This window comes from Acinetobacter sp. neg1, assembly GCF_000788125.1.
Taxonomy (GTDB): domain Bacteria; phylum Pseudomonadota; class Gammaproteobacteria; order Pseudomonadales; family Moraxellaceae; genus Acinetobacter; species Acinetobacter vivianii.
Genome location: NZ_JSZD01000014.1, coordinates 115,394 through 173,064, shown reverse-complemented (window position 1 = coordinate 173,064; position 57,671 = coordinate 115,394). Strand labels below are relative to the sequence as shown.

Here is a 57,671-nt window from a genome sequence, read left to right as displayed (position 1 = left end):
ATATCAATCTTTTTACGTTTAAATGAATCAACCGCATTAGAGAAATCGACATAAATCGGCTTCGAACCCACACTTTGCACCAAAGCCAACTGTGGGGGATTATCGGCCAGAATCCCAATGGTTTTATTTCTTAGCTGCGACACTTTATTGATCTGCTGGGTATTCATGATCATATAAGCCGTTCCAATCGGAATCATCCCCAGCATTTCATAATCCGAACCAACCATCCGCTTTTCAACATTAGGATGATTTAACAATTGTAGAAAGGCGCGCACCACACGATTATTCGGGATGAGTCCAATTCCTCCCGTTGTCGCCATAAAATTGTTATAGCGATGCGTATTAAAATTTGAAGCCACCAAACCAGAACATTGTTTTTGCTCAAAGGACTGTATCGCATCTTTTTCATTTTTAAAGACTTTAAACTTGAGCTGCACCTGATTTTGCAATGCGTATGTACGAACATCCTGTAAACGGCGGCTAATATCCCCTTGTATACCCAATGGATCAAATACACACCAGCTTTGTTCAGTCGCCCAACTCGCTGTTGTTATTAATCCAAGCAGGCCCATGCACATTATTTTTCTCATTGATCACCCTTTTACACCCTACAGCAAACCTCGTGCTCAACTCAGGCAGTTCCTTTCCGGAATCTGTTGATAGTTATGATTCAAAATCCATACCAACTCTTTAAGCTTTCTTTACAGTGTAGTCGAATTATTTTTCATTACTATGGACAGATAAAGCCGCAGCGTAGTCATTAAAGCAAATCAAATGGTCAAATTTAAATCCATTTTTTGGCAATCGTGTGGCATAAATTTGCTTGCCAGTCTGTTGTTCTGAAAGTAATTTTAAAGGGGCTAAATTTAATTGCTGTTGAAACCACAACAGAATTTCGTGCATCGGAATAGGTAAATTATTGGTGACAATATAACTTGCTTCGACTTGAGCCAAGTTAACCAATAACGCTAAAAATTTCGCCAAGTCATCAATATGAATACGATTACTGAAATGAACCGTAGGATAAGTCGAGCTTTGCTCAGCCAGTTTTTTGAGTCGGGCAATGGAAGTGCCGTATATTCCTGTAGGACGAACAATAATGCTATGTTGCGGATAATGCTGCTGCCACATCAGCTCCATACGCCGAAGCAAATGTCCTTGCGGATCAGCAGGTTGAATCTCGCTCTCATCATCAATGCGCTCCCCTGCATTTTCACCATAGACGCGGGTTGAAGATACAATCACGATGCGCTGTACAGGGTGCGCTTTTAAGGCTTTAGCAATAGGTTCCACACTGTCGACATAGGTCTGCTGATAAGCTTCAATACCGCTTTGGGCAGGTGCAAGCAGCATGTACACCATCTGTATCGGAGGAAACCCCGTCAAATCAAGTTGCTGGATATCCTGAATATAATGGGTCGCGTAACAATCTGTTTTTGCACTGCGACTTATTGTGCTAATGTGGTGACCTTGCTCAAATAAGTGTTTAGCGACACGCTGAGATGTTTTACCATAACCAATAAATAAAATATGCATACACACCTTTGACCAGAGATGACATCAGTTCAGCAATTACAAGGCGTTGGTGCTGCCGCAGCGACCCTCTTAGAAAAGCTTCATATTTTTAGCACGGATGATTTGTTATTCCATCTTCCCCGTGACTATGAAGATCGTAGCACTATTATTCCAATGAATCAGCTGGTCGTTGGACGAAGTTATTTGCTTGAAGGTGAGGTTCGCTCTGTGGACTTCCCACCTGGAAAAAAGAAATCCCTTGCTGCACTGGTCCAAGATGATTTCGGAAAGGTCACCTTACGCTTCTATCATATCTATAAAGGCTTAACGGATCGTATCAAAATGGGGCAACGCCTGCGCATTTTTGGTGAGGTCCGCGTTGGTGCACGCGGTCTAGAAATGTATCATCCTGAAATTCAAGTGATCCAGCAACATACTGCCCTGCCTAAAACCCAGCTTACTGCGATTTATCCAAGTACCGAAGGCCTGACCCAACCCAAATTACGTGAGTACGTGCGTCAGGCACTCACTCATCACAGTGATGACCTGCCCGAATTATTGCCGAGCAAATATAGCAATGGCTATGAACTGAAAGAGGCGTTGCATTACATCCATGAGCCGCCAACCGATGCCAACATGTTACAGCTCAATCAAGGTTCACATCCTGCACAACAGCGTCTGATTTTTGAAGAACTGGTGGCGCATCAAATCAGTCTACTCACACGTCGAGCTTATATCCGTCAGATTTCAGCCCCACGTTTTAGTAGCAGCAAAGTATTGGCCAAGAAATTATTAGAAGGCCTTCCTTTTCAGATGACCAATGCGCAAAAACGCGTTTCTAAGGAAATCTTGCAGGATCTTAAACAAGATCAACCGATGTTACGTCTGGTACAAGGTGATGTTGGCGCTGGCAAAACCTTAGTCGCCGCTGTCGCAGCCTGTCATGCGCTGGAAGCAGATTGGCAAGTGGCACTGATGGCACCGACCGAGATTTTGGCCGAACAACATTATTTAAACTTTAAACGCTGGTTTGAGCCTTTAGGCATTCAGGTGGCTTGGCTGTCAGGCAAACAAAAAGGCAAGGCCAGAACACAGGCAGAGCAACAAATTAAAGAAGGTCATGCCCAACTGATCGTAGGCACGCATGCCCTGTTTCAAGATACGGTTGGTTTCTCTAAATTAGGTTTGGTCATTATTGATGAGCAGCACCGTTTCGGGGTCGATCAACGTCTTGCCCTGCGCAATAAAGGTGCTGACCAGTTCACTCCCCATCAATTGGTGATGACAGCAACCCCAATTCCCCGCACCTTAGCCATGAGTGCCTATGGCGATTTAGACACCTCGATTATTGATGAGCTGCCGCCAGGTCGTACTCCGATTCAGACCGTCACCATTCCACTCGAACGTCGGGAACAGGTATTACAGCGCATAGCAACCAATTGTCGTGAAGGTAAACAGGCTTATTGGGTGTGTACTTTAGTCGAGCAATCTGAAACGCTGGATGCCCAAGCCGCGGAAGCAACCTACCAAGAGATTAAAGAACGCTTTCCAGACATCAATATTGGGCTGGTACATGGCAAGATGAAAGCCGATGAAAAGCAAGCGGTCATGCAAGCCTTTAAAGACAATCAATCACAACTGTTGATTGCCACCACGGTGATTGAAGTAGGTGTCGATGTGCCCAATGCTTCGATTATGGTGATTGAGAATGCAGAACGTTTAGGTTTATCTCAATTACATCAGCTACGAGGTCGTGTAGGTCGTGGTGCTACAGCCAGCTTCTGCGCCCTACTCTATAAAACGCCGCTATCACAAAATGGGCAAGAACGACTTTCGATTTTACGAGAAAGTAATGATGGCTTTGTGATTGCAGAAAAAGATCTAGAAATTCGCGGTCCCGGTGAATTGTTAGGGACCAAACAAACGGGCGATATGGGCTTTCGTGTAGCTCGCCTAGAACGAGATGACCATCTGCTCACCCAAGCGCATTATGTGGCAGAGCAAATCCTGAAAGACTATCCACAACATGCAGAAGGTCTGCTCAAACGCTGGTTACCTGAAGCCCCAAGATATGCCTATGTTTAAATTACTGGGGAAGTCCGCACAGCAGCTATTTGATTATTTTACCCCGTGTAGCCTGTGTGATATTGGTATGAAACGGCACTTTGGCGTTTGTCAGAGTTGCTGGCAACAACTACCTTGGTTCAAACAAAGCATTGAACGGAATCAACAGCAAATTCTGGTGGCCTGCCATTATCAGTATCCGATTGACCGAATCATTCAACAATTTAAATATGAACAGAAACTGCATCATCAACGTTTATTGAATGGCCTGTTATTACAAGTCAGACTTCCAAAAGTTCATGCGATTGTGCCTATGCCCATTTCAACAGATCGTCTGGTCGAGCGTGGTTTTAACCAGACACTTTTATTGGCACAATCTCTAAGTCAGCACTTAAATATCCCTGTCTGGCAGCCAGTACAACGTTTGGCCCAACATTCTCAAAAAGGCTTATCCCGTCTGGAACGGCTAGAAAATATTGAACAGCAATTTGTTGCTGTAGCACCAAACCAGATTCGTTATCGCAAAGTTCTGATTGTCGATGATGTGGTCACAACAGGCAGTTCAATTACAGCTTTATCACAAGTGCTTGAACAACTCGGCTGCCAACAGGTTTATAGTCTGTGTCTAGCAGCCGCACAAGATCAAGAGATTAATTCAAACCATGCTGCTGACACCACGGAATCACAACTTCTTTAGTTAAAGGCGCCAATATCGTCGCTTGGTCATCCAGATCAATCCACTTCATCTCAGCAATCTCGGCTGCAATTTGTGGTGCCTGCTTTAACTCAACCGCATATACATAACTAATCAAGGCATGATCAGGTTCATTGGCTGCCGCTGTTCTAAATTCACCAACAAATTCTTTTAACTCACATTCGCAGCCAATTTCTTCCAGAATTTCACGCTGAATCGTCACTTCAGGTGCCTCATCTAGCTCAAGCTTACCACCGACCTGCATAAAGGCATGCGTATTTTGCTTACGGACCAACAGTAATTGATTTTGCTCATTCAAGATAATGGCGGCAGCAACAGTAATGGTTTTCACAATTTTATCCTCAAGCCTGAATTTCAGTGGTGGATAGCCACTTTGGGGTTGCAGGTTGATAAGCAGCAAATGCAGCCAGAACCTCTTCAATCTGTTCTGCCACAATGAGCTTATCTACAAAACGTGCTTGGGTAAAACCACTGTCAACTGAGGCTTGAAGCATTTTCAGCAGATCGGTATAGAAACCATTTACATTTAAAAAAGAACAAGGCTTTTGATGGATTCCCAACTGACTCCAAGTCCATTGCTCAAAGATTTCTTCGAGTGTTCCCGCACCGCCTGGCAAAGCCACAAATGCATCAGATAGCTCAGCCATTTTGGTCTTGCGCTCATGCATATTATTAACCCGATACAATTCAGTTAAACCGGTATGAGCAAGCTCTCGATCCACCAAGGCATGGGGAATCACACCAATTACCCGACCGCCAGCCTGTAGCGCACTATCAGCCACCACACCCATCAAACCCGAACGTCCACCACCATAGACCAGCGTTTTGCCTTGCGCTGCAATCATCTGCCCTGTTAACTGAGCCATTTGCTTGAAAACAGGATCATTCCCTAGAGAGGAACCACAGAAAACACATATAGAATTCATACAATTAAAACCGTTTTATAGAACTGTCATGCTGATAAAGTAGGCTATGTAACAAGATTTTTGAAAAAATAACGTTTAGGCAAGTGTTTTTCGTTTCATCCTTGTCTAAAATACACGCTGCTTTTCGGTAAAAGACCGGAAACTTTACATCGACTGCGCAAGGAAAAAAGACATGCTTGAAGCCTTTTATGCCACTGAGCGCGGTAGTCTAGAAGATGCAACAATCAATGGCAGTTTCGACCTTCATCCTGATCTGGTCTGGATTGATCTCATCGCCCCATCCCAAGAAGAACAACAATGGATTCTGGATGCGTATGAGCGAAACCTACCTACCTTAAAGTCACTTGAAGATATTTCCTCATCGGCACGATTCTACCGTGATGATGACGGAATTTTGCATATCAGTACCTATTTTTTAACAAAGAATAAAAATTTTCAATCTGATCGTGAACAAGAAGACCTCGAGAATACACTCGCAGCTACCGTCCACACGGTTGCTTTTCTACTTGATAAAACGCAACTGATCACGCTACGTGGCGAGAAACTGGTTGCCTTTCGGGCCTTCCGCGCTCGGGCAAGACGCAATGATTACAGCATCGACTATAAAGATCCAGTATGGATTTTATTAGGTCTACTTGAATCTAAACTGGATGAACTTTCAGATATTCTGGAAGACACGCATAAGTATTTAGAAGAATATTCAGCCGAGGTTTTAAACGACCACCATCGTGAACAGATCCTTGATCTGGATGACATGATCACACGGCTCGCACATCAGGAAGATATGTTAGGAAAAGCTCAGCTTTGTTTGACCGACTTACGCCGAGTTCTGTCTTTCCTTTCCCGACCGCGTGCTCTAGGCAGTCATATTTATGATCCAGATATTCGAGAGATGAGTGAAGATGTACGCTCTCTACTTGAGCACAACACCTTCCTGTTTCAAAAACTAAAATTCTTACTGGATATTACCACTGGTTTTGCCAATACCGAGATGAATGAGACTTTCAAACGCTTCTCTATTCTTCCAAGTATGCTTGCTCCTCCAATGCTGGTTGCCAGTATTTATGGTATGAACACAGAGGTTTTACCTTTTTCTCATGGCACTACCAGTTTCTGGATCGTGATTACGCTGGTATTAACTTTCCTGATTGGCCCGACACTTTACTTCCGTTGGAAGAAATGGATTTAATAAAAAAAGCACCTTACGGTGCTTTTTTTATCTCTACAAGAATCATCAAATCAATTTCAGATCATCTTGTAAATGACAGGCTTGGATGATTTTCAGCATTTTTTCAGACACATTCTTAAAATGCAGACCTTTATTTTCTGGCGTTTGACGCAACCATTGCACCAGTACAGCCAAAGATAAAGTATTGCCCTGTTCAAGCTGGCCCAAATCAACAACTAAAGGAAAATTCTTATGCTGTTGAATATGCTTTAAGCCGGTTTGATAGATCTGCTCTGCATTTGCAAAATTAATCGTTTTTGAAACGACAAGTTGCTGATCAATATACTGAATCACCCGTCACCTACTTATTTTTTGCTAACTGCAGCATCTGCATCTGGTTTAAAGGTTGCAATCGCTTTATTAATATCGCCACCGTTACGTTGAACAGTTGCAGCGAACTGGTTACGGAACTGTAAGCCCAAGTCGATACCAGACACGTTAATGTTACGTACTTTCCACTGGTCACCCTTGTCCGTTAACTGGAACGACACAGGGATTTTCTCGCCATTGTGCAAGAAGTCCAAAGTCACAACAGGTGTTTTGCTGTTGGTCGATTTAAACGGGCGCATGGTATAGCTTTCATTGGTATATTTTGCGAAAGCACCGCCATAGTTCTCGATAATCACTTCACGGAAGTTCTTCTCGAACTGTGCACGTTGTGCAGCATTGGTATATTGGTTATTCGCATAAGTACCCAACACAATACGCGTAAACGCTTGAGAATCCACATACGGGTCAAGGTTTTGACGAATAATGCTTTTCACCAATGTAGGATTATTTTGCAACTTGGCATGATCCGCTTTTAGACGCGTAATTAAGCCATCAGCCACACGTTTAACAAAATCAGGTGGGGTTTCTGTTGGTGCTGCAAATGCCGCACTTGCAAGCATTGTCGATAATACGCTTGCGGTTAGCGTTTGTTTCAATAATGTATTCACTTCAATCTCCTAACCTGAATTACTCAACAAAAGAAGGTTCTGCTTCAGCAGCTGGCTGTGAAGCTTGGCTCTCTGTCGCTGTTGAGCTTGATGTGGCTTTACCAGCACCACCAGTAATAAACTTACTGATCAAATCTTCTAAATCCATTGTGCCTTGGGTATTTGAAACCACGTCACCACGTTTAAGGTAATTCACACCGCCACCTGGGACAACTTTCAAATATTTCTCACCCAATAGACCATTGGTTGCTACCATTATATAAGCATCTTCATCGAGTGTGGTGATGGAGGTCATGTTACTGGTAAGTTGCTGTTCCATTTCTTTTTGTTTCGCAGCATCAGCTTGCTCATAGTCAGAACTATAGTGCAACTCTTCTAGTGCATTCTTCTGCACCTCTTTAAGTTGTTCCGGGTTAAAGCTGGTGAGCTTACCATCCAGATCAAATTTGACTGTCGCCAGACGAGATACAGGATCAAGCGTAATCGATTCAACACGACCGATGGTCACACCACTCATGGTCACTTTGGCACGTGGCTTTAAACCATTTACGTTGTCAAACTGTGCTGTCATGCTGTAGCTATCACGTAGATTAGTACCTACCAACCCACTCACTTTCATCGCAAGAAAAAATAGAGCGACACCGAAGATAATGACAAAAATACCTACGGCCAGCTCACTAGTACGTGATTTCATTAAATCCCTCCGAACATGACCGCAGTCAACACGAAATCAAAACCTAATACACAAAGTGAAGAATATACGACCGTTCTGGTCATTGAAGTCGCGATACCTTCTGGGGTTGGTTCACAAGCATAACCCTGATACACCGCCACCCATGTACAAATCAAAGCAAAGACAATGCTTTTGATAATGGTGCCATTAAAAATGTCATGCCAGAACTGTACGCTACTTTGCATACCACTCCAGAATGAACCTTCATCAGCACCTAAAAAATCAACACCAACCAACTTGCCGCCAATAATACCAATCGTTGCAAAGATCACCGTAAGCATCGGTAAACTCACAATACCCGCCCATAGACGAGGAGCAACAATCTGACGCAGTGGATCAACACCAATCATTTCCATGCTGGCAAGTTGTTCACTTTGTTTCATGGAACCAATTTCAGCAGTCAAGGCTGAACCTGCACGTCCTGCAAATAATAATGCAGCGACAACAGAAGCAAGTTCGCGTAGCAACGTCAGTGAAATTGCAGTACCTAGCATTGCTTCACTGCCAAAAGTCACCAGAATGCTATACATCTGCAAACCCAGCACGGCACCAATGAATAAGCCTGAAACAGCAATAATCAGCAGGGACATCACCCCGACACGATACATCTGATAAACAAAGCGCTGAAAACCACCTTTTGATGGCATGGAAAATAAAACTTGCAGGAGCATCAGCGCGGCAGCACCGATTCCTTTTATTCGCTCAATAACGAGTCTACCTAGCCAGGCAATCGCATTCATGGACGAACCTCGTTATCTAAATATGCTTGATGAGTAAATTGATATTCCACAGGCCCCTCAGCTGAACCTGTTAAAAACTGACGGACAAAAGGTGAAGCATGATTTTTTAATTCTTCTGGAGAACCTTCACCCTGAATCTTACCTTCAGCGACCACATAAATATAATCAGCAATCGACAAGGTTTCAGCCACGTCATGCGACACAATAATAGTCGTTAGATCCAAAGCATCTCGTAGCGAACGGATGAGACGGGTTAATACACCCATCACAATCGGATCTTGTCCAGCAAATGGCTCATCATACATGATCAGCTCAGGATCCAACGCAATTGCACGCGCCAAAGCAACACGACGGTTCATACCGCCTGAAAGCTCAGTTGGCATTAACTGCTCAGCGCCACGTAATCCGACTGATTCCAGTTTTAAAGCCACCAGCTCTGCAATAATATGTTCTGGCAATTTGGTATGTGCGCGGATTGGGAATGCCACATTTTCATAAACCGACATGTCTGTGAATAATGCACCACTCTGGAATAACATTCCCATACGTGCACGTGCAGCGAATAATTCATGACGCGACATGGCAGCAATATTTTTCCCATCCAGCAACACCTCGCCATGATCTGGACTCAACTGCCCACCAATCAAACGCAACAAGGTGGTTTTACCTGTGCCAGATGGTCCCATAATTGCAGTAATTTGACCACGTCGAATTTTGAGACTGATATCGTCATAAATGACGCGTTCTCCTCGATTAAAGCTTAAGTTTTTAACTTCAATTAAGGCTTCTGCATCGAGAGGAGATTTGTTATTCATAATGGCATTCATTCCTGCACTTTTTATGCACGCATACTATACACTGAAACATTAAACGCTTGTTTCCATTTTGATAAGGGATGTATCAAGAGTATTTAATTTATGTAGTTATTCTTGGGAATAATCTGGCTGGTTGTATGATGAGAATTAACATTAAATGACTCAGCGTTAATCGTATCAAACAACGCATAAGCAAAAAATAAACCGTTACAGAGCATTAAAATGACGAATAGGCATGGCAGCCCTTCACTACACATGAAAGACCAAGCTTGACTCAAAAGGCTTTTATTTTGCTTAACCTTATTCATTTCTTATATAAAATTTGAATTAGTACACATTTTTATAATTTTACATGACTAAACCGAAATAAAAAAGCCAGTTTTTCAACTGGCTTCTTCATTCTATCGGTTTTTAACGATTAAAAATCGTTTTTGCGACGACGGTCGCCACCGAAAGTTTCTTCACGTGAACCGCGTACTGGACGCTCATCGTTACCAAACTTACGCTTTGGACGGTCATCACCACCGAAGCTGCGTTTTGGACGATCATCACCGAAGCTACGCTTTGGACGATCACCGAAACCGCCTTCACGTTGTGGACGATCACCGAAATCACGTTTTGGACGGTCACCGAAGCTACCTTCACGACGTGGTTTATAGTCTACACGGTTACCACGGTTGTCATCATTCGAGTCAAAGCGCGGTTTATCGTTGAAACCACCTTCACGACGTGGGCGATCAGAATTGAACTCGCGACGTGGACGGTCTTCACCACCAAAACTACGTTTTGGACGATCATCAAAACCGCCTTCACGACGTGGACGATCTGAATTAAATTCGCGACGTGGACGGTCTTCAAAACCACCTTCACGGCGTGGACGATCTGAATTGAACTCGCGACGTGGACGGTCAGAGTTGAATTCACGACGTGGACGATCTTCGCCACCAAAAGATGGACGCTCACCACGTGGCTTGTCATCAAAGCTACGACGTGGACGATCATCACCGCTTTCACGACGTTTGAAGTTACCTTCACCTTCAAAACGACGACCACCGCCAAAACCACCACGACCACGACCGCCGCCATCACGACCACCACGACCACGACCACCGCCATCACGACCTGAACGTGCAGGAGGTGGAGATGGCTCTAAACCTTCGATTTCAGATACATTTAAACGTGCATCTAAATAATCTTCTAAAGCACGGATTTTGCCACGCTCACGGTAAGTTGCCAAAGTCACAGCTTGACCTGTACGACCCGCACGACCTGTACGACCAATACGGTGTACATAGTCTTCATTTTTCATCGGTAAACCGAAGTTAATTACATGTGAAATCGTTGGTACGTCTAAACCACGCGCCGCAACATCAGTTGCAACCAAGATTTTTGCACGACCTTCACGAATGCTACGTAAACGACGGTTACGAACGGTTTGTGGCATCGCACCATGTAATGCAACAACAGAGTGACCCGCTTCAGCTAATTCTTCAGCAAGCATATCTGTATCTTCTTGCGTGCTTGCAAATACAACAGCTTGATCTACAGACTCATCAGATAACCAGTGAGTTAATAATTTTTTCTTGTGTTCAAAGCCATCAGTCCAATGTAATGTTTGAGTTACATCAGTGTTCGTGCTGTGACCAGTTTCAATTGCAATACGTTGCGGATCATTCATCATGCGTTCAGCAAGACGGATAATACGATCAGCAAAAGTTGCAGAGAACATTAATGTTTGATTACGGTTTGCAGCTAATTCACCAATTGCTTCCAAGTCTTCAGAGAAGCCAAGATCAAGCATACGGTCAGCTTCATCAACAATTAATGATTCAACTTTATCAAGTTTAATTTGACGACGGTTTACAAGGTCAAGTAAACGACCAGGAGTCGCAACGACAACTTGTGCACCTTTAAGCTGTTGAATTTGCTTACCGAAAGGCATACCACCCATAATTGCAGCAATACGAACACCTTTCATATGACGTACAAATGCAATCGCGTCTTGGCTGACCTGTTGAGCCAATTCACGCGTAGGAGAAATAACTAAAATCGTTGGCTGAGTAACTGCTTTCATGCGCTCTTTAAATGGCACAAAAGTATCTTCACCCGCTAAAGCGTTTAATGTAGGAAGTAAAAATGCTGCTGTTTTACCAGAACCAGTCTGGCTTGAAACTAATAAATCTTTACCTTCTAATGCAGCTGGAATCGCTTGTTCTTGCACAGGAGTTGGTGTCGTAAAACCTAAACCTTCTAGGGCTTGTTGTAAGGTTTCGTGCAAAGAAAATTCGGCAAAAGTTTTGCTCATAGAGAGTTTCACCCTTGTGGGTGCTCCATTTTAATAAATACAAAAAATAGACATCGGCAACAAGCGGCAAAGCGACTCAAGCTGAAAATATATGAAATTCAGCGGCGATCCGAATAACGACGATGTGGACTAAACGCACGCTTGATTACTGCCTCAACCTGAAGAATCGCTAAGCGATTTGGGCGCAAGATGTGGTCCTCTCTATGGACAGCGTGCGCTAATATGAATAGAACTGAATGTTCAGGTAATGAACTGGAATTTAAGTGCGTGGGCGGATTATAGCAGAATAATTTTAAAAGTCACCTTTTTTAATTGGTTTTTCTATTACATCACATTTATTATCAGGGCTTTCAGCTCCAAACCGCTTTAAAATTAGACAGCAGATTAAAAGATATACAGCGAAATATCAGCAAGTTAAAAATAATAAAAAGTTCTTTTTTTTATGAAGCTCGCGCAATTACAAACAGAAAAATAATATGTATTTTTACAAAAAATTGAGAGGGGCATGCCAATTTCAAGGAGCTTACATCCTAACCCTCCCCACATAAGACACTTGTGCTGTTCATTCAACATGACATTTTAAATCCACATAAAGATTAAAGCGTGAATAAGTTTTAAATTTCTCTTTTTCTATCTCATTATTTAAATAAATTATTATTTCCTCATCGACCTCAAAGCAATCAAATAGATCAGAATTTCGTTTCCCTATTTTCTAAACGCATAAAAAAACCCTCAAAGTATTGAGGGTTTTTTCTATATCTACAAATTATTTTGCAGCTTCGCCCCAAGCTGGAACAACGTTTTGCATCAATGGCTTTAACATCTTAAGTGAACATGCAAGCACCTGACCATTGTCAAATGATTCATTACCACCGCGTGCATCAACAACAACACCGCCCGCTTCTTTCACGATTAATTCGCCCGCAGCGATATCCCACGGTTTTAAACCAAGTTCAAAGAAACCATCAAAACGACCTGCAGCAACATAGGCCAAGTCTAAAGCAGCTGAGCCGCCACGACGGATTTGCGCGCCAGATTTAGTCACTGCCAATAATGATGCAAAATGTTGTTCTGCATAAGAAACAATTTCACCATTACGCTTTGCACGGTACGGATGGCCTACTGCAAGGAACGTATTTTCAAGGCTTTCTTTTACATTTACACGGATACGGCGTTGATTCATCACTGCACCACGACCGCGGCTTGCAGAGAACAGCTCATCACGTACTGGATCATAGATCACACCGTGTTGAGTCACACCTTTATGTTGAACTGCGATAGAAATACAGAAATGCGGGAAACCGTTGATAAAGTTTTGTGTACCGTCTAAAGGATCAATCACCCAGCACCAATCTGCATCGTGACCTTTACCTTCTTGCATACCAAACTCTTCACCAAGGAAGCTGTGGTTTTTATAGCTTTTGCGAAGTGTATCAATTGTAAGTTGTTCCAAGTAACGATCAACACGTGTTACTGGACCATCAATGCCTTTTTCTTCAACTTGTAAATCGAGTTTATGACGATTTTGATGTGCCTTTAAAAGCTCTTGACCAACTGTTTGAGCCGCACGCGCAGCCATAACCACCATAGGTTCCATTGAACACCCACTACAAATTTGAAGATTTTGACAAAGAATAATGCATAAAAGCGCGTATATTCTAGCAAATATAAGCGCTTTTAGGGGAAAAATGTTGCGAAAAATTATTTTCGCGTTTACATCAACTTATAAGTTAGAACCAAGCTTGCTCAATTGAAGCTAAAATTCCCTGAGCATCTAAACCACAATCTTGCAACATTTGCTGATGCGTGGCTTGATGCAAGAATGCATCTGGCAAACCAAGATTCAGGATTGGTTTTACAATTTTTGCTTGAGCCATGAATTCATTGACGGCACTGCCTGCTCCAGCCATTACGGCATGTTCTTCAACAGTGACAAACAGTTGTGTGCTTTCTGCCAAGTCACGAATCATTTGTTCGTCCAATGGCTTTACAAAACGCATATTCACAACACGCACGCCAATAGCATGCTGATGTGCAAACTGTTCTGCAGCTTCAACCGATGGCGCAACGCGGCTACCAAAAGCCAGAATGCTGATGTGCTGTTCAGCATCAACATTAAATTCAGCAACGATTTCAGACTTGCCAATTTCCAAAGCTGTCATTTGCTGTTGAATTTCAACACCCGTACCCGCGCCACGCGGATAACGTACCGCAGTTGGTCCTTCATAGAGGTAGGCGGTATGGAGCATCTGACGACATTCATTTTCGTCTTTCGGCGCCATAATAACCATGTTAGGCACAGTACGCATATAAGCGTAATCGTATGCACCTGCATGCGTTGGGCCATCTTCACCCACTAAACCTGCACGATCGATACCAAAAGTGACATCCAGATTCTGCAAGGCAACATCGTGAATCAACTGGTCGTAACCACGTTGTAGGAAAGTTGAATAAATCGCGACAACCGGTTTTAACCCTTCACACGCCATGCCAGCGGCTAAAGTCACCGCATGTTGTTCAGCAATTGCAACATCAAAGAAACGCTCAGGATATTGCTGTGCAAATTTCACCATGCCTGAGCCTTCACACATCGCAGGTGTAATGGCGAGCAGACGTTCATCTTGAGCAGCTTCATCACATAGCCATTGCCCAAATACATCTGAGTATTTAGGAGGTGATTTTTTTACGGGTGCTGCTGCGGTTGGCGCGATCTTAGTAATCGCATGATAGGTAATCGGATCTGCTTCCGCTGGTGCGAAACCTTTACCTTTTTTAGTATAAATATGAACTAGACGTGGACCTTTACGTTTTTTAAGTGCATGGAAAACCTGTGCCAGTTGTTCCACATCATGTCCGTCAAATGGCCCGAAATAATCAAAACCAATTGCTTTAAATAAATTATCAGCGGCATCTGTCGCAGATTGATGCAAACGTGAATTATAGGTCCACTTTGGATGAGGTTGAACATAGGCTTCACCCTGTTCATTCACATTGATCAATTGCCCCGTTTCCCAAATGGCAGCCAGATGTTTGGCAAAACCACCCGTACTACAAGAGATCGACATATCGTTATCATTTAAGACTACGATCAAGTCCGCATCATGTGCAACTGCATCATTCATGGCTTCAAATGCCATACCTGCCGTCATTGCACCATCACCCACGATTGCAACGACATCACATGGATCTTTTTGATAACGGCGAGCCAGTGCCATACCCAAACCTGCTGAAATAGCAGTTGAGGAATGGCCTACACCAAAGGTATCAAATTCAGATTCATCACGTGCAGGGAACGCAGCCAAACCATTTTTACTACGAATGGTAGCGATGCGATCACGACGACCTGTCAGCACTTTATGCGGATAAGCCTGATGGCCCACATCCCAAACCAAACGATCATCTGGCGTATTAAAGCTATAGTGCAAGGCCACAGTCAGTTCGACTACTCCTAAATTTGCACCAAAGTGTCCACCGCTCTGCCCAGCTGCATACAAAATATATTGACGTAACTCATCCGCCACTTGAACGAGTTGGCTTTGCTCGAGCTGACGTAATTGTTGTGGATGATCAATTCCATCTAACAATGGCGTAACAGGGCGTTGAGTTGGAATTTCGGTATACAACATAATGTGGCAAAGCCTTTTTAAGCCTGGCAAGTCCGAAGCTGGGTTAAATGGGGGCAATCATACAATTAAATATGATCTGCCTTCAATCAGCCACACGTGCGAATGATGTAGTGCTGAACATTCTTATGCAATTTTTAAAGAATGACCCGTAGATTATCCTGAATTATGTCACTGTTTATCAACCATTATTGTGTGCTTTGTATGAAAAAGAAAAACTTATATAAAAAATCAGAAATTCCAGTTCGCGCAATCTTCACACATTAAGCTATACTCAGACTGTTTTTATGATCATAGTGAGTTCTCTGTGCCGATTGAATTTATTGCAACATCAAAGCTGCCGACTGCCTTTGGTGACTTCAATATTTCCGTGTTTCAAGATCCAGAAACGGGTGAGGAACATGTGGCGCTTTCTAAAGGGTTAGAAACTGCTCCCAATAAGCCTGTACTTGTGCGTATCCATTCAGAATGCTTGACTGGTGATGCTTTCGCTTCACTTAAATGTGATTGCGGCCCACAGTTACAAGCCACTCAACGCCTGATTAATGATGCAGGCCAAGGCGTAATTTTATATTTGCGTCAAGAAGGGCGTGGTATTGGTTTAACCAATAAAATCCGTGCTTATGCCTTGCAAGATCAAGGTCATGATACCGTTGATGCGAACCTGTTATTGAACTTACCTGCTGATGCGCGTCGCTACGATATGTGCAGCATCATGCTCGATCATCTTCAAGTTAAAGAAGTGAAACTGGTCACAAATAATCCACTTAAATTAAAAGCATTGACTGATCTGGGTATTAATGTGGTGGAGCGTGTCCCACTGACTGTCGGTCGCAACCCATTCAATGAACAATATTTAAAGACCAAACGTGAACGTATGGATCATCTCTATAAAAAAGATGACTTCTAATTCATTTTTCAAAATGTTTAAAAATAAAGCAGTTAAGGGATTTTAGTTGTAAAAAACAAAAATCCCTTACTTTTTTTATGGATTTATGTTTTGATATCAGTAATTCCTAGATCTTATCAAGAGGATCATCATGCAGCATCCAACTTCAGCTGATATTCAACGTGTTCGCGAGTTTCTACTCGATCTACAGGCACGCATTTGTGCAGGACTAGAGCAACAGGAACGTGCAGGCGGTGGTACCGCTGAGTTTATCATTGATGATTGGCAACGAACCGAAGGCGGTGGTGGTCGCTCTCGTGTTTTGCAAAATGGTGAAGTGATTGAAAAAGGTGGGGTCATGTTCTCCCACATCAATATCAGTAAACTCCCCGCTTCAGCGACTGAACGTCATCCACAAATTGCGGGTGCAAAGGCACAAGCACTGGGCGTATCGTTGGTGATTCACCCGAAAAATCCGAATATCCCAACCTCTCATGCCAATGTCCGCCTATTTGTGGCTGAGCCTGAAGGCCAAGATCCAGTGTGGTGGTTTGGCGGTGGTTTTGACTTAACCCCATTCTATCCAGATGATGAGGATGTGCTGAATTGGCATCAAAAAGCCCATGACCTGTGCCTGCCTTTTGGTGAACATGTTTATGCCGAACATAAACAATGGTGTGATGATTATTTCTATTTAAAACATCGTGATGAACAGCGTGGTGTAGGCGGTTTATTCTTTGATGATTTAAACCAGTGGGATTTCGAAACCTGCTTTAAATATATGCAGGCGGTCGGAAATGGTTATTTAGAGGCAATTTTACCAATTTTTGAAAAGCATCGTGAGCAACCTTATACCGAAGCTCAACGTGAGTTCCAGTTATATCGTCGTGGCCGCTATGTTGAATATAACTTGGTATATGACCGTGGTACGTTGTTCGGCCTACAGACTGGCGGGCGTATTGAATCGATCTTGGTGAGCTTGCCGAATCTGGCAGGCTGGTCATATCGACCTGAATGGGATGCAGATTCGGCTGAGAAGCGTCTCACCGATTATTATCTAAAACCACGAGACTGGCTGGGTTTAAATAAATAAAAGAAATGATTCATCCCTGACCTATAGTTCAGGGATGAAATCTTTTAGGGAATCTTAAAATAAAAATATTGCGGTATTGGGGATGGGGCGCTGGATTAAGTCTGATCTAAAATTTTGCATCAGTTCCCGACTCAATGACTGCGGTGTATGTTTTAGCGTGAGCAATAATTGTAAGAACTGCCCATGCGTAAATATAGCTAAGTTTTGATGTACATATTCCTGTGCCAATTGTCTTAATTTTTCATGAACACACTGCACTCGCACATATAAGTCAGCAAAAGATTCCGCATCATCGGCATCCCGATAGTCATAATCCATTCGCTTCCAATACGCATTAACCCATTGCTTGCGATCATCCAGATTGGTGTTAGCGCATTTCCTTTCCGAGAGATAACTAAACTCATGCAAGTTGTGATCGACTTCTGCTGTGATCTGATATTTGTGTAAAATCGGTTGTGCGGTTTGATAGGTTCTTTGGTATTTAGAAATAATGACGTGATCAATAGTTGGCAATGCTTCACAAAGTTGTTCTGCCTGCTGCTTACCCTGCTCGCTCAATGCAATTGCAGCATGCGATCTAGTTCGCCCATTGATATTGGCTTCACTCTGCGCATGCCGAATTAAATAAATACTCATCTTTAAAACTAGACCCAACATTTGCAACTCTAAAAATATCAAAGCATGTTCTTGTCCTGAAATCATGCCCTCTTTGAATGTTCAGGTGTAAATCAATATTGCAGCATCCCCCTCAACTTTATAAACTTTAACGACCTCATAAGAATGATTCCCTCATGACCAAACAATTTGCTGTAATTGGAAATCCGATTGAACAATCACGCTCACCAGAGTTACACCATGCATTCGCAGCAAAAACTGGGGTCGACTTAAACTATAAAAAAATTCTTGCGCCATTGGATGGTTTTGAAAATACAGCCAAAGCATTTTTTGCCCAGAATGGTGTGGGGATGAATGTCACCGTACCCTTTAAAGAACAAGCCTTTGCGTTATGTGATCAACTAACTGAACGTGCCAAGATTGCCAAAGCTGTGAATACGCTGTGGATGGAAGATGGCAAGCTCTATGGCGACAATACTGATGGTCAGGGTCTGGTTGCAGCAATTCAAGCACTAGGCTGGGAACTTAAAGATAGCCGTATTTTGATTTTAGGGGCTGGTGGTGCAACGCGTGGCGTGATCTATCCATTAGTACAAGCAGGCGCGAAGCAGATTGTGATCGCGAATCGTACCCTCGCCCGCGCGGAACAACTGGTTGAAGATTTAAAAGATGCTGTGCCACAAACTGAGCTTAAAGCGATTCGCCTAGAACAGCTTTCAGGTGAGTTTGATTTTGTGATTAATGCAACTTCAGCAAGTTTAACGGGAGATGCTTTACAGTTGCCTGAAAGCTTAATTTTCCATCATGCTTATGAAATGGCCTATGGCAAACCTTCCAGCTTTCTGGATCAAGCCCAACAACGCCAAGTGCCTGCTACGGATGGTTTTGGCATGTTAGTGGGTCAAGCAATTGAAGCGTTCTCTATCTGGAATGGGGTTAAACCTGAACTGAAAGATTTTTTATAATCGATTAAACATTAGATAGAAAAAGAGCCTGTATATTACAGGCTCTTTTTTGTGGTGAATTACTTAAGATTTAACATCTTCTGATAGACCTCTTTAAAGATGCCATAATCAATAAATTCATTATGTTCAATCTTTAAGGCTTTGATCGATTGCTCAGACAGTTTGTTTTTACGTGCATCGACATATACCTGCCCCAAGATATTTGCCGTTTGTTCGAGCCAGCGTTTTTCTTCACCTGACACACCGTTATCTTGTTCGAACTGGATTTGATATTGCTTGGCAAATAACTGCTGCGGCTGCTTATACTGCGCCTGTAGCTTTTTCCATGCCTGACGCTGTTGATCACCCTGCATTGCATCACTGACGATATGATGAACCGAACGTCCTAAACGATCATCAAACTGGTCTTCATATTCCAGATGATGTTTCTTTTGCAAAGCTTCAATCTTTTGCAGTGCTTTTCCTTCTGGATTATAAACATCTTCATCGGCATACCAATAAGCATATACACTGGCAATTTCCTGCAACTCTTGGCTTGAGTAACGCTGCACGATGTGTGGCGCACTTTCTGTCAATTTAGCAATAAACACTGCTTTATAAGTTGGCTCATAAGCACGTGTTGCATCATAACGCTGTTCCGCAATGACATTGAGCTGATCATCTAAAGATAGCGTATACGGCTCCGCTGAACGCTCCTGAATACCGGTCTGCCCCAACTTTTCAGAGAAGCTGTTCACTGCCTGCTCTAGCATTGAACCTTTGCTGGCTTCTGCCCATGTTTTCGCCTGTTTCAACTGAGCCTGATCAATCGGCGTACCTTTACCATAATTGGAAATCAGCATATCTGCCTTGACATTAAAGCGTGATTTCAACTCAGGCAGACCATAATTTAAATCATAGTCAATCTTCACAGCACGCCCTTTGGCATCCAATCCGACATCCATAATAAATGGGTTACGTTTATCAACAGGCGGTAAAGCTTTCTCAATGTCCGCCTGATGTTTAAGCCAAAGTGTTTTAAATGCCTGATCATCAACAAACTGGTTTTGATCGTAAACCGCAAATTCTTTTTCAACAGCTTGTAACTTCTGGATATAAGTCAAGAAACCTGGTTCAACGGGCTGATCCGAGAAGACGTCAATGCCATATACACTTTGACAATACTGTACGTCACCATAAGTCGTGTTTTTAGTGTTTTGCAATACCGAACATTGTTCTTCGCTTAAGCCAGTTTGCGCCTCAGCTTCTGAGGCAGTTGCTTCATCTGCTGCCGCGTCTGCCTGCTGTGAAGCTTCTTCTGCAGCTGCTACAGCGTCATTCGCGGCTTGACTCGCATCTGCACTCTCATCAGCATAACCTTCTTCGACATCCTCAACCCCAAAGTGCTGATTCACAAGACGATATAACTGTTGGCTAACTAAGTTTGCATCATCTGCCGAATCTTTTGCTTCCAGTAATGAGGCTTTAGATTTTGACTCCTCGGCATTGGCAACTTCGTCTGTAACCAGTTTTTCTAAATTCTGCGCTTTCAGGTTTAAAACGCTTTGCATCAAATATTTTTCATTGACCTTGCTATATAAGTTCGCTTGTAAAATCAGTTCTTCAACCGAGGTTTTTAAACGAATTTTTTCTACGACACCAGCCGCCTGATCAGCGGAGGAAACAGATAAGGCCTGAATATTATTTTGATCCGCAAGACGATAGTAAACCGCGCTCGACGCTTTGACATATTCAGCAAATTTCTTGTAATCCACTTGCTTGAAAGCATCCTGATATTTTGAAAAATCCAGATAGGCCAGATTGTTCTGGTTTTCTTTATTGACCAGATAAGGCATCAAGGCAAAGTAGTTGATGTAAAATTTATAATTATTCAGATCAAGTACCATTGGCACTTTGGCTTGTACCAGCAGCGTCGGCTTTTCATAACGCGCGGTCAGGTTAAATGATCCCATTTTCTGGCGATAATGCACTGAACCATCATATTCAAACTGCATTTCATTCAGGATATTGGTCATGATCTGAGTAAATTTGTCGGCCTTGGAACGACCAGAGGTTTTTTGATCTTGCGCCAGTGCCGTATACAAGGCTTGCTTCTGTTTATTGTTTAAATTGACCTTCTGATCTCGTAAGTATTGGTCAACTTTTTGCTTAAGCGCTGGATCTAAAGATGCAGGTTCAGCTTTTGCATTATTTTTACTCGGCTCCTGATCAACATGAATAGTGAATTTCCCACGATAGTCATAGCTTGGATATTCATAGATGGCATTGAGGCTATTCACCGCCTTCTGCTCAAGGTTCGCCGAAGCTGGATTGGTTTTAATGACATGTTGAGAACATGCAGAAAGACTGAGACCCATTAAACATAAAGTTAAATATTTTAGACGCATAGCTTTACCAAACACCTTTATATCATTATATTTTCAAGTATAGAATTAAGTATTTTTCACGTTTAATATTAGTTTAGACACCAACAGAAAAGTGATTTTTCCATCTCCATCGAATCTAGACGATTCGCTTTTCTGACATTCTTTTCCCCAGTGATTATCAATGTATTTTTATCACCATTGTGAATAATCAAAGTATCGAAACAGATAATCCAAAATGATTCAAATACAGGATTAAGATTATGCCAGCTTATAAAGCCCCGCTCCGTGATATTCGTTTCTTAATGAACGAAATGTTAGATTATCCAGCACATTACCAAACTTTGACAAGTGGTCAAAATGCGGATGCTGATACGGTTGATATGATTCTTGAAGGTGCGGCAGATTATTGCGAAAACGTACTTTCTCCGCTTAACCAGTCAGGTGATGAAGAAGGCTGTACGTTCAACAATGGTGAAGTGACGACACCTAAAGGCTTTAAAGAGGCGTATGACCAGTTTGTGATGGGTGGCTGGCAAGGTCTTTCTTATCCAGAAGAATTTGGTGGCCAAGGCTTGCCAATGTCTTTAAACCTGATCAAATCTGAAATGATGGGGACTGCCAACTGGTCTTTCACCATGTATCCAGGTTTAAGTACAGGTTGTATGAACACCATCATGCAGTTTGGTACAGACGAGCAAAAAAATACTTATATGCCTAAACTGGTTGAAGGCACTTGGTCAGGCACAATGTGCTTAACTGAGCCTCAATGCGGTACAGATTTAGGTCAGGTAAAAACCAAAGCAGAACCAAATGAAGACGGTACCTATAAAATTTCTGGTACCAAAATCTTCATCTCTGCGGGTGAACATGATTTAACAGAAAACATTATCCATATCGTATTGGCTCGCCTTCCAGATGCGCCTGCTGGTACACGTGGTATCTCTCTATTCATCGTGCCTAAATTCATCCCGACTGCTGATGGTGGCGTGGGTGAGCGTAATGCGGTGTCTTGTGGTTCTATCGAACACAAAATGGGTATCAAGGCTTCTGCAACTGCCGTGCTTAACTTTGACAATGCAACAGGCTACTTGATCGGTGAGATCAACAAAGGTTTACATGCGATGTTTACCTTTATGAACACGGCTCGTATTGGTACCGCAGTTCAAGGTATTGCACACGCTGAACTGTCTTTCCAAGGTGCTTTACCTTATGCCAAAGACCGTATGTCAATGCGTGCCCTTTCTGGCAAGAAAGAACCTGAACGTGTAGCTGATGCGATTATTCACCATGCTGATGTTCGTCGTATGTTATTGACGCAAAAAGCGATTGCTGAAGGTGGTCGTTCAATGATCTACCATGCGGCAAAACTTGCGGACAAAATGACAGATGCATTGGTCAGTGGCGATCAGGCAGCTTATGAAGCTTATGATGACAAGCTTGGTTTCTATACACCGATCTTAAAAGGTTTCTTGACTGAGCTTGGTTTAGAAGCAGCCAACCACGGTATGCAGGTTTACGGCGGTCATGGCTATATCCGTGAATGGGGTATGGAACAAATCGCACGTGATGCCCGTATCTCAACGTTATATGAAGGCACAACAGGCATTCAGGCACTCGACTTGATTGGTCGTAAGGTGCTCTTAAGCTCGAAAGGTAAAGTGGTTCGTGATTACACGGCTGAAATCTTGAAGTTCTGTGCAGCACACGCACGTAATAAATACTTACGCCGTTTCGCATGGGATTTAACCAAGCTTTGCGCACAATGGAACACTTTAACGGTTCGTATCATGCTCGCTGCACGTAAAGACCGTGACATCGTTTCTTCAGCTTCGGTTGATTTCTTGATGTTCTCTGGTTATGTGATGATGGCTTACTTCTGGGCACAACAAGCCGTTATTGCCTCTGAGAAATTAGAAGCAGGCAACGGTATCGAAACACCTGAATTCTATAAAGCAAAAATCAAGGTTGCTGATTTCTACTTTGACCGTTTATTACCACGCGCTCAAGGCCATGCCGAGTCAATGGTAACAACGTCTCGTACCTTGACTTCACTTGCACCAGAACACTTCAGCTTCGATTACTAATCAAGGCTGTAAAAAAAGAGCGCTTCATGCGCTCTTTTTTGTTTTGCAAAAGATGGTCGTTTATTCCACTCTTTTAAAAACATAAGCCTGTTGGGGAAAAGGATATTCTTTAAAGAATTTACGGTTATTGCCGTTCCCTTCATTCCACATCTTTTCCAGATTAAAAACCAGATCCTGATTTTGATTAATCTGATAATAAAGACTTAAATCTGCCGCATCACAACGAACCATAATTTCATTCAATTCTTTATGGACGTGCCAGTGCACCTGCTTACAGGTTTGTTCAATCTTGGCAACGCTACGTGTTGGATCAGAACCGAGACGCCCAAAGCTGGTATTGGTCCAGTACACAGAACCATCACTTAATAAATTCAGAATATATTCAGCTTCTTTTTCATTATTTACACAGCCAGCGAAAGGATCTGTACAGGGAATGCGGGCATGATAACGACCGACATAAATCAGATCGGCTTCTGAAGGCTGACTATGGTTCTGTTGACGTACCACTGGGTGTGGCAAAGTTGCTTGTCCAGCAACCTGATTGAGTGACATCGCTTCTGTATCAGAAGAAGCATGCTCTTGTTCATCTGCGAGGACATGACTCGCCTCACGATCCGATTGCGTCTGGGGTTGTTGTCTTACAGGTTCCGGATGACGGCCATCACAAGCAATCAAACCTAAACTCAATAAGACTCCTACACTAACATGCTGTAAGAATAACCTGAACTGCATATCTATAAATCTCTAACATCAACATCGCTATCGCGTACTTTTCACTACATTCCCTAAAATTTTGCACAATAAAATATAGGGTTCAATTGAGTGCTCGTTCATCGCCTAGAAAGGTAATCAAAACGGCCGCAACAAGATGGAAATAGCAAATTAAAAAGCAGTGTGCTTTAAGTCGGTGCATTTTAGGCGATACTGTTGTTTTTTCCAGCAACCATTTACACAACTTAACTAATCTCTCATCTGTTTAAACTTTAAAAAAAATCAATTGCCCCTATTTCTTAAGTAACAGCAGCCATTCAATGAATATTTTACTTTTTGCTGCCGTTTCATGAATTTAAGGAGACAAACTCGATGACCAACTCTGGTTTATATCGCTCAAACCAACAAAGCATGATCGCTGGTGTAATGGGCGGTATTGCGGAACGATTTGGTTGGAATGCAAATTTATTACGCCTGATCTTTGTTGTGATCTCGATTATGAGTGCCGCCTTTCCAGGTATTTTGGTGTACCTCATTTTGTGGTTGGTCATTCCAAAACAGCAACAAGCTCGTGTTGACCATGTTCAAGGCTACAACCAGCCTGTGAAAACAGTTTATGAAGACCAAGGCATAAAACGTTAATTTCACTTTTACCTTTTTGGTCGCTACGGTTGAAATTACCCCTAATCCAACCGTAGCTTTTTTTATTTAAACCAATTTTCGGTTAAGCTGCTGTTGTAAGGCAGCGATCATATCTGCACGACTGATAATTCCCACCAAACGCTGATTCTCCACTACAGGAATATAGTTAAAAGACTTTTCTACAAAGTACGGCACTAAATCCTGAATTGGCTGTAACGGATCAACGGTCACCACTCTCCGACTCATAATCTGCCGCACAAAATGCTGCCATGAATTACGTGGATCGGTCGCGCCCTTAAACCATTCCACCACTTCGTATAAAGCCAGCGTTCCCACTAGATTTTCTTCTGCATTGACCACAGGCAAACTCATCAGATTAACCGCTTTGAATTTATCCAGTGCCTGATGAATATCATCATTTTCATGCAGTTTAATGACATCCCGACTCATAATATCCTGACAGACAAATGAGTTGACCAGACGCTCATTGGCATGCTCTTGTGCTTCTAAAATGATTTTTTCCAGATCATATTGGCTAATGTCCAATAGCTCGGTGTGATGCTCTAAAGCGTATTCAATATCTTTCGGCTGGATCGAAACTTTCTGTGTCGGTGTTGGATCTTTAGATCGCTCATTCACATGTGCAGTTAAAGGATAATGGCGCCCAATCAAACGGTTAAATACCACCGCGAAAACTAATAATAAAATCGAGTTCAGAAGTACGGGATATAACACGAAATGGAAACCCAGCCGATGTACCGCTTCCCCACCTAACACAGCTGTAATCGCCACTGCACCACTCGGTGGATGCAGCGAATCTGTGGTCATCATCATAAAAATTGCTAACCCGACCGCCACACTAAAAGCGCTCGTCAGGTCAGGCAAAAATTGAGTACAGGCAACGCCGATTAAACCCGCTAAGGTATTACCAACCACCACATTCCACGGTTGCGCTAAGGGACTATTGGGCACAGCAAATAGCAGTACCGAAGAAGCACCCATAGGTGCAATGTACCATGCGTTCATGCCACCCAAGACGTACCAGCTAATGAGTGAAGAAATCGCCAAGCCACATAAAGCGCCGACACCTGAAAGCATCCTCTCCCTCAAAGGCAGGACTTTATAATTAGGTTTGAGAAAATTTAGCCAGTCTGATGGGGTAGAGCTCACAATGCACCTTGCTGGAATAGTGTTGTTTTATTCGAGACAGAAGTATACGCCTAAATCCCAACTAAGATGTATTTAATCTATATCTTTATGACATGAGCAAATCTGATAACCTAAAATTCTCTTGTCATTTTGAACAGATTTGTGCCTTCTACAAGGAGCTTTTCTATTTTCACTACCATGTCATATTCGGGATGGGGATATGGATAAAACCGACCTATTTACACTATTAATTTGTGTGCTTGCAGCCGTATTACATGGCCTGAGTGGTTTCGGTTTCCCCATGATCAGCACCGCTGCTCTTTCACTGGTTTACCCATTATCAACTGCCGTGGCGATGGTCATTATTCCTTGCATTCTCATGAACTTGAGTATGTTAAAAACGGCACAGCAAAACTCATTTATTAAAACACTAAAGGACTACTTAACAAGATACTGGTTATTGATTGGGGCAAGTCTCATTGGAAGTTTGATCGGGGTCAACCTACTGATCAAAGTCCCTGAAGGCTATTTAAAAATCATGTTGGGCATCGTCATGCTGTTGTATGTGATAGACCAGTTTCGCCACAAACCATTGCAAATTTCCGCCTCACTACGAAACATGCTACTGTTTGGCCTACTGGCGGGTATTGTCGGTGGTGCAACCAATGCCATGGCACCTTTTCTGATGATGTATCTATTAAGTACCCGTCATCAAAAAAATGAAATCGTCATCATTAGTAATTTAAGTTTTCTTGCCAGCAAGCTGGTTCAACTCTTGTTACTTTATCCAAGTCTGCTTAATTTTGATCAGGCGCAAATATGGCTTCTGGCTATCGTGACAATAGTTTCTCTTATCTTTGTCTATTTAGGAGCAAAAATCAGAAATCGACTTTCCCAACAGAAGTTTAAATACATCATTTTTATTATTTTAACAGTGCTTGGTCTCAATGCACTTTGGCAGGGATTCCTGCTGCTTTAAAACACTCAGATTCTATTATTCTTTTTTTCTTAACTGGTCAAAGCGTTTTCAACAGGACTCTATAACGCTTGAATAAGGATATTTTTATGAATGTACCTCATTTAGAGACTCCGACCAATGCAATGCCCAAAGGCCTGCTTAAAGGCTGGGTGATTATTATCATTGCAACTTTATTATCTTTAGGTCTCTATCAAGTTCTACCTTATGATGAAAATGCCAATAAAGGTTTAAGCCTTTTATTATTTATTGCAATTTTATGGCTAACAGAAGCAATTCATATCACAATTACGGCTCTCTTGATTCCCGTATTGGCTGTACTGATCGGAATGCCTTCCGAAAGCAAAGGCGAACTGGTTCCTATTAGTACGAGTAAAGCCCTAAGTACATTTGCCGACCCAATTATCTTTCTGTTCTTCGGTGGTTTTGCTTTAGCAACAGCCCTACACATCCAGAAGCTTGACCGTAAAATCGCAATGTGGATTATTTCCATGTCTCGAGGACATTTAGGCATTTCCGTCCTGACTATTTTTCTTGTGACCGCCATTCTGTCCATGTGGATTTCCAATACTGCAACAGCAGCAATGATGCTACCTCTAGCGTTAGGATTGCTTTCACATTTAGATGTAGCTAAAGAGCGTAAAACCTTTGTATTTATCTTACTTGGGATCGCCTACTCTGCCAGTATTGGCGGTTTAGGTACTTTGGTCGGCTCTCCACCAAATGCGATTGCAGCGAAAGCACTGGACTACGACTTTACCGACTGGATGAGAATCGGTTTACCTATGATGCTGCTGATCTTGCCGGCTATGTTAGTCAGCCTGTATTTGGTATTACGCCCAAAGCTGAATCATAAAGTTGAGTTTAAAACCGAGCATATTCCATGGACGAAAATGCGTATTGCCACCATGTTGTTATTTATCGGTACGGCACTGGCCTGGATTTTTAGTAAAAGTCTGAGTGAAAGCTTCGGGATCAGCCAACCAGATACTTGGGTGGCACTGAGCGCAGCCTGCCTCGTTGTCATATTAGGAACTGCGACATGGAAAGATATTGCGGATAATACCGATTGGGGTGTGTTGATGTTATTTGGTGGAGGTTTAACCTTAAGTGCAGTACTCAAAGATTCAGGTACATCTTTAGTGCTAGGTCAAACTTTGGCAAATGCATTTGGTGATGCCTCTCCTTTGCTGATTATCATAATTGTTGCGACCTTTATTATTTTCCTGACTGAATTTACCAGCAATACAGCGTCTGCGGCCCTACTTGTGCCTGTCTTTGCAGCGATTGCGGATCAAATGGGAATGCCTAAAGAAATTCTAGTCATCGTGATTGGTATCGGTGCTTCATGTGCCTTCATGCTTCCGGTTGCAACACCTCCGAACGCAATTGTATTTGGTACAGGTTTTGTCCAACAAAGTGAAATGATGAAAGTCGGTTTTATCCTGAATATTTTATGTATTGCACTCGTTTCCAGCTTTGTTTATTTATTCTTTATCTAATATTGAAAAAGCGCTTCGGCGCTTTTTTATTAAGCCCCAATAAATGGATGGACTATCTAAACATATTTTTCATTGAGATAACGCCAATAACGTTTCGGCAAATATTGCACATGTAATTTGATATTTTGTCGTTCTTTAATATTGATACTATTAAAATAATCCTTCCATAATTGATCATATAACGCCTCCTGCTCATCCAGCTCCAACTGGAAGCTTTGACTAAAGCCCGTTTCGATATTACGGTCAACCTCTTTCACATCCATCGAAACTTCATGAATCTCATGCAAGTCATAATACAGCCCATATTGACGTTTCTCATCATAAATCAGCCAGCGTTGATCCTGATAACGGCGTTTAAAATGCGGTTGAATCAAAGGCAACACATTAAAATCAGGCCGTATCAAACTGAGAAATAGCCCATCTGTCGTTTTCTTAAAGCGAATAAACGCCTCCATCCGATGCTTTTCACGTCCGACTTTTTTAGTCCATTGCGAAATCGCTAACACACTTGGATGTAAATAGTCCTTTTCTACAGAAAGCTGCTGCTGGAACACATAAACACAGTAATTAAATAAATGCTGATATGCCTCAAGCGATTCAGATAAAGACGTAAAATAAAATTGCCTTAATGCCGATTGTGACAGTTTTTGTTGCAGGCCTGACCAGACTCGTTGCGCATGCTGCTCATGCGTCGGCACCTCAATAAGACTGGCAAATAAGCCATGCTGTGTTTGATTTTCCAGACACAGTTGCACCTCAAATTCTTTGAACTGAAAGGCTCGAAAAACACAACTCAGCAACCCTGCCATTGAGCCATCAAAGCAATACGCCACTGGTGCATTCAACACGGCTAAAATCCCAAACTGAGTTGCGGTGATAATTGTTGCACGTACTTTGATGAACCTTGCGTCAAGATTTGCTGGCGAATGTAATTTGGAGACAGTTCTTTTTGAAAACGCGGACTATCTTCACAACGAATAAAAAATTTCGCCCGCGAATAGGCCACACCGAGCTGTTTCAATAAATCAATATGGATCTTGCCAAAGCGACGGGCCTGTACAATTTTCTTGGCTGATTTCACCCCGATGCCGGGCACACGCAACACCATCTGATAATCGGCACGATTTAAATCCACGGGGAATTGCTCAGGATGACGTAAAGCCCAGCTCAGCTTCGGATCAATATCCAAATCCAGATGCGGAAAGCACTCATCTACAATTTCATTGACCTGAAAGCCATAAAAACGCATCAACCAGTCACTTTGATAAAGCCGATTTTCGCGTAATAACGGCGGTGCCGAACCCACTGCGGGCAAATAATTATTTTCGGTATTGATCGGGATATAGCCTGAGAAATATACCCGTTTGAGTTTAAATTCTTTATAGTGCCGATCCGCCATTAACAACACATCCTGATCGGTTTCCTGATGTGCGCCCACCACCATTTGTGTGGTTTGCCCCGCTGGTACATATTTGGGGACGTGCTTGATCACCTGACGTTCATCTTTCAACTGAATCAGACGATCCCGAACTAAACCCAAATCTTTTTGTACTTCCTGATGCGACTTTTCAGGGGCAAAAGTTTTCAGTCCGACTTCTGTCGGCATTTCCAGATTGATGCTCATTCGGTCAGCATATAACCCAGCTTCATGAATCAGTTCTGGTGAAGCCCCCGGAATGGTTTTGAGATGAATATAACCATTAAAGTTTTCTTCAAGACGCAGTTTTTTAACGACCTGTAGCATGCGCTCCATGGTATAATCTGCGGATTTAAAAATACCTGAACTGAGAAATAGCCCTTCAATATAATTACGACGATAAAAATTAATGGTCAGGTCAACCACTTCCTGCACGGTAAAGGCCACACGTTTCACATCATTAGAACGGCGTGATACACAATAAGCGCAATCAAAAATACAGACATTACTGAACAGGATTTTCAGCAAAGATACACAGCGTCCGTCTTCGGTATAGCTATGACAAATCCCCGAATGACTGGCATTCCCTAGCCCCTTATCTTTATTTTTACGGTCACTGCCGCTGGAGGAACAGGACACGTCATATTTGGCAGCGTCCGCAAGAATCTGGAGTTTTTCACGAATGCGATCAGACATTTCAAACGACCTGAAGAAACAGAGAATATCGTTTAAAAATTAGCATTTCAAAGTTGTGAAATTAAGTACCCAAAAGATGCAATACGTCATGAGGTGACGTGTGGATTTTCACTTTAAATCCAGCCGACTTATTTCAACGTCATTTAATCGATCTATAAATATAATTAAGAAGAATCGATCTATTTTTTATTTCTGATCAGAACTTGCGGGTGAACTGTTAGAAGCCTTTGCCACTCACCACCAAAATCCTTATACTTAACCACAATTTTTGTTTGATTCCAGTGGATGCACCATGAGTCGTGCTATATCGCATATTGACACATTTCAGGGCTTGATTCTTGCCCTACAAAACTATTGGGCGGAGCAAGGCTGCGTCGTATTACAACCATATGATATGGAAATGGGCGCAGGGACATTCCACACTGCAACCTTCTTACGTGCTTTAGGACCAGAAACCTGGAACGCGGCTTACGTTCAACCTTCACGTCGCCCAAAAGACGGTCGTTATGGCGAGAACCCAAACCGTTTACAACACTACTATCAGTTCCAAGTGGTACTTAAGCCAAACCCAGATAATATCCAGCAGCTTTATCTTGATTCATTAAAAGCAATCGGCATTGATACGCTGACACACGACATTCGTTTCGTGGAAGATAACTGGGAATCTCCAACACTTGGTGCTTGGGGCTTAGGTTGGGAAGTCTGGTTAAATGGTATGGAAGTGACTCAGTTCACTTACTTCCAGCAAGTGGGTGGTATTGAATGTTACCCAGTCACAGGTGAGATCACTTACGGTTTAGAACGTCTGGCAATGTACCTGCAAGGTGTAGACTCAGTTTACGATCTGGTTTGGACCAAAGGTCAATTCGGTACAGTAACTTACGGTGATGTATTCCATCAAAACGAAGTTGAGCAATCAACCTATAACTTCGAATATGCACCAGTCGATAAAATGTTTGAGTTATTCGACTTCTATGAAGCCGAAGCGTCTCGTTTAATCGAAGCGGAATTGCCACTTCCAGCCTACGAACAGGTGATCAAAGCATCACATTGCTTTAACTTGCTTGATGCACGTGGTGCAATTTCTGTGACTGAACGTCAACGTTATATTTTACGTGTTCGTACTTTGGCGCGTTCAATTGCACAAAGTTATGTGGCTGCCCGTGCCAAACTTGGTTTCCCAATGGCAGAACCACATTTGCGTGATGAAGTATTGGCTCAGCTCAAAGCACAAGTTGAGGCAGAAGCAGCCCAAGCTGAAAAAGCGAAGGAGAATAAATAATGACGAAGCATACAGTTTTATTCGAACTTGGCTGTGAAGAACTTCCACCGAAAAGCTTAAAAACCTTACGTGATGCTCTCAAAGCAGAAACTGAAAAAGGCTTAAAAGATGCAGGCTTAAATTTCGCCGCTATCGAAGCCTATGCTGCACCACGTCGTTTAGCATTGAAAATTGTTGATATCGATGCGGCTCAAGCAGATACACAAAAACGTTTTGACGGCCCTGCTGTACAAGCTGCTTATGATGCTGAAGGCAAACCAACGAAAGCACTTGAAGGCTTTATGCGCGGTCAAGGCATTACGGTTGACCAGCTTTCAACTTTCCAAGCGGGTAAAGTTGAAAAAGTATGCTTCCTGAAAGATGTCAAAGGTCAAAGCCTTGATGTTTTACTACCACAAATTTTACAGACTGCATTGGACAACTTACCAATCGCAAAACGTATGCGTTCAGCGGCAAGCCGTACTGAATTCGTGCGTCCAGTAAAATGGGTCGTATTACTAAAAGATGCTCAAGTCATTGATGCAACCATTCAAGATCATAAAACAGGTAATGTGACTTATGGTCACCGTTTCCATGCACCTGAAGCAGTGACTTTGGCGCATGCAAATGACTACTTGGCAACCTTGGAAAAAGCGTATGTGGTTGCTGATTTTGAAAAGCGTCAAACCACGATTCAAGCACAAGTGAAAACATTGGCAGATGAAGTCAACGCCACTGCAATTGTGCCAGCAGACTTGCTTGATGAAGTGACTAGCCTTGTAGAATGGCCTGTTGCCTTACGTGCAACTTTCGAAGAGCGTTATTTAGCTGTTCCGCAAGAAGCCTTGATTACCACCATGCAGGATAACCAAAAGTATTTCTGTTTAATCAACGCCGAAGGTAAATTACAGCCTTACTTCATTACCGTTTCAAATATTGAGTCGAAAGATCCGACTCAAATTATTGAAGGAAATGAGAAAGTTGTTCGCCCTCGTTTGTCTGATGCAGAATTCTTCTTCTTACAAGACCAAAAGCAACCGCTTGCGTCTCGTAAAGACAAATTAGCCAACATGGTCTTTCAGGCACAGTTGGGTACGCTTTGGAATAAATCTGAACGTATTGCGAAACTGGCTGTGGCATTGTCGCCGATTACAGGTGCAAATGCTGCCGATGCAGAGAAAGCAGCATTATTGGCTAAATGCGACTTAACTTCTGAGCTTGTGGGTGAATTCCCTGAACTTCAAGGGATCGCTGGCACATACTATGCTCGCCTTGAAGGTGAGAATCATGAAGTTGCTGAAGCTTTAGGTGAGCAGTATTTACCTAAGTTTGCTGGTGATGTATTGCCGCAAACCAAAACCGGTACAACCATTGCTCTTGCGGACCGTTTAGATACATTGGTCGGTATTTTTGGTATTGGTCAAGCACCAACAGGTTCGAAAGATCCATTTGCATTACGTCGTTCTGCGATTGGTATCTTGCGTTTAATCATTGAAAATGAATTAGACATTACGATTGAAGAATTGGTGAACTTTGCATTGCAAGGTTATGGCGACATCATCAAAGATCATGACAAGACACGTACCGATGCAGTTGCTTTCCTTGAAGGTCGTTACCGTGCTAAATACGAAGATCAAGGCGTTGCAGTTGATGTGATTCAGGCGGTTCAAGCGCTTGCACCAAAATCTCCACTGGATTTTGATAAGCGTGTGACTGCGGTCAATCATTTCCGTACCTTGCCAGAAGCGGCTGCATTGGCTGCGGCAAATAAACGTGTTGCTAATATTCTTGCTAAAGAAGCAACGCCTGAAGGTGCTGTGGTTGAAGCGAATCTGGTAGAAGCTGCTGAAAAAGCACTTTATGCAGAACTTCAAGCATTGACGCCTGTGGTTCAACCATTGCTTGCTGCACGTAACTATACAGAAGCCTTATCTAAGCTCGCTGCGCTTCGTGCACCAATCGATGCCTTCTTTGAAGGTGTAATGGTGATGGCAGATGATGCAGAGTTAAAAGCTAACCGTTTACGTTTACTCGCTCAACTACGTGATTTATTCACGGCAATTGCGGATGTAAGTGTATTGCAGGGTTAAGTAGCAATTCTTAACACTTGTATAAATTTTAAAAACCTATTATCTTTTTCGATAATAGGTTTTTTTATAAATGACATGAACATTAAAGAAGAAATAAAAACAAGCGTTGCATCACTCAAAGTGAATTCAAGCAATGAAGCTGAAACCCGTAGAAAAATTATAGATCAAATACTAGAAAAAATCCTAGGATGGAATGTATTAGATATCTGCTACGAAGAAAAGGTACAAGAAGATGGTATTACAAAATATGCTGATTATATTATAAAAAATGCAAATAGTTCCATGCTTATAGAAGCGAAAAGAATAAGTATAAGATTTCAGCTTCCTAAAAACACATTATCAAAATTAAATTCGACGCTTGTAAAAGATGAGATAGGTGATGCTATTATTCAGGCTAGAGATTATTGTAGAAAAATGGGAATACCTTTTGCGATTGTAACAAATGGCGATCAATGGATTATTTTTCCAGCTTCAAGGATAGACGGTGTAAGTTTTTCAGAATCATCTGCAATAATTTTTCATAATATTGATGATGCTCTAAATGAAAGGTTTGATTATTTTTACAAACTATTATCCAGAGAAGGTTTTATAGATGAGAATCTTAAAATAGAACTCATTGGTAGAAGTGAAGATCAAATTGAAATTAGACGGCTTAACAAAATCTTTGCAGGAACAACAAATCAAACAAACCCAGTTTTTCCATTAATAGATAAAGAGGTAACCGTTGCATTTTCTGATTCTTTAATTAATGAAAACCCCGAATTATTAGAAAAGTGTTATGTATCTACAAATGATCGGCAGAAATTTGATCAAAAAATACAAATGCATTTGCAAAAAAAAGAGTCTTTATTTTCTAAATCTTTACGACCTATGCGCTCGAAAGAATCAAATAGTTTTAGAGAAAAAATTAAAGCATCTACTAATTTAAATAGGCCTCTAGCAATACTTATACTTGGCAGTGTAGGTTCAGGTAAAACCACATTTATTGAATACACACACAAAATTTCAGCCAAAGAATTTTTCAATGAAAAGTTACCTAATCCCCCCCAATGGATAAAAATAGACTTTCGAAATTTTTCTCAAAATCAAATACCACTAGATTTTATTTACAACAATATCTTCCAAACAATTACAGAGACTGAGAACCATATATTAAACAGTTATGAAAAAGTAGTTTCAAAAGCTTATAAACAAGAAATTGATAGTTTAAAAAAAGGACCTCTTTTCCTAATTGCTAATTCTCCAGATAAACTTCAAGAAAAAATTTCTGAAAAAATATATGCTGACTATGAAAACAAAATTGCATATATAGATAAAATATTAAAATACTATACTCAGATTTCGCCTGTTTTTGTTGTAATTGACAATGTTGATCAATTCGAATCTGATACTATTCAATCTGATATTTTTTCAGATGCTATTGCTTTTGCGGGAAAATTAAATATTAATTTAATTATAGCAATGCGTGAATCAACCTATGTTAATCATAGAAGTTCACCTACATTTGATGCTTTTGATTTTGACCCTATTCTAATTGAACCACCACCAATCCCTTCCGTCATCTCTAAAAGATTTAATTTAACTGAGCAACTCTTGGAAAGAAAAAAGGGAGCCTTTAAAACTCTTAATGGAGCAAATTTTGAAGTAAATAATCTAGCTGACTTCATACGATTAACTAAAAGCTCCGTATTAGGAACTGAAATAGGCAATCGTATAGATGTTTTATCAAATCATGATGTACGTTTAGCATTAAGAATGACCCGAGAATTTCTTTCTAATGGTTACACTGATCCAGGTAAAGCAATAAATTTTTATCAGAGTGGTAAAGAATATCGCTTACCTGTCCATGAAGCATTTAGATCCATATTACTAGGTAATAGATCTGTATACGATGAAAATTACTCTGTTATCGGCAATCCACTAGACTCAAAACTCAATCAAAACAATAGCGAATTATTAAGACTTTTTATACTAGCAGCATTAGTTAAACAACATTCTACAACTGGTTCCGAATTTATTACTGCTTCAGATATAGCCTATAACTTAACCCAAATTGGTTTTAAAGAAGAAATAACACTTTCAGTTTTAACAAGCTTATGTTCTCTTCGTTTTATTCATACTAGGTCACATAAAAATGCAGATATGACTAGTAGCTTTTATCCGAGTCGCTTAGGTGGACACGTCATAAAAATTCTTCTTGGCGATTTAACATTTATAGAGAATATTTTGATGGATACGTTTATTTCGAATAAAGAAGTTTGGGACCATATGAAAAGACTTAGTACAACTATCTCAAGTGAACGAGATATTATTCATAAACTCGAATTAAGGATAGAGCGTGCTAAGTGCTTCTATAATTATATGGAAAATTTATATGAACCATTATTAATAGAAGCCAACCACCGAAAACTAGATCCTATATGGCTTACCCATCCTTTAAAAGAGCAAAAGGATGGTTTTTATTCAAATTGTGAATATGCTATGCAAAGCGCTATACGAAATTATCCTAAAAAGTGATTTTATAATTACTAAAACTAACAAAATGCATATTTCTTATATTAGGATAAATTAAGAATATAAGTGAATATATTTTCTCTTAAGGAGCAAAAACAACATGCTTAATTATAAGTTTTTTTTCCTAACATTAGTTTTTGTTACCTCGTCTTCTCTCTGGGCAGCAGATACAGCAACCACCACAACAACTGCTTCGAATGCAGAACCTGAAAAAGCGATGCCTTATGGCGACAACCCAAGTATCGGTCGTGTATTACTTTATAAAACAGGTAAAGGCATGCAAAACTTAGGCAACTCAATTCAAGGTGCATCTGAAAACACATCTCAAAAGATCAGTGAAAGATGGCAAGACACCAAGAAATATACTGAAGAACAATCTGAAGTTGTTCAAACACAAGCAGAGAAAGCCAAACAATTTACGGCTAAAAAATGGCAAGATACTAAAGATGCAGTCGTCGGGACCAATGAAGGAAATGTTCCAATTGAGCGTGCTGGACTCAGTCAACCTTCATCAAATTAAACAAAAACCTCTAGCTAGATACTAGAGGTTTTTTTCCATCTTGCTTTAGCTTAAACAGGCTCGGTCTGTGGTTCGACCTGACGATCAATCAGGTATTCATTTAAATTAAAATGACTGAGTTGCTGGCGCATCTTAAACGTTGTCCACGGCCATACCGTACTGTTACGTCCATTACGATCAATGAAATAACTCTGACAGCCACCTTTATTCCAGACCGTGGTTTTTAAAGCGTCTTGCACACGTTGATTAAACTGAGCCATCCGCACAGGATCGGGTTCAATGGTTTGAATATTTTGTTGAATCGCCTGTTTGAGCGCATCAATAATATAGGCAAGTTGCGCTTCGATAATGATAAAAGCCGAAGAACTCACCGCAATATTTGGCCCAAACATCAAAAATCCATTTGGACAGTCAGCCACCATCGTTCCCATATAACCTTCTGGACTGCCCTGCCAAACCTCTGACATGCTTTGACCATGACGGTTAAAGACGCGTTGGGCAATTGGTGGTTCAGCCACTTCAAAACCTGTCCCGAGAATAATGACATCTGCCTCTACGCTACGACCATCACTGGCAAATAATCGATTGCCTTTAACTTCACTTAGGCCAGCAGCCACCACTTCAACATTCGGTTGTGCCAAAGCAGGATACCATTCATTGGACTGGAGAATACGCTTGCAACCAATCACATAATTCGGCGTAACTTTACGGCGTAATTCAGCATCTTTAATTCCCTGTTTAATGTGAAATTCAGCGATACGTTGTACTTGCTGCATCGCTGCATTACTTTGCAACCCGCCATTCAGCGTCTCAAAAATGCCGTATACCGAACCGCGCATAAGCGATTGAGCCACAGGTAGATATTTAAAAACTGTCTGGATCGGACGAGGCAAAGGCATATCCGACTTCGGCAAAACCCAGTGTGGTGTTCGTTGAAAGACTGTCAGTTGCTTTACTAAAGGTTGAATCTGGGGAATAAACTGAATGGCAGATGCGCCCGTACCTATCACAGCCACGCGTTTTCCAGTTAAATCCAGATCATGCCGCCAACGCGAAGAATGGAAAATTTCCCCTTTAAAATCTTTTAATCCATTCACATCAGGAATGACAGGCTCATGCATCGGGCCACACGCCATAATCGCAAACTGCGCATGAAACTCGCCTTGATTGGTACGCACAATCCAGCATTGTTGTTGATCTGACCAGCTTGCAGCCAATGCCTCATGCTGAAAATAGACATGCGGCAATACCTGATATTTTTGGGCGGTATTTTGCAAATATTGTTTGATTTCAGCCTGTCCAGCGAACACTCGACTCCACGAAGGATTCGGTTCAAAAGAATAGGAATACAACGCCGAAGGCACATCACAGGCACAACCAGGATAAGTATTTTCACGCCATACGCCACCCAGCTCATCCGCTTTCTCAAGCAAGATAAAATCATGAATGCCTGCTTCTTTCAGTTTGATCGCGGCCCCTAATCCCGCAAAACCACCACCAATGACAATGACCCGATGAAACGGTATAGCTTTCGATTTCATATTCATGCGCTCTTTTCCCTCTTTTTATATCGACAACACTATGGCATTAACCCTCCGCATGTTCATTATCAAGACAGGTCTTTTATCTGGTCATTTCTGACACAATTTGCTAAGTAGCATTTCTATTGGATTTATTTAAAAAAATAAGCTTAAAATTTACAGTGTTATCTCAAAACATGCCTTGAACTTCACGCCCCTAGACCACACACTAAAATGATAATTTCATAGGACTGGAATTTTGCCCATGATGCGTCGCCCATTTAAAATTATTTTTATTTCGATATTTGGTGGAATGAGTTTCACAGCTTGTTCCACTTTTCAGACTCCGAATCCAAGTTCAGCGCAAAGTCTGGAACAGGTTAAAAATATTGGTGCTTCTCCAACAACAGAAGGCAATATTGCGAAACTGATGAAACAGGACAAAAATTGCGTTATTGAATTCACGGGTTATTTCGATGGTGGGCAAGCGATAGAGCACTGGACCTTTAACCATTCAGGATTAATTTCAGCGAGTTCATCGACCCAACATACCACGCTTGTTTCAGCCAATACCTCAACAGCTTTTGACATTGATGATCCTGCTGTACAGGCAAATTTCAAGAAACTGCAAAGTAATTTCAGTGCGAATAATCTGGCACAGTGTCATTAAACTCATAAAAAAACTCGTTACATTGATGACTACGAGCTGTAACGAGTGATGGCTTTTAAACTATGCTTGGGATCAATCTTTAGCTTAAAAATAAGCTTAATTCAGACTGAGTCCATTGGTTGCCGCGAGTAAATCGAGACGTGGAAAAATTAAACCTGTTCGTGCATCCCTGACAGTTTTACCTGTTGCTTTTAAACGGTTAATGCTCTGGTTAATGGTTTCTGATGGTCTTACATTATTTGCCCGCAATACAGCAATTGCGCCCGCGACATGAGGGGTGGCTTGTGATGTTCCTCCCATCCGATAACCGCCTGCTGTAATCATCGCGCCCGGCGCAACAAGTGTGACCAGAGAGCCACCATTACTAAAGCAAGCAATTTGGTCAGCCTGAGTGGTTGCATCATTGCATACGGTTGCCTTGACTGCTCCTAGATTCGAATCATAAACTGCACCGACCCGTACTGCACCAGTCACACATGCAGGCGAAGCAATACCATCAGCATAAGCATCATTCCCCGCAGCAACGACTGGAATGACACCCGCATTCCGTGCTCTGGAAAAAGCGGTACTATAACTACTATTGCGGCATTCAGACGTATATTTACGTCCAGGAACACTTAAACTCAGGTTAACCGCTTTAATGTTATAAGTTCTTGCATTATTGACCGTCCAATTCAATCCAGCCAGAATATCACTGTCATAAGCTATATTCTGTTGCTGCCCATTGGTCACAACTGTTCGAAACGCATCAATACCAATAATCTTGGTTTGAGGTGCTACTTTTGCCACAATGCCTGAAACATTACTGCCATGTCCATCATTGTCGAGTTGATTATCATTCGGTGCACTATCAAAACTATAGACAACCCGACAGCTTGAAGCAGGTGTATTGACCGCAGTACAGCCAAAGTCAGCATACTTATAATTCACACCTGTATCAATCACTGCCACGCTGGTTCCCGCACCTGTAAAACCATTGTTTGCCGCTTGCGGCTGGTTAATTAAAGCTAAACTTTCAATCGTGGTGGCCGTATTTCTACGGTTGGGATACACCCCTTTTACCATAGGGTCATTTAAAATTTGGGCTAGAGTTTCACGATTTTGAATCCGGTATAAACCCAAAGGCAAACCATTAAATTCTCGCAACGTCTGAAAACCTGCGGTTCTGATCCATCTATTTTTAAACCGATTTTTACTATCCTCAATAAAATCTCGCTGTGCTGGATCTGACAGCGTATTTTCAGTATTGAGATCATATTCAATAATTAAGTCATTCGATTCATTGCTCACCAATGCATTAATATCAATTTTTCCTTGGGTAATTTTGTTGACAGCAGCAGCGCTGAATCGCTGTTTAAGCTGAGCAGAGTTGAGTGTTGCAGCAGAGGTTGTCGTTATACAAAAAACAGATAAACCGATAAATATTAAAATTTTATTGTTCACTTTTCATCTCCATCATTCTCAAATTAAGAATGGTTTTATTGTCTGGTTTCTTAAAAAGAAACCCTGATGATTTAAAGCTGTTTAATTTCGTTTGCAGGATCAGTCGCTGGATCAATCGGCTGTAGCGAAGGATCACTTTTCGTGTCATAAAATTCTGGTTCTTGTTGAGAAGTATCCGATAGGTTGTCTAGCGTTGAATTGGTTGCTTGCTTGGTTTTTACCTCCATTTCTTGTATTTGGGTTGTTTCCGAATGACTCGGACGCTCTTGATAAACCGTTGTATTCACCATTGACTTGGTTGGCTGTAAATACATCGCCACCATACCGAGTCCAATTAAAACCAGTAAAAATGCTGCCATCTTTTTCATTCTGTTCTCCAGCGCCTCATACTCGCCAAGATTTGGCTTTTACTTCTTCTATTTAATACAATTATTCTTTAGAAACTAACTGCCACTCCCTTTTTAGTCTTCAAATAAAAACAACAGATGCCCTCCATCAACAGATGAAGGATAAAAAATAAAGCTCCTTAAAGATAAAAATTATTATGCCGACGAAGCATGTTCAAACATGAATAAGTTGTGCTTCTTCTCATTTTTTAATCTTTTTTATATTATTTAGATATCCTTAATTTGTATATTTATTATTCTAAACTATGGAATAAATTTAGAATAACTGTTCATAACTTGCTAAATTATTATTCTAAAAATTAAATAAACACCAATATTTACAATTATTTAAATTCATATAAAAACTATATTTTTCATGTTTTTATTCCCGTAATCAATCTTCACAATTTCTATCTAAAGTGTGTTTGAGCTGTAATCTGGTTGTAATTTTTGATGAAAATCACACATTTCTACTTTTTAGCTCGCTATGATGCAATGGCGTTAATGAAGTACCACTTTACGGTACATCGCTAAGGAAATCGCAATGAAAAAAATGATCAAAACAGCTATCGTGACAACAAGTATCCTCGCTTCTGCTTCTGTTTTTGCACAGAGCGCTGAGGTAAACGCGAATGGCTCAGCTCAAGTCAATGTTCAATCTGGTGGCTTGCTTAAGGGTGTGACTGGCGCAGTAAAAAATACTGCTCAAGGTGTAGGTCACGTGGCACAAGGCGTAGGTCATACTGCACATAATGTAGGACATGCCGCTGTAAATACGGGCGTAACAGCCACTCAAAAAACTGTTGGAACAGCGACCCATATTGGTTCACATGTCGTGAACAAAACTGGTGAAGCAGTTAAAAATACAAAAGATTATGCAGTAGATAAAGCCGTTGATGGTAAAGAGTTTGCAGCCGATACCACTGCAAATGTCAAAAAACGTATTGAAGACAAAAAAGCATCTAACCAACCTAAATCGTTAAATTTAGGTGCGCAAACCAATGCGCAAGCGCAGGTGAATGGTAAAACTTCTGGTGTGAATGCCCAAACTGGCTTGAATGCAGATAAGAAAGGCCTTCAAACAGGTGCAAATGTCGGTGTGAAAGTTCTAGGCGTGAATGCCAATGTAAATACCAACGCAAAAATTGGTGCAAACTAATTCTTTAAGTCCGTTCTAAAAAAGCCCTTTGCAATGCAAAGGGCTTTTTTATGGAAAAGATCTAGTTACATAACTGTAGCTTGGTCTGCTCATCCACATTATTTTCAACAAAATGACTGAATCCCTGTTCATCACAGCTTAGTGTCAGTTGCTTATAACTGATGCTACAAAACTCTGCATAGCGTTTAAACACCAGTGGCGACTGGTCTAAAGCCAAGGCTTCGCCGACTTTTACCAGCTTGTGAATACCACGGTCATTCATGGTCAATAAATAATTTTCATTATTCAGTTCAAGTTCCACCAATGCATTGGCTGTGACGTTTAACGGAACAAGATAGTTCAGATTGGCTGCAAGCGTATCTGGACGATAACTCTCTAGTTTTAAGCTCACCAGATTAAAGACCAGACAGGTCTCCTGAGCCGTCATGACGGTTGGCTTTGAACTGCCTGCCTGTTGCACGAAATGCGGCTGAATCCCGAGCTTATGCAGGTTCTGTTCTGTGCCCTGCTTAAGATTAAATAATTGCTGAACCAGCTTTTGCTTCATGATCGCATCAAAATAGCGTTCATCCAGTTCAAACTCATTATTTTCTAAAATCTTTAATAAGGCATGATGATGTCTTGCCAACAAGGCATCCAGCACATGACGATAATAGAATTTACTTTGCTTTTTAACTTCCCGGACACGCTTGTAGAAATAAGTAATTTCAAAAGGTTTTTCGACAAAATCATTGAGCAATTGCGAACTTGCCAAAACCGAAAGTGCCTCATGACCAGTAAATGGCAAATGAATGACATGCATATTCGGCAATAAAGGCTGAATCTTTAAGAAATGCTCTTTATCTTCGGCAAAATAGGGGTCGTAAACAATAATGTATTCACGTGATGCATCCACTTCATCGGCCTGAATCTGCATGTCTTGATGAATACTTGCATCAAAAAACTCTGCATAACGGCGATCTTGAACGACATCTGGATCAATTGAATATTGTGGGACAAAAGCCACCACTTTTTGCATATTCAACAGGTTGGAATATTTAATCGCAGCATAGCCACCCATTGACCCGCCATAGCCCACAATTTCTTTGAATTGCTGCAAAATTGGCAAAATCTGTTGCTGCATTTGAAGCATGCTGCTTTTAGGAAACCATGATTTTTGTTTTGGCATAATGCCAAGGACGTTGTATTGATATTTTATTAATGATTTTTCAGCATTAATGGACATTCCTTTGGCGCGACTAATTAAATCGCCGAACGAAACCACTAAAGTGTTACTTGAACCTTTTAGAAAAATAACGCGAATATGTTCGTCTTCAAATACGATTTGCTTATCCATGCTCACACTGAAAAATTGATCCAAGGTCTGTAGCAAAAAGTCACCAAATGGTGGCTTTGCCAAACCATAATTGCGGAGTATCTTATTTTATAGAGATAAGACAGATTAAAAAGCGCAAAAGATGACACAATCCTTACACCCAGCCGCTCAAAAAGGCTTTAGTTTAGGTGCCGAACTGTACCAGCAGGTTCGTCCCAGTTACCCGCAAGATATTGCCATTTGGCTGCAAGATCGCCTCCAAATAGGTGAAAATTCCACTGTTATTGACCTTGGTTCGGGGACTGGCAAATTCTTACCCTACCTGTTACAGAGCAAGGCAAAAGTGATTGCAGTTGAGCCTGTCGCTGAAATGTTACAACAGCTTCAGCACAGCCATCCACAGGTGAAATGTATTCAGGCTTCCAGCGATCAATTACCGCTGGCAGATGCTTCAATTGATGCCATTTTGTGTGCCCAGTCATTCCACTGGTTTGCGAATATTGAAACATTAACTGAAATGCATCGGGTGCTCGCTCCATCGGGACATTTAGGGCTGATCTGGAATCAACGCGACACAACGGTTGATTGGGTTCAAGCACTGGCGGATGAAATTGCACCTTTAGAAGGTGATACGCCACGTTATCACAGTGAGTTATGGAAACAGGTGTTTGAGCATCAGCAACTATTTAACTTTGTTGAATTGCAGACCTTTCAGCAAAAACATCATGGCACGGTAGAGCAAGTGGTGAGTAAGCGTCTGTTGTCGACCAGCTTTATTGCCGCCATGCCTGTCGCAGAACAACAACAGTTAAAAGCAAAGTTCGAACAAATTGTATTTGATTTTACAGGCTTAACTGCGCAAGATCAGATTGATTTCCCCTATACCACTTTTGCTTATCATTTTCAGAAAGCTGCAAACTAAATATTTATCGAGTTGATCCATGCCTAGTATTAAAACCACATTTGCCCTGACATGTATGCTCAGTTCAGCCCTGCTCTTGAGCGCATGTAATAAAGATAAACAACCGACTGCCCAACAAGAGCAGCAAAGCAGTTCTGCCAATGATGCGATTGGTCAATTAAACCAGACGCCAATCAAACAGTTCCCTGCGACCGCAGATGATGGTCACGATATTGCAATACTGGATGACTATGACCGTCGTTTTACCGACATGAGCGATAGCATGGAAATGGAATTGGCGAAGATGAAAGAAGCCAATACATTAACGCCAGAATTTGAACAACAACGCCAGAAGGACAATGTCAAATCTGCCCTGTCTATGTTAAAAGATCTGGAACTAAAAACCGAGCAAGGCCGTTATATTCAAGGCTTGCTTTATGATTATTGGGAACAGCAGGCTAAAGTTTTAGAAAAGGCCAATACTTCAACAGCGGATAGCAAGCAGCAAGTTAATCAGCTCAATGAATATCTACATGCACAAAGCCAGTTACATCACTGGAGAAGCACACAGACTGCTGAAACCAAGGTACAGGAAGAATAATTTATATGCATAAAAAAGAGGGATTTCGCGTCCTCTTTTTTATTTAAATACAGCAATCAAGTTAAATATTCTGTTTCTCAATCCACTGAATTGAACTGACGCGGAACAATTCACACGCACCATCGCCCACACCACCTGGGGTAAGCGATGATTTCCACACCAGATCTTTATCACGAATTTCGACCAGTTCGCCTTTTAACTGCACCAGATCACCACGCTTCACTTGTTTAATCTGTTTGGCAATTTCTGGATTGGCAGGAATAATGTGCATATTCGATACCATTTTGATGGCCTGATCGGGTGGAACAGGTAATGTTTTCATTTTCCAGTTCAGGTAACGGTCATACTGTTGAACATCAATCGTCCGCGCAATTTGAGGGTCAGCAAAAAGTCCTAAACTGACCGCATAATCAATCGGAGAAAATTTGGCTTGCTCATCGTCATGATAGACTTTTGAACCGAGAATACGGAAGTTCCCATCAAAAGGCTTCAGTACCGAAATCGATTGATATTTCACAACGGGCGCTAAACCATTGGCAATATTGTATTCTTCCCCACTGGTCGATGCATGTGTCTGCCCAATTGCAACAACCATGCATAAACTCATCAACAGACGTTTTTTCATGGCTCAATCATCCTCAAATAACGAAAAACTTAGAAAAGCACTTCTCTTCATAGTATGCTTAGATGGTGAAAAAAAGTGCTTTTTTTAGTAACAATCAAACTCACTTTAGTCATATTTTTGTGGTGCAGTCACCCTACTTTTATTTTTGAATCAACGAATGGATTTCCATGATTTACCAATTTTACCAGCGTCATATATTTCCTCACTTACTTAATCAGGTCATGCAAACTGCGAGTCTGATGGATCGACGTCGTGAATTATTGTTACCGATTGAAGGAGACATACTCGAAATTGGTTTTGGTACAGGTCTGAATATTCCTTTCTATGGCAATGTCGATACGCTGTATGCCTTGGAGCCCAATCCAGATATTTATCTGCTTGCGGTTGAACGGGTACAACATGCGCCGTTCTTTATCAAACATGTGCAATCTAGCGCAGAGAAACTTCCCTTTGCAGATGCGTCTCTGGATCATGTGGTCTCAACCTGGACTTTGTGTAGTATTACGCAACTTGATCAGGCCCTTACAGAAATCTATCGTGTGCTTAAACCGACGGGAACCCTCCATCTGGTTGAGCATGTCAAACATCCAGACTCTGCGAAAATACAGTCCTTGCAGACTTTACTCACCCCTATCCAGAAACGTATTGCAGATGGTTGCCACCTCAATCGCGATATTGAACGACATCTATTACAAGCCAAATTTAAATTTATAGAAAAACAATATTTTGATGCCGAAGGCATCCCTGCAATTGCACAAAAGATGTTATTGGCGCGGGTACAAAAATTAGAGATCTCGCTTTAGTCTTCAAAATCGATTCTAAGGGTTTCAAAACGAATCCGCCCTTCACGTACCGCTTGAGCAATGGCCTGCTGTCCCTTGCTTAAGCGTGCACCACCACTTTTAATATCTAGTAGAATTACTTCGATATCTTCGGCAGTTCCATCGCCATCTCGGAAATCGGTATAACCATCAAACACCACATAATCGACTGGATCACCAAGGAATTTGGCATCACTGGGTAAATACTGGAACTCGGGCAAGATCGGCGCAAATTGTTCCGCCATTTTCCCTTTTAAGACCGCACGACTGGTATTGACACTTCGCTTCTGCGCATCCAGCAAAGCCTGTTTATGTTCCAGCTCCAGCTCGGCAATATATTTTTCATACTCTGCCTGCACACGACCGTTGCGGGTACTCGACAGAATAATGGTGGTGATCACAACCCCAATACAACCACCAATCAACATTGCAAGCCAAACCGACATAACACATTCCTTTTCCTGAATGCAGCTATTTAACTGCAACATTAAACTTTTGTCATGTGTAACACACTCGACGCAAAAAGATGCTAAGGTATAGTTGAATACGAGAGCCTAGTTAAATAAATCTAATTTCATGAAGACAATATTAATCGCAAATCAAAAAGGTGGCTGTGGTAAGACCATGACAGCGATCACGCTCGCTGCCGCACTATCACAAAAAGGCTATAAGGTCGCGTTGGCCGATGCCGATAATCAGAAATCATCTTTGCAATGGTTAAAGCAGCGTCCAGATACCGTGACAGGCATTCAAAGTCTGGATTGGCGACATGAAAAATCAATTGGTGAAGCACCGAAAAATCTGGATTATTTAATTATTGATGCGCCCGGCGCCCTGTCAGGTGAGCATGCAGAACAACTGGTCAGTGAAGCGCATGCAATCGTCACACCACTGCAACCTTCGTTCTTTGATATTGATAGTACCCGTCGTTTCCTCAAGCATTTACAAGACATTAAGCGTATTCGTAAAGGTAAGGTACAAATCCTGCTGATTGCCAATCGGGTTAAACCGAACAGTTCTAGCTCTAAAGACATTCAGGACTTCTTTAACAAGATTGAACAGGAACCTGTGGCATGGATTTCAGAACGTACTGCCTATGGCAGCTTAGCCATGCAAGGCCTGAGTATTTTTGATAAAACCCAGAAAAACTTTGTCAGTATCCAAAGCCAGTGGCAACCGGTGTTAAACCAGTTAGTCGATGATCCAAGCGAATGGTTCTAAAATGACTTGCTCCATCCTAACTGGATGGAACAAGTAAAAAATTTGGTTCTCACTCTTCATCTATTCAGAGTGAATTGATCTTCATTTGGGAGTGATGAAAGGGGCTGGATTAGGGCTAGGCTCATCTTTTTCAGCACTTTCATCTTTCAAGTTATGCTTCATTTCATCGCGATCTAGGCTTTCAACCGCTTTACGAATATTTTCATTACCGTGACTGCCCTCAGGGTTTTGAGAAGCAGCACTCTGATCTAAGGTCTGTTGTAATTGATCCGTATCTGTCAGCCCTTCAACCTCTTGATAACTGACTTTATCGTTACTCAATAGCTTCGCGACCTTGTCATTGGGCTGGGAAGCCTCATTGGGATTCACTTTTGCTTGATTATGCGGATCTGCTTTTTCAGGTGATTGATTCTGATTATTTGAATAAGCCATCGTACTACTCCTTAAAATTCATTTATGGATACGTGATGGATTTAATCTAGCAATATGCTTTGTAACTCTTTGCCGACTCCTGTATTAAACTCGATAGCAAATGTTGCTAAGGTGAATTCATGTATTTTATGCATCTGTGACGTAATAATTTTTCTAAATATGTCTGGTTCTTTTCAGCTTATTCAATAGCTAAAAAAGTATAGGGATGACATTTTAAACTCTAGGCTTTTATTGCCCTAAAAGATTTAAACGTGAAATTACCGAATGAAATTTTACTGTGCCCATTTTTCAGTTAATATGATTTTATTCAACTTTTATGATTAGAGACGGACGCTTGTGCAACAATACGCTCCCATATTACAACGCGTTTTGCTATTTGGACTGTTCTTTGTCCTGCTCTTTTTGGGATTCAGTATTCTCAAATACTTTATTGTCCCTGTGCTTTGGGCTGCCATTATTGCTTATATGACCTGGCCTGTGTATTTATGGGTACAGCGTCGTTTCTTTGGTGAAAACCGTCCAACCTTAAATGCCACACTGATGATCACACTGGTGATTTTAGTGATCGGGATTCCGTTCATCTTTGCCATCTTTATGTTGCAGTTGGAAGGGCGCAATTTATATTTTAATTTACAGCGTCAACTGTTCTCAGGCCATATTCAGATTCCTGACTTTATCAAGAACCTGCCGATTATTGGTAAAGACATCAGCCGTACCATTAATGAACTGAGTAATGATCCCAATAGCATTACCAAGAATATTGCGGAATGGATTCAAAGCCACTTGAGTTATGGACGTTTTGTTCTCAGTGAAATTAGCCGAAATCTGGTTAAACTCACTTTTGCAATCATGACCCTGTTCTTCTTCTACCGTGATGGACAAATGATCCTGTCTCAGGTTAGCCGTGCCTTGGAAATGGTGATTGGGCCACGTGTGCATCATTATCTGGACACCATTTCAGAAACAACCCGCGCGGTAGTCTATGGCGTCGGTTTAACAGCAGTGGCGCAAGCCTTATTGGCTGGTCTGAGCTACTTTGTGGCGGGTGTACCGAACCCAATGCTGCTCACCATGGTGACTTTTATCCTTGCCCTGATTCCTTTTGGTACGCCAGTTTCCTATCTGGGTGTCGGTCTGTGGCTATTTGCACAAGGCCAGACCATGGAAGCAATTGGGGTGGTTCTGTGGGGCGTATTGATTGTCAGCAGTTCGGATAATGTAATTCGTCCCTTGGTCATTTCAGGTGCCACCCAGATTCCATTTATCCTGATCATGTTTGGTGTACTGGGCGGGATTGCCAGCTTTGGTTTAGTCGGTTTATTCATTGGCCCTGTGATTCTGGCGATTCTGCTGGCGATCTGGCGTGAATGGTTGCATGAAAATGTTGAAGAACCGGTTGCCGCGCTGGATGCACCACCTGAGAACAAATAGGTTTGTTTTGTTTAATTTTTTGTCATTAATTGATTAATGTTACTTGCGGGATATCCCTGACTTTGTTTGAATCGTCAAATAAAGATAATTTATAAGGATATCTTCGCAATGACTTCTACGATTCAAAAACTCTCTTTACTGAGCTGTCTAGGCCTAAGTATTGCTGCCTGTTCCTCTGCTGATTTAGATCACAATGCATCTAAAATCCAGACCCAATCCACCACGCAAGAGCAAAAACAACTGGTACAAGTCTATCAGGTCGATGCCAAAGGTGTTGGCTCTTCAATTGGTACAGTGGCTTTTCAGGAAACCCCAAAAGGCCTGTTAATCACGCCAGCTCTCGGCAAGCTTTCTCCAGGTGAACATGGTTTCCACATCCATGAAAATGGCTCGTGTGAAGCGGCAATGAAAGATGGCAAAATGGGTGCGGCACTGGCAGCTGGAAGTCATTTAAATCCAAATAATGCGCCACATCACGGTACGCCAGAAGATGGTCATTTAGGTGACCTGCCTGTTTTAGTCGTGAATGAGAAAGGTTTTGCAACTACGCCTGTGATCGCGCCACGTTTAAAACTGGCTGATATCCAAGGTCGAGCAATCATGGTTCATGTCGGCGGCGATAATTATTCTGACTCACCGAAACCTTTAGGTGGTGGCGGAGACCGTATTGCCTGTGGTGTGATTAAATAATTTACCAACTGTGGGTATCTAAAAAGATATCCACAGTTTTGCTGTTGTTTTGAGCAGTATAAAAAAGCTGAGACATTGATCTCAGCTTTTTTATTAGTTCATGCCTTCTGCTTTACGTTCCAGCATGACCTGTTTTAATACTTTCCGAGGTTGTGCAAACCAGAAAGCGATCAGCACCACACTCGCCAGTGCAAAAGCCCAGATATGCACATGGGTATACAGCACCCGTACCAGTTCAATAATGACAAAATAACTGACCATCATCAGCATCGAAACTGCCGCTGCAACCGTGCCTTTTGACACTTCAGATGACATTAAGGCAAAGCGATACATCACAGAGAAACTGATCCCCTCGCCTAAACTTACCAATGTCATGCCAATCAATAAACATGGCACCAGATAAATTTGCCAGATCACCCCCAACACCAAGAACAGCGTTCCCAGTAACATAATCGGTAAGCCCATTAAAATGGTTTTACCTAAAGGGAAACGGTCAATAATCTTGATTAGGATGACATTACCAATAATCAGGCCAAAGAACACAGGGAACTGGGCCAAGCCATATTGCACACTACTCAGCTTCAACTCATCCACCAGAATGATTGGTGACAAAGCAATCCAGAGCATTAACGGCATACCAACCAAAGGTAAAGCAATGCTTAAACCGAGGAAACGGCGATTGCTAAACACTTTCTTGAAGTCATCAAAAATATAGCTAAATGGCTGTTTCGGTTGTTTGCGACTTTCCTGTGTAGCTGGCATAAATTTCTTTAAACCAAACCAGCTCATGAAAGACACCGCCGCAATGGCGACAAAGCCCCAATGCCACGAGACATAATCAATCAGGAAAGCACCCAGTACAGGTCCGAGCAAAGGTGCAAGCAAAGAAATATTTGCCATCAATGCCATCACCTTGATCGCATCACGCTCTTCAAAGGTTTCTTGAATCGCAGCATAACCCACTGCTGAAATCACAGATAAACCAATACCTTGCAGGAAACGTAATGTTAAAAACTGCTCGATATTATGTGTCAGCAAAATCAGTAAACAGCAGATCGTAAAGAAAGCCACGCCTGCCAGTAATACTTTTTTACGTCCAAGCCGATCCGAAAGTGGCCCAAGTAACCATGCCACACTGGCACCACCCAACAGATAGAATGACATTGACGATGGCGCCCAAGTTGCACTCACAGCAAACTGTTCTGTAATGGCCAGCATGGCTGGCTGAATCAGGTCATTACCGATATAAACCGAAAATTCAAATAGCACTAAAGCTAAAGGAAACATGAGCGTTATACGGTTTAACGTCATGTTCTGATTATTTGTCATCATGTTTTATTCACAAAAATAACCAACTAGCGCCCGTCCCATTTTCAAAAAAAGAAAACAGGATTACGACCACGAGATTTTATGGTTTAGATTTAAATTTTGATTTCATGCTATAAAAAAGCATGTGATAAATGTGAAAACACCGTATTCACTAGGTGTATATAAGAAAAACAATCTATTTACGTGAGACTGGTAAATGTTTTTACCTTTTGGCTAAATCGCCAGGCGCAACTTTAGCACTTTTTTAAAATGACAGCAATTTTAATCCATCTTCCACAGGGATTTTGACAATGTGAATAACCTAAAAGTTATCCACATTTTTGCATAGATTTTAGACTGGACAATAGAGTCCCGATAATTATGGGCATAACTCAAACTGGAAGGTTTCCGTATTTTCGCCTCTGGCACATTGATAACTTTGCTTCTTATTCACAATTTTCCAGACGTCCTGATCACGCTTTAATTGATATTCTGTACGCACGGCCACGACCGAATCATCCAATTGCGCCTGTTCAACCGTGATCTGTGCATCGGTAGGATTTTCTGCCGTATTAAATTGCTGATCTATTTTTAGATTATTTTCATCGTGAAATAAATTTGGCTGATCCAGCAAAACAGCATGCATGGCCGTACTTTTTTGAACCGCCGCCTGTTGTTGCGATTCGGTGATCGGTTGATTACATGCGCTAAGCAATAAAGCACATCCCAACAGCATTGCTATTTTATACATTTTGCCCCCTCCACTTCACATTGCTCATTTATGCTACTATACAAAACAGCATTGCCAAGCAACAAAATGTTATGGCGTGCAAGGATTTGTTGGATTCAGCAATCCCTTTATAAATAAACAAATAAATCGAAAATACTGATTTTATAACCTTAATATCACAACAATTTAGGCATACAGAGATGTCAGATTTAACTAAAAAATTAACTGTTATTTTAATACTGGGCAGCAGCTTGGTTGCCTGTTCAAAACATCCAGATAACGCTGCAAATGAGGCTGCTATTGCGACTGAAAGTGTTGCACTCGATAGCGAAGCGATTCAGGAAAATGTCGCGAAAAATCCTGAACAACTGGTGAGTCAGCAACAAAATGCGTTGGAGCAAAATCGTCAACTAGTTAAAAGCGCCCAACTCCAATTTGAAGTCAAAGATGTATTAAAAACTACCTCTGCGCTTGAGCAACAGTTATCGCAATACAAGGGCTATATCGAAGAAAAACAGATTAATTATCAAGTCAGTGATCGTTCTGAACGAGATCGTATCGATGGTAGTGTCGACATCTATGAAAAAATTACCCCGACTGTACAACTCACAGTCCGCATTCCCAATGAACAGGTCACGCCATTCCTGAATCAGTTATTGCCACTCATGTTGAACTTTAATAGCCAGAGCTATGAAGCCAAACGTTATGAATTAAAATTGCTTGAAGAAAAACTCAATACAGCCAATCAGAGTAATAGCGCTTCAAATGCTGTGAACAATCAACTACAGCAACTGACGAATCTGGAAGTCAAAGACCGTTTGGCTTATAGCACCATTCGAATTGAGTTTTTCCAGCAAGCGCAAGTACGCAAGAGCCGTGATCTCAATATCAATCGCATTGCAACTTTAGACAGCGATCCTTTACTCAGCCGAATTTGGGAAGCTATAAAAGTCGGACTCTATGGCTTAAGAGAAACCATCATCTGGTTAGTCATGCTCTGGCCGCTTTATCTTGCGATTGCAATCTTATGGGCGATCCGTCGTTGGTATAAAGCGAGAAAATCAAAAACCGAATAACTCCATTCTTGATTTTTGATCAATAGTATTTTGCTCATTTATGCATTTTTACTCATGAATAGATTTCCTAAAATGCGTCCATATTTTTAGAGATTTATTCCTGAGTCCTCCCATGAGCAATATTTTAATTATTAATGGTGCCAAACAGTTTGAACATTCAAATGGCGAATTGAATGACACCTTAACCGAGTTTTCCGAAGCACATTTAAAAACCTTAGGTCATAACGTACAGGTGACACGCACCGACAGTGACTATGACATTCAAGCCGAGATTGCTAAATATTTATGGGCAGATGTGGTGATCTATCAAATGCCAGGCTGGTGGATGGGTGCGCCATGGACCATGAAAAAGTATATTGATGATATTTTTACTATTGGTCATGGTTCACTGTATGCCAGCGATGGTCGTAGCCGTTCAGATGCATCTAAAAAATATGGTTCTGGTGGTTTAATTCAGGGTAAAAAGTACATGTTGTCTTTAACATGGAATGCACCGATGGAAGCCTTTACCGATCCAGACCAGTTCTTCCATGGCGTTGGTGTGGATGGCGTTTATTTACCGTTCCACAAAGCTAATCAATTCTTGGGCATGGAATCTCTACCTACATTTATCGTCAATGATGTCATCAAGGCACCCAATGTACCAAGCTATCTTGAAGCCTACAAAGCGCATTTAGATCAATTGTTTGCAGCCCATTAAGTGAGAACATGTCATGCTAATTATTATTGCTGAAATCCGTACCCATGCAGGTGCTGAGCATCGTCAAGCGGTATTAGATGCATTTAAAAAAGTGACGCCAACTGTACTAGCAGAAGACGGCTGTCATGGCTATGAAGCTTTGATTGATCACCTACCCGCGATTGAGATGCAGGCCACTGATGAGAATACCATTGTCATGTTAGAGAAATGGCAAAGTACCGCTCATTTGGAAGCTCACATGCAAACTGCGCATATGCAGCAGCATTTTGAAGCAACCAAAGACCATGTTGCGGATGTGAAAATTCGTATTCTAAACAGCGGGATTTAGAAAAAGGTTCACTATTAATCGAACCTTCATAAATTTTATGATACTCGGCAACGTCATCCACAACCTGCATGATTTTTATAAGATATTGTTTCTGCGAATTAGTTTAATAGATCCAAGAAGCGGACAGGTTTTGTGGATGACAATGGTTTTGCCTACTTTTCCCGAAAGAAAAGTAGGGCGAGCCGCAGGCTGGTTCTGGAATTAGATGAGTATTTGACCAGATTCCGATCATCTTATTTTTCTAATAGATAGATGGATATTTAAATTGAACTTAGCTCATGAATAAACGCATTGTATTACTGATAGTAATGCTGTTTTAAATGACGGCTATACTCAGTTAAATACACTTCCAAACTGGCACGACGATCGGCCTTCTGTATCGACTTTTCCGCCAACTGCTCGATCTTATGTTCCAATAAATTAAGAATCGTGGCTTGTTCTGCTTCAGGCAGTTGTACCTTTTCTTTCTGCTGCTTTTTAATTTCCAGATAATCCTCTGCCCAATGCCGTAATGGATCATTCGCATTCACTTGCGCAAACAGATCGGTGATCAGTAATTCAGGCATCTGTTCTTGGGTTGCCAACTCAGCCGACATTAAACCACGAATCGAATAAAAGACTTTTTTATAGGTAAAGTTATCTGCGGTTTGCATCACTTTCATCCCACCTTTTGCCAATGATAAATAGTGGTGATACAAGGCACTATAGTCGATTCGCTCTAGCAATCCATTACGAAAACCCTGCCATTCAGGAAAGGCATTAAAATACACAATATGTGCTCTGACCCACTCCAAAACAGTGGGGTTACTTTTTGCCAGTAGCCCAAACATTTTATCGAGGTCATAAGAAACAAAGTCAAAGTCTCCGTCCATGATCTCAATCAGATCACGATATTTTTTATAATCAAAATATTGGTCTTTACTCGGTAGATGAAAACCGCGTACATCGTAGTCACTATCAGGACTGGCCATGCCCCATAAACGGCTGCCACTTTCGATATAAAATAAGGGGATGTCTTGACGTTGTTGAAACAGTTTTTCGATTTCGTAATGGATATTCATTGCAATGGCTTCATTATTTAAAAATTTATACTTGTGAGAGACAATACTCTTTTTGACTGCACTCATTCATTTGATTTTAAAAAGATCACCAACTGATAAAATCAAGCTCTATTCAATATAACAAATAGGATCATGCATGCAACTGACTTATGCGGGACAGGTTTTCTTGGTGGTGGTTGCGACCTTATGTATCTGGTCTTTTGTACTGACAAAGTTTTGGCTAAAGCGTTTAGCCAAGAATCGTGACAGCAGTAAGTTTGAATTTGCTTATTTATTTGTTGTGGTGTTTAGCATCAGTTCTTTATTTTTCCCTTTTAGCTATTGGGTCTCGCAAGCGGTATATGGTTTAGCGACTAAGCCTAGCTATGATGCAACCATCGTGAGCTATCACTCTGAATGGGTTGATACCGAACGTACGGATTCCAACGGGCGTAAATATAAAACCAAAACTTTAATGCATACGGCACAAGTACAATTTAAAGATGATCAAAACAGAACATTGGTCTTGGATAATTCAGTTCGTTCAGGCGATGTTCCTGTAGTCGGAGATCATATTCAAGTGGTTTATAAGGCAGGTGATCATTCTGCTCAGGAAAAGAGTTGGCGCACGGGTCTACTGTTTGCCGCAGTCCTGTTTATGCTGTTTATTATGGGCTATATCTTGGTCATGATTATTGCCTATGCTTTGAATCGAAACATGGATCCTTACAAAGCCTTTGCCAACTTCTTAATTTTTAGAATCACTCTCCCGCTTGGCACCATGGCGATGTTTGGGATGTTATCTTATTCAGTTTTTGCCTATTTCTTTTTGGGAGATCCACAGAATCTACCTGTCTGGGCAGTTGCAATTTGTGGCTTCTTTGCACTCTGCCTTTTATCACTGATTTACCATATTTTGACAGGTTGGAAAGCGTATAGAAGGTAATGTGATTCCTCCGTTATTCTCCGATTTCCGTTAGATAAGCGATTCCTACACTTTTACCTTGAAAATCCAATATTGGATAATTTTTCATCAAGATAATTTCATCTAGAACTTGTCCAAATAGGATTTCACAGACCAAAAATTCATTCAGAATTTTCTTTTCTTCATCTTTCAAATATAGGCGTATCATATGAGTTGAATCTTCTATTTTTATAAATAAGATCATACTGATATATAAATCATTATTCTTGTTATGAAAATCAACGTAGTCAGCAGCAATGTCTTTATGATGTAAGCAAATATATCCCTGACAAATCATTTGTTTTTCTACCATTTATTCTTTCCTACATAACAAAAAAGCGCATCTTTCGATACGCTTTTAGCAGAATTTCTTTTATTTAATCAAGCATTAAAGATCAAATAATTTACCTGGATTCATAATCCCTTTCGGATCGAATGCCAACTTCAATGCTTTCATATATTCAATTTCTTCAGGCGAACGTGAATACTCTAAATATGGCTTCTTGGTCATGCCCACACCGTGCTCGGCAGAGATTGAACCATCATATTTTTTCACGGTATCAAATACATATTTATTCACCACCTGACACTTCGCAAAGAACTCATCTTTGGTCAAGTTTTCAGGTTTTAGAATATTTAAGTGCAAGTTACCATCACCGATATGACCAAACCAGCAGATTTCAAAGTCAGGATAGTTATCTTGAACAATTGTATCAATCTCCCGAATAAATGCAGGTACGTGGGTAATTAATACTGAAATATCATTTTTGTATGGAATAAACGGCGCGATTGATTCAGAAATATCTTCGCGTAAACGCCATAAGCTTTCGACCTGATCAAGGCTCTGGCTCATAACGCCATCAAGTACCCAACCTTGCTCCATACAATGCTCAAAGATTTCCATTGCCTTGTCGACAATCGGCTCATACGGCGCTTCAAACTCAAGCAATACGTAGAATGGGCATTGTGTTTCAAATGGACGTTGTACATGACCGCGGTCGAGTACCTTTTGCATCGCAAGTTCACCAAAGAACTCAAATGCTGTTAAGTCGATATCTTTCTGGAAAGCATGTAATACAGGCATTACTGCATCAAAATCAGGGACACCGAGAACCAGTACCTGTAAGTTCTGTGGTTGACGCTCAAGCTTGATTTCAGCTTCAGTGACTAAACCCAATGTGCCTTCGCCGCCGATAAATAAATGCTGAAGCGAATAAC

Annotated in this window: 56 protein-coding genes (2 of these 56 running past the window's edge); 26 read left to right on the top strand and 30 right to left on the bottom strand. The window is 41.4% G+C overall.

Annotation, left to right across the window (positions count from 1 at the left end):
• Together PJ15_RS10400 and PJ15_RS10395 are read right to left on the bottom strand one after the other, a co-directional pair.
• On the bottom strand, window positions 1-590 hold the 5' portion of the coding sequence (locus PJ15_RS10400) for a putative solute-binding protein (RefSeq protein ID WP_047430494.1). 391 nt of this gene lie to the left of the window's left edge; 590 of the gene's 981 nt are visible here — the first part of the coding sequence; the start codon lies at window positions 588-590; the stop codon falls past the left edge of the window.
• A 127-nt stretch (window positions 591-717) separates the two neighbouring features.
• Window positions 718-1,536 (bottom strand): NAD-dependent epimerase/dehydratase family protein, encoded by an 819-nt coding sequence (locus PJ15_RS10395; RefSeq protein ID WP_047430491.1) that lies wholly within the window; start codon window positions 1,534-1,536, stop codon window positions 718-720.
• Window positions 1,537-1,554: 18 nt separating this feature from the next.
• Between PJ15_RS10395 and recG the strand changes: the two genes are divergently transcribed.
• Window positions 1,555-3,600: an ATP-dependent DNA helicase RecG gene (gene recG, locus PJ15_RS10390; protein WP_004775905.1), complete on the top strand. Its 2,046-nt coding sequence runs from the start codon at window positions 1,555-1,557 to the stop codon at window positions 3,598-3,600.
• On the top strand, window positions 3,593-4,276 hold the full coding sequence (locus PJ15_RS10385; protein WP_047430488.1) for a ComF family protein: 684 nt from the start codon (window positions 3,593-3,595) through the stop codon (window positions 4,274-4,276). Before recG ends, PJ15_RS10385 begins: the two co-directional genes overlap by 8 nt.
• Here PJ15_RS10385 and PJ15_RS10380 read toward each other — a convergent pair.
• Both PJ15_RS10380 and PJ15_RS10375 read right to left on the bottom strand, forming a co-directional pair.
• On the bottom strand, window positions 4,230-4,625 hold the full coding sequence (locus tag PJ15_RS10380; protein WP_047430486.1) for an NUDIX hydrolase: 396 nt from the start codon (window positions 4,623-4,625) through the stop codon (window positions 4,230-4,232). The two genes, PJ15_RS10385 and PJ15_RS10380, sit on opposite strands and share 47 nt — an antisense overlap.
• Window positions 4,626-4,635: 10 nt before the next feature.
• The gene (locus PJ15_RS10375; protein WP_047430484.1) at window positions 4,636-5,220 is read right to left on the bottom strand and encodes a TIGR00730 family Rossman fold protein; all 585 of its coding nucleotides are present in this window, start codon (window positions 5,218-5,220) and stop codon (window positions 4,636-4,638) included.
• A gap of 172 nt (window positions 5,221-5,392) precedes the next feature.
• Here PJ15_RS10375 and PJ15_RS10370 point away from each other — a divergent pair, with 172 nt between their 5' ends.
• Entirely contained in the window at window positions 5,393-6,409 is a 1,017-nt protein-coding gene (locus PJ15_RS10370) for a CorA family divalent cation transporter (protein ID WP_047430480.1), read from the top strand.
• 45 nt (window positions 6,410-6,454) lie between these two features.
• Here PJ15_RS10370 and PJ15_RS10365 read toward each other — a convergent pair whose 3' ends face one another.
• The 8 genes from PJ15_RS10365 to dxs all read right to left on the bottom strand — a co-directional run bounded on the left by PJ15_RS10365 (window position 6,455) and on the right by dxs (window position 15,605).
• Window positions 6,455-6,742, bottom strand: a complete 288-nt coding sequence (locus tag PJ15_RS10365) for a lipid asymmetry maintenance protein MlaB (protein ID WP_005259845.1) — start codon at window positions 6,740-6,742, stop codon at window positions 6,455-6,457.
• A gap of 11 nt (window positions 6,743-6,753) precedes the next feature.
• Complete coding sequence (locus PJ15_RS10360) at window positions 6,754-7,386, bottom strand: phospholipid-binding protein MlaC (RefSeq protein WP_004775917.1); 633 nt, start codon at window positions 7,384-7,386, stop codon at window positions 6,754-6,756.
• A gap of 19 nt (window positions 7,387-7,405) precedes the next feature.
• Window positions 7,406-8,080 carry an outer membrane lipid asymmetry maintenance protein MlaD gene (locus PJ15_RS10355; protein ID WP_047430477.1) on the bottom strand — a complete coding sequence of 225 codons (675 nt, stop codon included), beginning with the start codon at window positions 8,078-8,080 and terminating at the stop codon, window positions 7,406-7,408.
• Entirely contained in the window at window positions 8,080-8,859 is a 780-nt protein-coding gene (gene mlaE, locus PJ15_RS10350) for a lipid asymmetry maintenance ABC transporter permease subunit MlaE (protein WP_004775919.1), read from the bottom strand. Before mlaE ends, PJ15_RS10355 begins: the two co-directional genes overlap by 1 nt.
• The gene (locus PJ15_RS10345; RefSeq protein WP_004775920.1) at window positions 8,856-9,674 is read right to left on the bottom strand and encodes an ABC transporter ATP-binding protein; all 819 of its coding nucleotides are present in this window, start codon (window positions 9,672-9,674) and stop codon (window positions 8,856-8,858) included. Before PJ15_RS10345 ends, mlaE begins: the two co-directional genes overlap by 4 nt.
• Window positions 9,675-10,092: 418 nt before the next feature.
• Window positions 10,093-11,979 (bottom strand): DEAD/DEAH box helicase, encoded by a 1,887-nt coding sequence (locus PJ15_RS10340; RefSeq protein ID WP_047430474.1) that lies wholly within the window; start codon window positions 11,977-11,979, stop codon window positions 10,093-10,095.
• A 766-nt stretch (window positions 11,980-12,745) separates the two neighbouring features.
• On the bottom strand, window positions 12,746-13,576 hold the full coding sequence (locus tag PJ15_RS10335; protein WP_047430472.1) for an inositol monophosphatase family protein: 831 nt from the start codon (window positions 13,574-13,576) through the stop codon (window positions 12,746-12,748).
• A 133-nt stretch (window positions 13,577-13,709) separates the two neighbouring features.
• The gene (gene dxs / locus PJ15_RS10330) at window positions 13,710-15,605 is read right to left on the bottom strand and encodes a 1-deoxy-D-xylulose-5-phosphate synthase (protein WP_047430468.1); all 1,896 of its coding nucleotides are present in this window, start codon (window positions 15,603-15,605) and stop codon (window positions 13,710-13,712) included.
• Between the two features lie 304 nt (window positions 15,606-15,909).
• Here dxs and ribA point away from each other — a divergent pair, with 304 nt between their 5' ends.
• Both ribA and hemF read left to right on the top strand, forming a co-directional pair.
• Window positions 15,910-16,512, top strand: coding sequence for a GTP cyclohydrolase II (ribA, locus tag PJ15_RS10325; RefSeq protein WP_004775924.1), 603 nt, complete (start codon window positions 15,910-15,912; stop codon window positions 16,510-16,512).
• A 130-nt stretch (window positions 16,513-16,642) separates the two neighbouring features.
• Window positions 16,643-17,584, top strand: a complete 942-nt coding sequence (gene hemF / locus PJ15_RS10320; RefSeq protein WP_047430465.1) for an oxygen-dependent coproporphyrinogen oxidase — start codon at window positions 16,643-16,645, stop codon at window positions 17,582-17,584.
• A 54-nt stretch (window positions 17,585-17,638) separates the two neighbouring features.
• Here the strand turns inward: hemF and PJ15_RS10315 are convergent, their stop codons facing one another.
• Window positions 17,639-18,220: a histidine phosphatase family protein gene (locus tag PJ15_RS10315; RefSeq protein WP_047430684.1), complete on the bottom strand. Its 582-nt coding sequence runs from the start codon at window positions 18,218-18,220 to the stop codon at window positions 17,639-17,641.
• 155 nt (window positions 18,221-18,375) lie between these two features.
• Between PJ15_RS10315 and aroE the strand changes: the two genes are divergently transcribed.
• A complete protein-coding gene (gene aroE, locus PJ15_RS10310; protein ID WP_005259856.1) occupies window positions 18,376-19,164 on the top strand; it encodes a shikimate dehydrogenase in 789 nt (262 codons plus the stop codon).
• A 59-nt stretch (window positions 19,165-19,223) separates the two neighbouring features.
• Here the strand turns inward: aroE and PJ15_RS10305 are convergent, their stop codons facing one another.
• Window positions 19,224-21,551, bottom strand: a complete 2,328-nt coding sequence (locus PJ15_RS10305) for a hypothetical protein (protein ID WP_047430681.1) — start codon at window positions 21,549-21,551, stop codon at window positions 19,224-19,226.
• A 239-nt stretch (window positions 21,552-21,790) separates the two neighbouring features.
• On the opposite strand from PJ15_RS10305, the gene PJ15_RS10300 reads away from it, so the two are divergent.
• Window positions 21,791-23,614, top strand: coding sequence for an acyl-CoA dehydrogenase C-terminal domain-containing protein (locus tag PJ15_RS10300; RefSeq protein WP_047430462.1), 1,824 nt, complete (start codon window positions 21,791-21,793; stop codon window positions 23,612-23,614).
• 60 nt (window positions 23,615-23,674) lie between these two features.
• Here the strand turns inward: PJ15_RS10300 and PJ15_RS10295 are convergent, their stop codons facing one another.
• On the bottom strand, window positions 23,675-24,346 hold the full coding sequence (locus tag PJ15_RS10295; protein WP_004775932.1) for a hypothetical protein: 672 nt from the start codon (window positions 24,344-24,346) through the stop codon (window positions 23,675-23,677).
• 351 nt (window positions 24,347-24,697) lie between these two features.
• Between PJ15_RS10295 and PJ15_RS10290 the strand changes: the two genes are divergently transcribed.
• Window positions 24,698-24,967, top strand: a complete 270-nt coding sequence (locus tag PJ15_RS10290) for a PspC domain-containing protein (RefSeq protein ID WP_004775933.1) — start codon at window positions 24,698-24,700, stop codon at window positions 24,965-24,967.
• A 66-nt stretch (window positions 24,968-25,033) separates the two neighbouring features.
• Here PJ15_RS10290 and PJ15_RS10285 read toward each other — a convergent pair whose 3' ends face one another.
• Complete coding sequence (locus PJ15_RS10285; RefSeq protein WP_047430457.1) at window positions 25,034-26,137, bottom strand: HPP family protein; 1,104 nt, start codon at window positions 26,135-26,137, stop codon at window positions 25,034-25,036.
• A 199-nt stretch (window positions 26,138-26,336) separates the two neighbouring features.
• Between PJ15_RS10285 and PJ15_RS10280 the strand changes: the two genes are divergently transcribed.
• Both PJ15_RS10280 and PJ15_RS10275 read left to right on the top strand, forming a co-directional pair.
• Window positions 26,337-27,095, top strand: coding sequence for a sulfite exporter TauE/SafE family protein (locus PJ15_RS10280; RefSeq protein WP_047430455.1), 759 nt, complete (start codon window positions 26,337-26,339; stop codon window positions 27,093-27,095).
• Window positions 27,096-27,181: 86 nt separating this feature from the next.
• Window positions 27,182-28,594, top strand: a complete 1,413-nt coding sequence (locus tag PJ15_RS10275; protein ID WP_047430452.1) for an SLC13 family permease — start codon at window positions 27,182-27,184, stop codon at window positions 28,592-28,594.
• Between the two features lie 56 nt (window positions 28,595-28,650).
• Here PJ15_RS10275 and PJ15_RS10270 read toward each other — a convergent pair whose 3' ends face one another.
• Together PJ15_RS10270 and PJ15_RS10265 are read right to left on the bottom strand one after the other, a co-directional pair.
• Window positions 28,651-29,442 carry a TIGR03915 family putative DNA repair protein gene (locus PJ15_RS10270; RefSeq protein ID WP_047430449.1) on the bottom strand — a complete coding sequence of 264 codons (792 nt, stop codon included), beginning with the start codon at window positions 29,440-29,442 and terminating at the stop codon, window positions 28,651-28,653.
• Window positions 29,443-29,444: 2 nt separating this feature from the next.
• Window positions 29,445-30,707 (bottom strand): putative DNA modification/repair radical SAM protein, encoded by a 1,263-nt coding sequence (locus PJ15_RS10265; RefSeq protein ID WP_047430446.1) that lies wholly within the window; start codon window positions 30,705-30,707, stop codon window positions 29,445-29,447.
• A gap of 292 nt (window positions 30,708-30,999) precedes the next feature.
• On the opposite strand from PJ15_RS10265, the gene glyQ reads away from it, so the two are divergent.
• The 4 genes from glyQ (at window position 31,000) to PJ15_RS10245 (ending at window position 37,092) form a co-directional block, all read left to right on the top strand.
• A complete protein-coding gene (gene glyQ, locus PJ15_RS10260) occupies window positions 31,000-31,989 on the top strand; it encodes a glycine--tRNA ligase subunit alpha (RefSeq protein WP_004775941.1) in 990 nt (329 codons plus the stop codon).
• Window positions 31,989-34,058, top strand: a complete 2,070-nt coding sequence (glyS, locus tag PJ15_RS10255; RefSeq protein ID WP_047430442.1) for a glycine--tRNA ligase subunit beta — start codon at window positions 31,989-31,991, stop codon at window positions 34,056-34,058. The genes glyQ and glyS overlap by 1 nt, the downstream gene beginning before the upstream one ends.
• Before the next feature lie 75 nt (window positions 34,059-34,133).
• On the top strand, window positions 34,134-36,575 hold the full coding sequence (locus tag PJ15_RS10250; protein WP_047430436.1) for a P-loop NTPase fold protein: 2,442 nt from the start codon (window positions 34,134-34,136) through the stop codon (window positions 36,573-36,575).
• 97 nt (window positions 36,576-36,672) lie between these two features.
• Window positions 36,673-37,092, top strand: coding sequence for a hypothetical protein (locus PJ15_RS10245; protein WP_047430433.1), 420 nt, complete (start codon window positions 36,673-36,675; stop codon window positions 37,090-37,092).
• A 50-nt stretch (window positions 37,093-37,142) separates the two neighbouring features.
• On the opposite strand, the gene PJ15_RS10240 is transcribed toward PJ15_RS10245, so the two are convergent.
• Window positions 37,143-38,639 carry a flavin-containing monooxygenase gene (locus PJ15_RS10240; protein ID WP_047430432.1) on the bottom strand — a complete coding sequence of 499 codons (1,497 nt, stop codon included), beginning with the start codon at window positions 38,637-38,639 and terminating at the stop codon, window positions 37,143-37,145.
• 238 nt (window positions 38,640-38,877) lie between these two features.
• Between PJ15_RS10240 and PJ15_RS10235 the strand changes: the two genes are divergently transcribed.
• Complete coding sequence (locus tag PJ15_RS10235; protein ID WP_047430429.1) at window positions 38,878-39,282, top strand: hypothetical protein; 405 nt, start codon at window positions 38,878-38,880, stop codon at window positions 39,280-39,282.
• A 96-nt stretch (window positions 39,283-39,378) separates the two neighbouring features.
• Here PJ15_RS10235 and PJ15_RS10230 read toward each other — a convergent pair whose 3' ends face one another.
• Entirely contained in the window at window positions 39,379-40,725 is a 1,347-nt protein-coding gene (locus tag PJ15_RS10230; protein WP_047430426.1) for a S8 family peptidase, read from the bottom strand.
• A 71-nt stretch (window positions 40,726-40,796) separates the two neighbouring features.
• The gene (locus tag PJ15_RS10225; protein ID WP_047430422.1) at window positions 40,797-41,093 is read right to left on the bottom strand and encodes a hypothetical protein; all 297 of its coding nucleotides are present in this window, start codon (window positions 41,091-41,093) and stop codon (window positions 40,797-40,799) included.
• 562 nt (window positions 41,094-41,655) lie between these two features.
• Here PJ15_RS10225 and PJ15_RS10220 point away from each other — a divergent pair.
• Window positions 41,656-42,270: a hypothetical protein gene (locus PJ15_RS10220; protein ID WP_005259875.1), complete on the top strand. Its 615-nt coding sequence runs from the start codon at window positions 41,656-41,658 to the stop codon at window positions 42,268-42,270.
• A gap of 61 nt (window positions 42,271-42,331) precedes the next feature.
• Here PJ15_RS10220 and PJ15_RS10215 read toward each other — a convergent pair whose 3' ends face one another.
• Window positions 42,332-43,606 carry a hypothetical protein gene (locus PJ15_RS10215; RefSeq protein ID WP_047430680.1) on the bottom strand — a complete coding sequence of 425 codons (1,275 nt, stop codon included), beginning with the start codon at window positions 43,604-43,606 and terminating at the stop codon, window positions 42,332-42,334.
• Between the two features lie 121 nt (window positions 43,607-43,727).
• On the opposite strand from PJ15_RS10215, the gene PJ15_RS10210 reads away from it, so the two are divergent.
• A complete protein-coding gene (locus PJ15_RS10210) occupies window positions 43,728-44,507 on the top strand; it encodes a class I SAM-dependent methyltransferase (protein WP_047430419.1) in 780 nt (259 codons plus the stop codon).
• Between the two features lie 19 nt (window positions 44,508-44,526).
• Window positions 44,527-45,087 carry a hypothetical protein gene (locus PJ15_RS10205; protein ID WP_047430416.1) on the top strand — a complete coding sequence of 187 codons (561 nt, stop codon included), beginning with the start codon at window positions 44,527-44,529 and terminating at the stop codon, window positions 45,085-45,087.
• Window positions 45,088-45,148: 61 nt separating this feature from the next.
• Here the strand turns inward: PJ15_RS10205 and PJ15_RS10200 are convergent, their stop codons facing one another.
• Complete coding sequence (locus PJ15_RS10200) at window positions 45,149-45,712, bottom strand: hypothetical protein (RefSeq protein WP_004775961.1); 564 nt, start codon at window positions 45,710-45,712, stop codon at window positions 45,149-45,151.
• Window positions 45,713-45,879: 167 nt separating this feature from the next.
• On the opposite strand from PJ15_RS10200, the gene PJ15_RS10195 reads away from it, so the two are divergent.
• The gene (locus PJ15_RS10195; RefSeq protein WP_047430414.1) at window positions 45,880-46,515 is read left to right on the top strand and encodes a class I SAM-dependent methyltransferase; all 636 of its coding nucleotides are present in this window, start codon (window positions 45,880-45,882) and stop codon (window positions 46,513-46,515) included.
• Here the strand turns inward: PJ15_RS10195 and PJ15_RS10190 are convergent.
• On the bottom strand, window positions 46,512-46,979 hold the full coding sequence (locus tag PJ15_RS10190; RefSeq protein WP_004775965.1) for a Holliday junction resolvase-like protein: 468 nt from the start codon (window positions 46,977-46,979) through the stop codon (window positions 46,512-46,514). The genes PJ15_RS10195 and PJ15_RS10190 overlap by 4 nt on opposite strands.
• Window positions 46,980-47,109: 130 nt before the next feature.
• Here PJ15_RS10190 and PJ15_RS10185 point away from each other — a divergent pair, with 130 nt between their 5' ends.
• Window positions 47,110-47,754 (top strand): ParA family protein, encoded by a 645-nt coding sequence (locus PJ15_RS10185; protein ID WP_004775966.1) that lies wholly within the window; start codon window positions 47,110-47,112, stop codon window positions 47,752-47,754.
• Window positions 47,755-47,835: 81 nt separating this feature from the next.
• Here the strand turns inward: PJ15_RS10185 and PJ15_RS10180 are convergent, their stop codons facing one another.
• Window positions 47,836-48,186, bottom strand: coding sequence for a hypothetical protein (locus tag PJ15_RS10180; protein ID WP_047430411.1), 351 nt, complete (start codon window positions 48,184-48,186; stop codon window positions 47,836-47,838).
• A 336-nt stretch (window positions 48,187-48,522) separates the two neighbouring features.
• Between PJ15_RS10180 and PJ15_RS10175 the strand changes: the two genes are divergently transcribed.
• Window positions 48,523-49,617, top strand: coding sequence for an AI-2E family transporter (locus tag PJ15_RS10175; RefSeq protein ID WP_047430408.1), 1,095 nt, complete (start codon window positions 48,523-48,525; stop codon window positions 49,615-49,617).
• Window positions 49,618-49,725: 108 nt separating this feature from the next.
• Window positions 49,726-50,307, top strand: a complete 582-nt coding sequence (gene sodC / locus PJ15_RS10170; protein WP_047430405.1) for a superoxide dismutase family protein — start codon at window positions 49,726-49,728, stop codon at window positions 50,305-50,307.
• 93 nt (window positions 50,308-50,400) lie between these two features.
• Here sodC and PJ15_RS10165 read toward each other — a convergent pair whose 3' ends face one another.
• Together PJ15_RS10165 and PJ15_RS10160 are read right to left on the bottom strand one after the other, a co-directional pair.
• On the bottom strand, window positions 50,401-51,636 hold the full coding sequence (locus tag PJ15_RS10165) for an MFS transporter (RefSeq protein ID WP_413772464.1): 1,236 nt from the start codon (window positions 51,634-51,636) through the stop codon (window positions 50,401-50,403).
• Between the two features lie 358 nt (window positions 51,637-51,994).
• Entirely contained in the window at window positions 51,995-52,366 is a 372-nt protein-coding gene (locus tag PJ15_RS10160) for a hypothetical protein (protein WP_047430401.1), read from the bottom strand.
• 179 nt (window positions 52,367-52,545) lie between these two features.
• Here PJ15_RS10160 and PJ15_RS10155 point away from each other — a divergent pair, with 179 nt between their 5' ends.
• The 3 genes from PJ15_RS10155 (at window position 52,546) to PJ15_RS10145 (ending at window position 54,449) form a co-directional block, all read left to right on the top strand.
• On the top strand, window positions 52,546-53,421 hold the full coding sequence (locus PJ15_RS10155) for a DUF4349 domain-containing protein (RefSeq protein ID WP_047430398.1): 876 nt from the start codon (window positions 52,546-52,548) through the stop codon (window positions 53,419-53,421).
• A gap of 112 nt (window positions 53,422-53,533) precedes the next feature.
• A complete protein-coding gene (locus PJ15_RS10150) occupies window positions 53,534-54,121 on the top strand; it encodes an NAD(P)H-dependent oxidoreductase (RefSeq protein WP_047430396.1) in 588 nt (195 codons plus the stop codon).
• A gap of 13 nt (window positions 54,122-54,134) precedes the next feature.
• Window positions 54,135-54,449: a putative quinol monooxygenase gene (locus PJ15_RS10145; protein ID WP_047430394.1), complete on the top strand. Its 315-nt coding sequence runs from the start codon at window positions 54,135-54,137 to the stop codon at window positions 54,447-54,449.
• 296 nt (window positions 54,450-54,745) lie between these two features.
• Here PJ15_RS10145 and PJ15_RS10140 read toward each other — a convergent pair whose 3' ends face one another.
• A complete protein-coding gene (locus tag PJ15_RS10140; RefSeq protein WP_047430675.1) occupies window positions 54,746-55,510 on the bottom strand; it encodes a DNA polymerase beta superfamily protein in 765 nt (254 codons plus the stop codon).
• A gap of 136 nt (window positions 55,511-55,646) precedes the next feature.
• On the opposite strand from PJ15_RS10140, the gene PJ15_RS10135 reads away from it, so the two are divergent.
• Complete coding sequence (locus PJ15_RS10135) at window positions 55,647-56,435, top strand: hypothetical protein (protein ID WP_047430391.1); 789 nt, start codon at window positions 55,647-55,649, stop codon at window positions 56,433-56,435.
• A gap of 13 nt (window positions 56,436-56,448) precedes the next feature.
• On the opposite strand, the gene PJ15_RS10130 is transcribed toward PJ15_RS10135, so the two are convergent.
• Both PJ15_RS10130 and PJ15_RS10125 read right to left on the bottom strand, forming a co-directional pair.
• Entirely contained in the window at window positions 56,449-56,766 is a 318-nt protein-coding gene (locus tag PJ15_RS10130) for a hypothetical protein (protein WP_047430388.1), read from the bottom strand.
• 75 nt (window positions 56,767-56,841) lie between these two features.
• A protein-coding gene (locus tag PJ15_RS10125) for an FAD-binding oxidoreductase (RefSeq protein ID WP_004775981.1) crosses the window boundary here: on the bottom strand, window positions 56,842-57,671 show its 3' portion. 580 nt of this gene lie beyond the right edge of the window; only the last 830 of its 1,410 coding nucleotides appear in the window; its start codon lies off the right edge, out of view — the gene reads right to left on this strand; it ends in the stop codon at window positions 56,842-56,844.

Coding starts and splice junctions, on each gene's coding strand:
- PJ15_RS10395 (WP_047430491.1), bottom strand. CDS start 1,536: ATGCATATTTTATTTATTGGTTATGGTAAAACATCTCAGCGTGTCGCT.
- recG (WP_004775905.1), top strand. CDS start 1,555: ATGACATCAGTTCAGCAATTACAAGGCGTTGGTGCTGCCGCAGCGACC.
- PJ15_RS10385 (WP_047430488.1), top strand. CDS start 3,593: ATGTTTAAATTACTGGGGAAGTCCGCACAGCAGCTATTTGATTATTTT.
- PJ15_RS10375 (WP_047430484.1), bottom strand. CDS start 5,220: ATGAATTCTATATGTGTTTTCTGTGGTTCCTCTCTAGGGAATGATCCT.
- PJ15_RS10370 (WP_047430480.1), top strand. CDS start 5,393: ATGCTTGAAGCCTTTTATGCCACTGAGCGCGGTAGTCTAGAAGATGCA.
- PJ15_RS10355 (WP_047430477.1), bottom strand. CDS start 8,080: ATGAAATCACGTACTAGTGAGCTGGCCGTAGGTATTTTTGTCATTATC.
- mlaE (WP_004775919.1), bottom strand. CDS start 8,859: ATGAATGCGATTGCCTGGCTAGGTAGACTCGTTATTGAGCGAATAAAA.
- PJ15_RS10345 (WP_004775920.1), bottom strand. CDS start 9,674: ATGAATAACAAATCTCCTCTCGATGCAGAAGCCTTAATTGAAGTTAAA.
- PJ15_RS10340 (WP_047430474.1), bottom strand. CDS start 11,979: ATGAGCAAAACTTTTGCCGAATTTTCTTTGCACGAAACCTTACAACAA.
- PJ15_RS10335 (WP_047430472.1), bottom strand. CDS start 13,576: ATGGAACCTATGGTGGTTATGGCTGCGCGTGCGGCTCAAACAGTTGGT.
- dxs (WP_047430468.1), bottom strand. CDS start 15,605: ATGTTGTATACCGAAATTCCAACTCAACGCCCTGTTACGCCATTGTTA.
- hemF (WP_047430465.1), top strand. CDS start 16,643: ATGCAGCATCCAACTTCAGCTGATATTCAACGTGTTCGCGAGTTTCTA.
- PJ15_RS10315 (WP_047430684.1), bottom strand. CDS start 18,220: ATGAGTATTTATTTAATTCGGCATGCGCAGAGTGAAGCCAATATCAAT.
- aroE (WP_005259856.1), top strand. CDS start 18,376: ATGACCAAACAATTTGCTGTAATTGGAAATCCGATTGAACAATCACGC.
- PJ15_RS10305 (WP_047430681.1), bottom strand. CDS start 21,551: ATGCGTCTAAAATATTTAACTTTATGTTTAATGGGTCTCAGTCTTTCT.
- PJ15_RS10300 (WP_047430462.1), top strand. CDS start 21,791: ATGCCAGCTTATAAAGCCCCGCTCCGTGATATTCGTTTCTTAATGAAC.
- PJ15_RS10295 (WP_004775932.1), bottom strand. CDS start 24,346: ATGCAGTTCAGGTTATTCTTACAGCATGTTAGTGTAGGAGTCTTATTG.
- PJ15_RS10290 (WP_004775933.1), top strand. CDS start 24,698: ATGACCAACTCTGGTTTATATCGCTCAAACCAACAAAGCATGATCGCT.
- PJ15_RS10280 (WP_047430455.1), top strand. CDS start 26,337: ATGGATAAAACCGACCTATTTACACTATTAATTTGTGTGCTTGCAGCC.
- PJ15_RS10275 (WP_047430452.1), top strand. CDS start 27,182: ATGAATGTACCTCATTTAGAGACTCCGACCAATGCAATGCCCAAAGGC.
- PJ15_RS10265 (WP_047430446.1), bottom strand. CDS start 30,707: ATGTCTGATCGCATTCGTGAAAAACTCCAGATTCTTGCGGACGCTGCC.
- glyQ (WP_004775941.1), top strand. CDS start 31,000: ATGAGTCGTGCTATATCGCATATTGACACATTTCAGGGCTTGATTCTT.
- glyS (WP_047430442.1), top strand. CDS start 31,989: ATGACGAAGCATACAGTTTTATTCGAACTTGGCTGTGAAGAACTTCCA.
- PJ15_RS10250 (WP_047430436.1), top strand. CDS start 34,134: ATGAACATTAAAGAAGAAATAAAAACAAGCGTTGCATCACTCAAAGTG.
- PJ15_RS10245 (WP_047430433.1), top strand. CDS start 36,673: ATGCTTAATTATAAGTTTTTTTTCCTAACATTAGTTTTTGTTACCTCG.
- PJ15_RS10240 (WP_047430432.1), bottom strand. CDS start 38,639: ATGAATATGAAATCGAAAGCTATACCGTTTCATCGGGTCATTGTCATT.
- PJ15_RS10235 (WP_047430429.1), top strand. CDS start 38,878: ATGATGCGTCGCCCATTTAAAATTATTTTTATTTCGATATTTGGTGGA.
- PJ15_RS10225 (WP_047430422.1), bottom strand. CDS start 41,093: ATGAAAAAGATGGCAGCATTTTTACTGGTTTTAATTGGACTCGGTATG.
- PJ15_RS10220 (WP_005259875.1), top strand. CDS start 41,656: ATGAAAAAAATGATCAAAACAGCTATCGTGACAACAAGTATCCTCGCT.
- PJ15_RS10215 (WP_047430680.1), bottom strand. CDS start 43,606: ATGGATAAGCAAATCGTATTTGAAGACGAACATATTCGCGTTATTTTT.
- PJ15_RS10210 (WP_047430419.1), top strand. CDS start 43,728: ATGACACAATCCTTACACCCAGCCGCTCAAAAAGGCTTTAGTTTAGGT.
- PJ15_RS10205 (WP_047430416.1), top strand. CDS start 44,527: ATGCCTAGTATTAAAACCACATTTGCCCTGACATGTATGCTCAGTTCA.
- PJ15_RS10200 (WP_004775961.1), bottom strand. CDS start 45,712: ATGAAAAAACGTCTGTTGATGAGTTTATGCATGGTTGTTGCAATTGGG.
- PJ15_RS10195 (WP_047430414.1), top strand. CDS start 45,880: ATGATTTACCAATTTTACCAGCGTCATATATTTCCTCACTTACTTAAT.
- PJ15_RS10190 (WP_004775965.1), bottom strand. CDS start 46,979: ATGTCGGTTTGGCTTGCAATGTTGATTGGTGGTTGTATTGGGGTTGTG.
- PJ15_RS10185 (WP_004775966.1), top strand. CDS start 47,110: ATGAAGACAATATTAATCGCAAATCAAAAAGGTGGCTGTGGTAAGACC.
- PJ15_RS10180 (WP_047430411.1), bottom strand. CDS start 48,186: ATGGCTTATTCAAATAATCAGAATCAATCACCTGAAAAAGCAGATCCG.
- sodC (WP_047430405.1), top strand. CDS start 49,726: ATGACTTCTACGATTCAAAAACTCTCTTTACTGAGCTGTCTAGGCCTA.
- PJ15_RS10165 (WP_413772464.1), bottom strand. CDS start 51,636: ATGACAAATAATCAGAACATGACGTTAAACCGTATAACGCTCATGTTT.
- PJ15_RS10160 (WP_047430401.1), bottom strand. CDS start 52,366: ATGTATAAAATAGCAATGCTGTTGGGATGTGCTTTATTGCTTAGCGCA.
- PJ15_RS10155 (WP_047430398.1), top strand. CDS start 52,546: ATGTCAGATTTAACTAAAAAATTAACTGTTATTTTAATACTGGGCAGC.
- PJ15_RS10150 (WP_047430396.1), top strand. CDS start 53,534: ATGAGCAATATTTTAATTATTAATGGTGCCAAACAGTTTGAACATTCA.
- PJ15_RS10145 (WP_047430394.1), top strand. CDS start 54,135: ATGCTAATTATTATTGCTGAAATCCGTACCCATGCAGGTGCTGAGCAT.
- PJ15_RS10140 (WP_047430675.1), bottom strand. CDS start 55,510: ATGAATATCCATTACGAAATCGAAAAACTGTTTCAACAACGTCAAGAC.
- PJ15_RS10135 (WP_047430391.1), top strand. CDS start 55,647: ATGCAACTGACTTATGCGGGACAGGTTTTCTTGGTGGTGGTTGCGACC.
- PJ15_RS10130 (WP_047430388.1), bottom strand. CDS start 56,766: ATGGTAGAAAAACAAATGATTTGTCAGGGATATATTTGCTTACATCAT.